The 54,286-nt window shown below is 65.8% G+C and carries 58 protein-coding genes, 1 tRNA gene and 1 pseudogene (1 of these 60 running past the window's edge); 26 read left to right on the top strand and 34 right to left on the bottom strand.

What is annotated here, in order from left to right:
- The 3 genes from Y704_RS0106040 to Y704_RS24385 all read left to right on the top strand — a co-directional run.
- Window positions 1–128, top strand: partial view of a hypothetical protein gene (locus tag Y704_RS0106040; RefSeq protein WP_155850229.1) — the final stretch only. It extends 187 nt beyond the left edge of the window; only the last 128 of its 315 coding nucleotides appear in the window; the start codon falls outside the window, past its left edge; its stop codon occupies window positions 126–128.
- A gap of 65 nt (window positions 129–193) precedes the next feature.
- Entirely contained in the window at window positions 194–1,498 is a 1,305-nt protein-coding gene (locus Y704_RS22660; RefSeq protein ID WP_051476744.1) for a hypothetical protein, read from the top strand.
- Window positions 1,446–2,015: a hypothetical protein gene (locus Y704_RS24385; protein ID WP_051476743.1), complete on the top strand. Its 570-nt coding sequence runs from the start codon at window positions 1,446–1,448 to the stop codon at window positions 2,013–2,015. Before Y704_RS22660 ends, Y704_RS24385 begins: the two co-directional genes overlap by 53 nt.
- Here the strand turns inward: Y704_RS24385 and Y704_RS0106020 are convergent.
- Window positions 2,012–2,452, bottom strand: coding sequence for a phage holin family protein (locus tag Y704_RS0106020; protein WP_026549449.1), 441 nt, complete (start codon window positions 2,450–2,452; stop codon window positions 2,012–2,014). The genes Y704_RS24385 and Y704_RS0106020 overlap by 4 nt on opposite strands.
- Before the next feature lie 52 nt (window positions 2,453–2,504).
- Between Y704_RS0106020 and Y704_RS0106015 the strand changes: the two genes are divergently transcribed.
- The 4 genes from Y704_RS0106015 (at window position 2,505) to Y704_RS0106000 (ending at window position 7,517) form a co-directional block, all read left to right on the top strand.
- Window positions 2,505–3,644 (top strand): histidinol-phosphate transaminase, encoded by a 1,140-nt coding sequence (locus tag Y704_RS0106015; protein ID WP_026549448.1) that lies wholly within the window; start codon window positions 2,505–2,507, stop codon window positions 3,642–3,644.
- A gap of 143 nt (window positions 3,645–3,787) precedes the next feature.
- Complete coding sequence (pdhA, locus tag Y704_RS0106010; RefSeq protein ID WP_026549447.1) at window positions 3,788–4,969, top strand: pyruvate dehydrogenase (acetyl-transferring) E1 component subunit alpha; 1,182 nt, start codon at window positions 3,788–3,790, stop codon at window positions 4,967–4,969.
- Window positions 4,969–5,943, top strand: coding sequence for an alpha-ketoacid dehydrogenase subunit beta (locus tag Y704_RS0106005; protein WP_026549446.1), 975 nt, complete (start codon window positions 4,969–4,971; stop codon window positions 5,941–5,943). The genes pdhA and Y704_RS0106005 overlap by 1 nt, the downstream gene beginning before the upstream one ends.
- An 8-nt stretch (window positions 5,944–5,951) precedes the next feature.
- Complete coding sequence (locus tag Y704_RS0106000; protein WP_026549445.1) at window positions 5,952–7,517, top strand: dihydrolipoamide acetyltransferase family protein; 1,566 nt, start codon at window positions 5,952–5,954, stop codon at window positions 7,515–7,517.
- 90 nt (window positions 7,518–7,607) lie between these two features.
- On the opposite strand, the gene Y704_RS0105995 is transcribed toward Y704_RS0106000, so the two are convergent.
- Window positions 7,608–8,885 carry an aminotransferase-like domain-containing protein gene (locus Y704_RS0105995; protein WP_026549444.1) on the bottom strand — a complete coding sequence of 426 codons (1,278 nt, stop codon included), beginning with the start codon at window positions 8,883–8,885 and terminating at the stop codon, window positions 7,608–7,610.
- A 91-nt stretch (window positions 8,886–8,976) separates the two neighbouring features.
- Window positions 8,977–9,942, bottom strand: coding sequence for a helix-turn-helix domain-containing protein (locus Y704_RS0105990; protein ID WP_026549443.1), 966 nt, complete (start codon window positions 9,940–9,942; stop codon window positions 8,977–8,979).
- 436 nt (window positions 9,943–10,378) lie between these two features.
- Here Y704_RS0105990 and Y704_RS23925 point away from each other — a divergent pair, with 436 nt between their 5' ends.
- From Y704_RS23925 to Y704_RS23920, 3 genes are all read left to right on the top strand, one after another.
- Entirely contained in the window at window positions 10,379–10,519 is a 141-nt protein-coding gene (locus Y704_RS23925) for a hypothetical protein (protein ID WP_155850227.1), read from the top strand.
- Window positions 10,520–10,620: 101 nt separating this feature from the next.
- On the top strand, window positions 10,621–11,586 hold the full coding sequence (locus Y704_RS0105975) for a lantibiotic dehydratase C-terminal domain-containing protein (protein WP_026549441.1): 966 nt from the start codon (window positions 10,621–10,623) through the stop codon (window positions 11,584–11,586).
- A 47-nt stretch (window positions 11,587–11,633) separates the two neighbouring features.
- Window positions 11,634–11,792 (top strand): hypothetical protein, encoded by a 159-nt coding sequence (locus Y704_RS23920; protein WP_155850226.1) that lies wholly within the window; start codon window positions 11,634–11,636, stop codon window positions 11,790–11,792.
- 22 nt (window positions 11,793–11,814) lie between these two features.
- Here the strand turns inward: Y704_RS23920 and Y704_RS0105965 are convergent, their stop codons facing one another.
- Window positions 11,815–12,384, bottom strand: coding sequence for an NADPH-dependent FMN reductase (locus Y704_RS0105965; protein WP_026549440.1), 570 nt, complete (start codon window positions 12,382–12,384; stop codon window positions 11,815–11,817).
- Between the two features lie 96 nt (window positions 12,385–12,480).
- Between Y704_RS0105965 and Y704_RS0105960 the strand changes: the two genes are divergently transcribed.
- Window positions 12,481–13,080: a TetR/AcrR family transcriptional regulator gene (locus Y704_RS0105960; RefSeq protein WP_216698951.1), complete on the top strand. Its 600-nt coding sequence runs from the start codon at window positions 12,481–12,483 to the stop codon at window positions 13,078–13,080.
- Window positions 13,081–13,105: 25 nt separating this feature from the next.
- Here the strand turns inward: Y704_RS0105960 and ald are convergent, their stop codons facing one another.
- Complete coding sequence (ald, locus tag Y704_RS0105955; protein ID WP_026549438.1) at window positions 13,106–14,218, bottom strand: alanine dehydrogenase; 1,113 nt, start codon at window positions 14,216–14,218, stop codon at window positions 13,106–13,108.
- A 234-nt stretch (window positions 14,219–14,452) separates the two neighbouring features.
- Between ald and Y704_RS0105950 the strand changes: the two genes are divergently transcribed.
- Complete coding sequence (locus Y704_RS0105950; protein ID WP_026549437.1) at window positions 14,453–15,667, top strand: PucR family transcriptional regulator; 1,215 nt, start codon at window positions 14,453–14,455, stop codon at window positions 15,665–15,667.
- On the opposite strand, the gene Y704_RS0105945 is transcribed toward Y704_RS0105950, so the two are convergent.
- A complete protein-coding gene (locus tag Y704_RS0105945; RefSeq protein WP_026549436.1) occupies window positions 15,650–16,036 on the bottom strand; it encodes a helix-turn-helix domain-containing protein in 387 nt (128 codons plus the stop codon). The two genes, Y704_RS0105950 and Y704_RS0105945, sit on opposite strands and share 18 nt — an antisense overlap.
- Before the next feature lie 127 nt (window positions 16,037–16,163).
- Here Y704_RS0105945 and Y704_RS23915 point away from each other — a divergent pair, with 127 nt between their 5' ends.
- On the top strand, window positions 16,164–16,427 hold the full coding sequence (locus Y704_RS23915) for a hypothetical protein (RefSeq protein WP_155850224.1): 264 nt from the start codon (window positions 16,164–16,166) through the stop codon (window positions 16,425–16,427).
- Window positions 16,428–16,467: 40 nt separating this feature from the next.
- On the opposite strand, the gene Y704_RS0105935 is transcribed toward Y704_RS23915, so the two are convergent.
- The gene (locus Y704_RS0105935) at window positions 16,468–17,715 is read right to left on the bottom strand and encodes an RNA polymerase sigma factor (protein WP_026549435.1); all 1,248 of its coding nucleotides are present in this window, start codon (window positions 17,713–17,715) and stop codon (window positions 16,468–16,470) included.
- A gap of 3 nt (window positions 17,716–17,718) precedes the next feature.
- On the bottom strand, window positions 17,719–18,111 hold the full coding sequence (locus tag Y704_RS0105930) for a YciI family protein (protein WP_253904241.1): 393 nt from the start codon (window positions 18,109–18,111) through the stop codon (window positions 17,719–17,721).
- Between the two features lie 341 nt (window positions 18,112–18,452).
- Here Y704_RS0105930 and Y704_RS0105925 point away from each other — a divergent pair, with 341 nt between their 5' ends.
- On the top strand, window positions 18,453–21,155 hold the full coding sequence (locus tag Y704_RS0105925) for an alpha-amylase family glycosyl hydrolase (RefSeq protein WP_026549433.1): 2,703 nt from the start codon (window positions 18,453–18,455) through the stop codon (window positions 21,153–21,155).
- Between the two features lie 2 nt (window positions 21,156–21,157).
- Here Y704_RS0105925 and Y704_RS19305 read toward each other — a convergent pair whose 3' ends face one another.
- A complete protein-coding gene (locus Y704_RS19305) occupies window positions 21,158–21,862 on the bottom strand; it encodes an MgtC/SapB family protein (protein WP_343212817.1) in 705 nt (234 codons plus the stop codon).
- A 114-nt stretch (window positions 21,863–21,976) separates the two neighbouring features.
- Between Y704_RS19305 and Y704_RS0105915 the strand changes: the two genes are divergently transcribed.
- Window positions 21,977–22,822 (top strand): HpcH/HpaI aldolase/citrate lyase family protein, encoded by an 846-nt coding sequence (locus tag Y704_RS0105915; protein WP_026549432.1) that lies wholly within the window; start codon window positions 21,977–21,979, stop codon window positions 22,820–22,822.
- Between the two features lie 35 nt (window positions 22,823–22,857).
- Here Y704_RS0105915 and Y704_RS0105910 read toward each other — a convergent pair whose 3' ends face one another.
- Window positions 22,858–23,088, bottom strand: coding sequence for a zinc-ribbon domain-containing protein (locus tag Y704_RS0105910; RefSeq protein WP_026549431.1), 231 nt, complete (start codon window positions 23,086–23,088; stop codon window positions 22,858–22,860).
- A 72-nt stretch (window positions 23,089–23,160) separates the two neighbouring features.
- Window positions 23,161–23,784, bottom strand: coding sequence for a flavin reductase family protein (locus tag Y704_RS0105905; protein ID WP_026549430.1), 624 nt, complete (start codon window positions 23,782–23,784; stop codon window positions 23,161–23,163).
- Window positions 23,785–24,045: 261 nt separating this feature from the next.
- Here Y704_RS0105905 and Y704_RS0105895 point away from each other — a divergent pair, with 261 nt between their 5' ends.
- Entirely contained in the window at window positions 24,046–24,963 is a 918-nt protein-coding gene (locus Y704_RS0105895) for a glucose 1-dehydrogenase (protein WP_026549429.1), read from the top strand.
- A 127-nt stretch (window positions 24,964–25,090) separates the two neighbouring features.
- On the opposite strand, the gene Y704_RS22655 is transcribed toward Y704_RS0105895, so the two are convergent.
- Window positions 25,091–26,014, bottom strand: coding sequence for a hypothetical protein (locus Y704_RS22655; RefSeq protein WP_051476742.1), 924 nt, complete (start codon window positions 26,012–26,014; stop codon window positions 25,091–25,093).
- A 96-nt stretch (window positions 26,015–26,110) separates the two neighbouring features.
- On the opposite strand from Y704_RS22655, the gene Y704_RS0105885 reads away from it, so the two are divergent.
- Window positions 26,111–26,611, top strand: a complete 501-nt coding sequence (locus Y704_RS0105885; protein ID WP_026549428.1) for a DUF456 domain-containing protein — start codon at window positions 26,111–26,113, stop codon at window positions 26,609–26,611.
- Between the two features lie 85 nt (window positions 26,612–26,696).
- Here Y704_RS0105885 and Y704_RS25540 read toward each other — a convergent pair whose 3' ends face one another.
- From Y704_RS25540 to Y704_RS19295, 3 genes are read right to left on the bottom strand one after another with little or no spacing between them, the layout of a single operon-like run.
- Window positions 26,697–26,819, bottom strand: a complete 123-nt coding sequence (locus Y704_RS25540; RefSeq protein ID WP_275451055.1) for a hypothetical protein — start codon at window positions 26,817–26,819, stop codon at window positions 26,697–26,699.
- 50 nt (window positions 26,820–26,869) lie between these two features.
- On the bottom strand, window positions 26,870–28,339 hold the full coding sequence (locus Y704_RS0105875; RefSeq protein WP_026549427.1) for a S10 family peptidase: 1,470 nt from the start codon (window positions 28,337–28,339) through the stop codon (window positions 26,870–26,872).
- A gap of 35 nt (window positions 28,340–28,374) precedes the next feature.
- The gene (locus tag Y704_RS19295) at window positions 28,375–29,946 is read right to left on the bottom strand and encodes a DHA2 family efflux MFS transporter permease subunit (RefSeq protein ID WP_051476741.1); all 1,572 of its coding nucleotides are present in this window, start codon (window positions 29,944–29,946) and stop codon (window positions 28,375–28,377) included.
- Between the two features lie 100 nt (window positions 29,947–30,046).
- On the opposite strand from Y704_RS19295, the gene Y704_RS0105865 reads away from it, so the two are divergent.
- Window positions 30,047–30,119: transfer RNA gene (locus Y704_RS0105865), tRNA-Ala, on the top strand.
- A 115-nt stretch (window positions 30,120–30,234) separates the two neighbouring features.
- Here Y704_RS0105865 and Y704_RS0105860 read toward each other — a convergent pair.
- The 9 genes from Y704_RS0105860 to Y704_RS0105820 all read right to left on the bottom strand — a co-directional run bounded on the left by Y704_RS0105860 (window position 30,235) and on the right by Y704_RS0105820 (window position 36,908).
- A complete protein-coding gene (locus tag Y704_RS0105860; protein ID WP_026549426.1) occupies window positions 30,235–30,540 on the bottom strand; it encodes a DUF4193 domain-containing protein in 306 nt (101 codons plus the stop codon).
- A gap of 144 nt (window positions 30,541–30,684) precedes the next feature.
- Entirely contained in the window at window positions 30,685–30,945 is a 261-nt protein-coding gene (locus Y704_RS0105855) for a GlsB/YeaQ/YmgE family stress response membrane protein (protein WP_026549425.1), read from the bottom strand.
- A gap of 65 nt (window positions 30,946–31,010) precedes the next feature.
- Entirely contained in the window at window positions 31,011–31,865 is an 855-nt protein-coding gene (locus Y704_RS0105850) for an HNH endonuclease (protein ID WP_026549424.1), read from the bottom strand.
- 99 nt (window positions 31,866–31,964) lie between these two features.
- Window positions 31,965–32,264: a hypothetical protein gene (locus Y704_RS0105845; RefSeq protein WP_026549423.1), complete on the bottom strand. Its 300-nt coding sequence runs from the start codon at window positions 32,262–32,264 to the stop codon at window positions 31,965–31,967.
- A gap of 82 nt (window positions 32,265–32,346) precedes the next feature.
- Entirely contained in the window at window positions 32,347–33,702 is a 1,356-nt protein-coding gene (locus Y704_RS0105840; protein WP_035771777.1) for an alpha-amylase family protein, read from the bottom strand.
- A 26-nt stretch (window positions 33,703–33,728) separates the two neighbouring features.
- Window positions 33,729–34,586, bottom strand: a complete 858-nt coding sequence (locus Y704_RS19290) for a cytochrome c oxidase assembly protein (protein WP_155850222.1) — start codon at window positions 34,584–34,586, stop codon at window positions 33,729–33,731.
- A gap of 7 nt (window positions 34,587–34,593) precedes the next feature.
- Window positions 34,594–35,073 (bottom strand): DUF2243 domain-containing protein, encoded by a 480-nt coding sequence (locus Y704_RS0105830; RefSeq protein ID WP_035771776.1) that lies wholly within the window; start codon window positions 35,071–35,073, stop codon window positions 34,594–34,596.
- Window positions 35,074–35,213: 140 nt separating this feature from the next.
- Complete coding sequence (locus Y704_RS0105825; protein WP_026549420.1) at window positions 35,214–35,483, bottom strand: hypothetical protein; 270 nt, start codon at window positions 35,481–35,483, stop codon at window positions 35,214–35,216.
- A 171-nt stretch (window positions 35,484–35,654) separates the two neighbouring features.
- Complete coding sequence (locus Y704_RS0105820; protein ID WP_081747431.1) at window positions 35,655–36,908, bottom strand: alpha-hydroxy acid oxidase; 1,254 nt, start codon at window positions 36,906–36,908, stop codon at window positions 35,655–35,657.
- 87 nt (window positions 36,909–36,995) lie between these two features.
- Between Y704_RS0105820 and Y704_RS0105815 the strand changes: the two genes are divergently transcribed.
- Complete coding sequence (locus Y704_RS0105815; protein WP_026549418.1) at window positions 36,996–37,682, top strand: FadR/GntR family transcriptional regulator; 687 nt, start codon at window positions 36,996–36,998, stop codon at window positions 37,680–37,682.
- 93 nt (window positions 37,683–37,775) lie between these two features.
- On the top strand, window positions 37,776–38,420 hold the full coding sequence (locus tag Y704_RS0105810; RefSeq protein WP_026549417.1) for a GNAT family N-acetyltransferase: 645 nt from the start codon (window positions 37,776–37,778) through the stop codon (window positions 38,418–38,420).
- A 38-nt stretch (window positions 38,421–38,458) separates the two neighbouring features.
- On the opposite strand, the gene Y704_RS0105805 is transcribed toward Y704_RS0105810, so the two are convergent.
- On the bottom strand, window positions 38,459–39,124 hold the full coding sequence (locus Y704_RS0105805) for an alpha-ketoglutarate-dependent dioxygenase AlkB family protein (protein ID WP_026549416.1): 666 nt from the start codon (window positions 39,122–39,124) through the stop codon (window positions 38,459–38,461).
- Here Y704_RS0105805 and Y704_RS0105800 point away from each other — a divergent pair.
- Window positions 39,113–39,622, top strand: coding sequence for an SRPBCC family protein (locus Y704_RS0105800; protein ID WP_081747430.1), 510 nt, complete (start codon window positions 39,113–39,115; stop codon window positions 39,620–39,622). The two genes, Y704_RS0105805 and Y704_RS0105800, sit on opposite strands and share 12 nt — an antisense overlap.
- On the opposite strand, the gene Y704_RS0105795 is transcribed toward Y704_RS0105800, so the two are convergent.
- The gene (locus Y704_RS0105795; protein ID WP_026549414.1) at window positions 39,619–40,422 is read right to left on the bottom strand and encodes a phosphatase PAP2 family protein; all 804 of its coding nucleotides are present in this window, start codon (window positions 40,420–40,422) and stop codon (window positions 39,619–39,621) included. The two genes, Y704_RS0105800 and Y704_RS0105795, sit on opposite strands and share 4 nt — an antisense overlap.
- An 85-nt stretch (window positions 40,423–40,507) precedes the next feature.
- Between Y704_RS0105795 and Y704_RS0105790 the strand changes: the two genes are divergently transcribed.
- On the top strand, window positions 40,508–41,170 hold the full coding sequence (locus Y704_RS0105790) for a pyridoxine/pyridoxamine 5'-phosphate oxidase (RefSeq protein WP_026549413.1): 663 nt from the start codon (window positions 40,508–40,510) through the stop codon (window positions 41,168–41,170).
- A gap of 15 nt (window positions 41,171–41,185) precedes the next feature.
- On the opposite strand, the gene Y704_RS0105785 is transcribed toward Y704_RS0105790, so the two are convergent.
- The 3 genes from Y704_RS0105785 to Y704_RS19285 all read right to left on the bottom strand — a co-directional run bounded on the left by Y704_RS0105785 (window position 41,186) and on the right by Y704_RS19285 (window position 43,698).
- Window positions 41,186–41,962 carry a sulfite exporter TauE/SafE family protein gene (locus Y704_RS0105785; protein ID WP_343212816.1) on the bottom strand — a complete coding sequence of 259 codons (777 nt, stop codon included), beginning with the start codon at window positions 41,960–41,962 and terminating at the stop codon, window positions 41,186–41,188.
- A 95-nt stretch (window positions 41,963–42,057) separates the two neighbouring features.
- Window positions 42,058–42,891, bottom strand: a complete 834-nt coding sequence (locus Y704_RS0105780) for an aldo/keto reductase (protein WP_026549411.1) — start codon at window positions 42,889–42,891, stop codon at window positions 42,058–42,060.
- A 30-nt stretch (window positions 42,892–42,921) separates the two neighbouring features.
- On the bottom strand, window positions 42,922–43,698 hold the full coding sequence (locus Y704_RS19285; protein WP_051476739.1) for a maleylpyruvate isomerase family mycothiol-dependent enzyme: 777 nt from the start codon (window positions 43,696–43,698) through the stop codon (window positions 42,922–42,924).
- A 62-nt stretch (window positions 43,699–43,760) separates the two neighbouring features.
- Here Y704_RS19285 and Y704_RS0105770 point away from each other — a divergent pair, with 62 nt between their 5' ends.
- The gene (locus tag Y704_RS0105770) at window positions 43,761–44,303 is read left to right on the top strand and encodes a thioesterase family protein (RefSeq protein WP_026549410.1); all 543 of its coding nucleotides are present in this window, start codon (window positions 43,761–43,763) and stop codon (window positions 44,301–44,303) included.
- A gap of 24 nt (window positions 44,304–44,327) precedes the next feature.
- Here Y704_RS0105770 and Y704_RS0105765 read toward each other — a convergent pair whose 3' ends face one another.
- Entirely contained in the window at window positions 44,328–45,653 is a 1,326-nt protein-coding gene (locus tag Y704_RS0105765) for an APC family permease (RefSeq protein WP_026549409.1), read from the bottom strand.
- 185 nt (window positions 45,654–45,838) lie between these two features.
- On the opposite strand from Y704_RS0105765, the gene Y704_RS0105760 reads away from it, so the two are divergent.
- From Y704_RS0105760 to Y704_RS19280, 3 genes are all read left to right on the top strand, one after another.
- Complete coding sequence (locus tag Y704_RS0105760) at window positions 45,839–47,233, top strand: OFA family MFS transporter (RefSeq protein WP_026549408.1); 1,395 nt, start codon at window positions 45,839–45,841, stop codon at window positions 47,231–47,233.
- A gap of 303 nt (window positions 47,234–47,536) precedes the next feature.
- Window positions 47,537–49,693 carry a 4-alpha-glucanotransferase gene (malQ, locus tag Y704_RS0105750; protein WP_026549407.1) on the top strand — a complete coding sequence of 719 codons (2,157 nt, stop codon included), beginning with the start codon at window positions 47,537–47,539 and terminating at the stop codon, window positions 49,691–49,693.
- A 72-nt stretch (window positions 49,694–49,765) separates the two neighbouring features.
- Window positions 49,766–50,446 (top strand): NAD(P)/FAD-dependent oxidoreductase, encoded by a 681-nt coding sequence (locus tag Y704_RS19280; RefSeq protein ID WP_051476738.1) that lies wholly within the window; start codon window positions 49,766–49,768, stop codon window positions 50,444–50,446.
- Between the two features lie 87 nt (window positions 50,447–50,533).
- On the opposite strand, the gene Y704_RS19275 is transcribed toward Y704_RS19280, so the two are convergent.
- The 4 genes and pseudogenes from Y704_RS19275 to Y704_RS24380 all read right to left on the bottom strand — a co-directional run.
- Window positions 50,534–50,815: an acylphosphatase gene (locus Y704_RS19275; protein ID WP_081747429.1), complete on the bottom strand. Its 282-nt coding sequence runs from the start codon at window positions 50,813–50,815 to the stop codon at window positions 50,534–50,536.
- A gap of 33 nt (window positions 50,816–50,848) precedes the next feature.
- Complete coding sequence (locus Y704_RS19270; RefSeq protein WP_051476737.1) at window positions 50,849–51,232, bottom strand: hypothetical protein; 384 nt, start codon at window positions 51,230–51,232, stop codon at window positions 50,849–50,851.
- Between the two features lie 150 nt (window positions 51,233–51,382).
- Window positions 51,383–53,752, bottom strand: coding sequence for a coiled-coil domain-containing protein (locus Y704_RS0105730; RefSeq protein ID WP_253904240.1), 2,370 nt, complete (start codon window positions 53,750–53,752; stop codon window positions 51,383–51,385).
- A gap of 259 nt (window positions 53,753–54,011) precedes the next feature.
- Window positions 54,012–54,286, bottom strand: a pseudogene (locus tag Y704_RS24380) (hypothetical protein); the annotation flags it as partial.

Here is a 54,286-nt window from a genome sequence, read left to right as displayed (position 1 = left end):
TGCAGAGCCGCGCTGCGGCCATGGCGGTGTCCGTGACCCTCCTGTCGACTGCTGCGCTGCTTGCCGATGCCCACGCGGATGCGCTGCGCCGGGCGGAAGAAGCCTCCGCGGTGGCGGCCGGACAGTGACTCGCCCCTCGGACTTCCTGAGGCCCGTTACCGATGGTGAAGCCTATGTAGCAGTGCGAGGCGGTGTGGGAGGCATCCGCTTCCAGTGGGACGAGCTTGAGCAGGCGTCAGTTCGGCTTGACCACCTCGCGGAGGGAGCGCGCGAGGTGGCGGCAGCCCTGGTCTACGTGGAACTGGAACTGGGACAGGACATTCCGCCCGCCGTGGCGTGGCAGAGCGGAGCGGGCGCCGGGTTGCTCGACTCCCGTGGAGCTGCCTGCAGCGCCGTTCGGGACGCCGCGCGAGCCGTGCTCGCCGACGAGGACAACCTGACGGACGCCGCCCGCCGCATCACTGCCAGTCGGTTCTCCTACCTTGCAGCGGATGCCGCGGCACAGGGCGCGATCGCCAGGGTCTCACAGCGCACGGAGGAAGCCGCGCGGGCGGCGGCCGCCGTCGGGATCGCCTCGGGAATCCTGCGGCCGGGCCCGGTGCGGATCACCCCGCCGCAGGACGTCGGCACGAGCGTACCCTTCGAGGGCACAGTCGGATCACTGATCACCCGGATCGCCGCGGTGGAGGAACGCGGGCCCGGCACTTTCGAGGTGCTGCGGACAGCGGGACTGGAGGGTCCGGTCTACATCGTGGTGCTGCCGGGAACCCAGGGCTCAGGGCTGGAAGCCGGAAACCCCTTCGTCGACGCCGGCAACGCCGAAGCAGTACTCCTGGACAGCCGCTACGTGGGCCCTGCCGTCGCGCGGGCACTGGAGGACTCGGGTGCGCAGCCGGGTGACCGGCTGATGGTCGCCGGATACAGCCAGGGCGGGCTCCACGCGATGAACCTGGCCGCCGATTCCGGGCTCGCGGCGACCTACGACGTCGGCCTCGTTGTCACTGTCGGCTCTCCGACCGGCTGGGAGGGCTCAGTGCGGACCGAGTACCTGCACCTCGAACATGCTAATGACGCCGTGCACGGCGTCGATGCCGCCCCCAATCCTGACGAGCAGCACCGGGTGACGGTGAACCTCGCACATCCGGTGCCGAAGTTGGGGGAGGGCCCCCGCCTCGGGAATCCTGCGGCCGGGCCCGGTGCGGATCACCCCGCCGCAGGACGTCGGCACGAGCGTACCCTTCGAGGGCACAGTCGGATCACTGATCACCCGGATCGCCGCGGTGGAGGAACGCGGGCCCGGCACTTTCGAGGTGCTGCGGACAGCGGGACTGGAGGGTCCGGTCTACATCGTGGTGCTGCCGGGAACCCAGGGCTCAGGGCTGGAAGCCGGAAACCCCTTCGTCGACGCCGGCAACGCCGAAGCAGTACTCCTGGACAGCCGCTACGTGGGCCCTGCCGTCGCGCGGGCACTGGAGGACTCGGGTGCGCAGCCGGGTGACCGGCTGATGGTCGCCGGATACAGCCAGGGCGGGCTCCACGCGATGAACCTGGCCGCCGATTCCGGGCTCGCGGCGACCTACGACGTCGGCCTCGTTGTCACTGTCGGCTCTCCGACCGGCTGGGAGGGCTCAGTGCGGACCGAGTACCTGCACCTCGAACATGCTAATGACGCCGTGCACGGCGTCGATGCCGCCCCCAATCCTGACGAGCAGCACCGGGTGACGGTGAACCTCGCACATCCGGTGCCGAAGTTGGGGGAGGGCCCCGACGGCGAGGTGGAGGGTAAGGGCCTCGGGCCGGCGCACAAGCTCGCCAACTACGCCGAGGGAGCACGCCTGGTGGACGCGAGCCTGCTGCCCTCCCTCGCTCCAGCTGCGTCACTCCTGACCGCCGCCGGCGTCTCCGGAGTGGCCTCCAGCCGCATGTACACCGCCGAGCGCATACCGGCGACGGCGACCGGCCCGGCCCCGCGGGACCGGCACGGCGGCGGGAAGGGTCGCCGTCGGGCGGGCTAGTTCCTCGACCGCGTCAGCGTCGAGAGGACCAGCGATACCACGCTGACGATCAGTGACCCGAGAATTGCAGTCCAGAAGAACGAATCGACGGAGAACCGGACGGGAGTGAAGGAGGTAAGCCAGGACGTCAGCAGAAGCATCCCGGCATTGATCACGATCGTGAACAGTCCAAGGGTGAGGATGGTGAGCGGGAGCGACAGGAACCCCACGATCGGCCGGATCAGGGCATTGACCAGGCTGAAGACCAGGCCGACGAAACCGAAGGCGAGGACCACGCTGATGGTTTCTGCACCCGCGGGCTCCACAGCGGTGCCTGCGACATCGGCCACGGCACGCCCCAGGGCGGGATCTGCAAGGACCTCCATTCCGGGCAGGAGAGTAACGGCGGCCCACAGGGCCACGGCGTTGGACACGATGCGGAGAATCCACTTCAACATCCGACCATGCTGTCACACCGGGCTGCGCGCACCCCGGCATTAGGCTGGGTTCATGACGTCAACCGAGAATCAGGCCGGCTTCGCCGGAACGGCCGCCGCCGGCATTCAACCGCGGAGGGCGCTGGGCAAATTGCCTCGTTATGCGGCGGGCAAGCCACCCATGGTCGTCGAGGGCCTGCAGGGCTACAAACTGTCGTCCAATGAGAACGCCCTTCCTCCCCTTCCTGCCGTCCTTGACGCGATCCGGGCCCAGACAGCTGTGAACCGTTACCCGGATCCCATGACCACCGCGCTGCGCACTGCCCTTTCCGCCTACCTCGACGTTCCCGCAGCGGATATCGTCACGGGGGCGGGCAGCCTCGGCGCGTTGAACCAGGTCCTTGCCGCCTTCGCCGGCCAGAATGACTTCGAGGCACCGGACGAGGTGATCTACGCCTGGCGTTCCTTCGAGGCCTACCCCATCTGCATCGGATTGGCTGGTGCAGCCGGCGTGCAGGTTCCGGTCCGGCCGGATGGAACCCACGATCTGGAGGCGATGGCCGCCGCCGTCACCGAGCGCACCCGGGTGATCCTGCTGTGTACTCCCAACAATCCGACGGGGCCGGGACTCTCGTCGAACGAGGTCGAGGGGTTTCTGCAGGTCATCCCTGAATCCGTGGTGGTGGTGATCGACGAGGCGTACCAGGAATTCGTTCGGCATGCCGATGCGGTGGACGGCATCGCGATGTATCGGAAGCACGAAAACGTCATTGTGCTGCGGACCTTCTCGAAGGCGCACGGCCTGGCAGGGCTTCGGGTCGGCTACTCGGTGGCGCAGCCGCTGCTCACCGAGTACCTGCGCGTCAGCGCAGTGCCGTTCGCAGTGTCCCAGGTCGGCGAACACGCGGCAATCGCATCCCTCGAGCATCACCATGAGGTGTCCCAGCGGGTTCAGGGAATCGTGGAGGAACGAACCCGCGTGGTTGACGGACTGCAGAGGCTGGGGTGGAGGATCCCCGAGTCGGAGGGCAATTTCGTCTGGCTGGCACTCGGGTCCCACGCGCAGGACTTCGCCGAACTCGCCGGGCAGCAGGGACTGTCAGTCCGCGCGTTCGGCCAGGAGGGCATCCGGGTGAGCATCGGGGAACCCGAGGCCAATACCCGGTTCCTCGAACTCTGCGCCGGTTACCCCCATTCCCCCGGGCATTGCTGAGTCGTCGTGAATAGGTCCCGCTCCGGCCACTGGCTAGTCTGGAACTTCGAGCCCGGGAGGACACGTAGGTCGATGGTTGACCCGGTCCGGAATATTCCAGCGGGTACATATATCCCTGTGTCAGAGATTCTGGAAGGAGTGCCATGAGTGGCAGCCGCCTCCCCGCCGCCGAATTCGAGTCGGAGGAGATGGTTCGCGCCCAGCAGCGGTCCGGCTCCGCCGACGATCCCGACCTGGTGCAGTTCCTCGACGCGGACGGCGTTCTCAAGAACGACGCCGATTACCGCGGACACTTCGCGGCGACGGGCGCCGACGAGCTCAGGGCCCTCTACCGCGACATGTACCTCATCCGCAGGTTCGATCAGGAGGCGACAGCCCTCCAGCGCCAGGGGCAGCTTGCCCTGTGGGTGCCCCTCACGGGGCAGGAAGCCGCCCAGATCGGTTCCGGGCGCGCACTCGAGCCGCAGGACTACGCCTTCCCCACCTACCGGGAACACGGGGTGGCGCTCACCCGGGGGGTCCGCCTCCGGGAGATCCTTCGCCTGTTCCGCGGGGTCACCAACGGCGGGTGGGACCCGCGGGAGCGCAACTTCCACCTCTATACGCTCGTGCTCGCAGCACAGGCTCTCCACGCCGTCGGCTACGCCATGGGCATCCAGCGCGACCAGCTTGCAGATCCCGGCCTGCCGCCGGCAGTGTCGGTAGCCTACTTCGGCGACGGCGCCAGCTCCGAAGGGGACATCCACGAGGCGATGGTTTTCGCGGCATCCTTCGATGCGCCCGTCGTGTTCTTCTGCCAGAACAACCAGTGGGCCATCTCGGTGCCATCGACGGTGCAGGCCCGGGTGCCCCTTGCCAGGAGGGCCGAAGGGTACGGCTTCCCTGGTATCCGCGTTGACGGAAACGACGTCGTCGCGGTGGAAGCAGTCACGCGGTGGGCCCTGGATCATGCGCGCTCGGGGAAGGGGCCCGTCCTGATCGAAGCTTTTACCTACCGGATGAGCGCACACACCACGGCTGATGATCCGACGAAGTACCGCCTTGCACGCGACGACGCCGATTGGCATCCGAAGGATCCGCTGGCCCGCCTCGAGAAGCATCTGCGCAGCAGCGGCAAGGCCGACGACGTCTTCTTCGCGCAGCTGTCCGCCGAGTCCGGGGCCATGGCCTCCGACCTCCGCCGGGATGTGCAGGCCATGGCGGCACCCGGCATGGAGGAGCGCTTCAACACCGTGTACGCCGAGCCGCACCCACTGGTGCAGGAGGAACTGCAGGCCTGGCGGGACTACGAGGCCGGTTTCGCCGTGGACGGGGACGGCCGCTGATGCCGGTATTGACCATGGCGAAAGCCATCAATGAAGGACTGAGGGCCTCCCTGGCCAGCAACCCCAAAACCTTGCTCATCGGAGAGGATATCGGCGAACTCGGCGGCGTCTACCGGGTGACGGAGGGCCTCAAGGGCGAGTTCGGCGCAAGCCGCGTCGTCGATTCGCCGCTCGCCGAGTCGGGCATCATCGGAACGGCGATCGGGATGGCGCTTCGCGGGTACCGCCCGGTGTGCGAGATCCAGTTCGACGGTTTCGTGTTTCCCGGCTTCAACCAGATCACCACGCAGCTGGCGAAGCTCCACACACGCAGCGACGGCATGCTCAGTGCCCCGGTGGTGATCCGGATCCCCTACGGCGGAGGAATCGGCAGCGTGGAGCATCACTCCGAGTCACCGGAGGCACTGTTCGCCCACACTGCGGGCCTGAGGATCATCACGCCGTCGAACCCGCAGGACGCCTACTGGATGATCCAGCAGGCCATCGACTGCGCCGACCCGGTGATCGTGTTCGAGCCGAAGCGGCGGTACTGGCTGAAGGGAAACGTGGACACGACGGCGCCGTCCGGCGACCCCTTCACCGCGCACCTTCTCACCCGGGGCACCGACGCGACGCTGGTCGCGTACGGGCCGTTGGTTCCGGTTGCACTCGCCGCAGCGAAGGTCGCCGAGCAGGACGGGCGCAGCGTCGAGGTCATCGACCTGCGATCCATCTCGCCGATAGATTTCGACACCGTGACGGAGTCCGTTCAGCGTACGGGACGCCTGGTGATCGCACATGAAGCACCGACCTTCGGCGGGATCGGCGGCGAAATAGCGGCCCGGGTGTCCGAACGGGCCTTCCTGTCGCTCGAGGCGCCGGTCATCCGCGTCGGCGGGTTCCACATGCCCTACCCGGTTGCGAAGGTCGAGGACCAGTACCTTCCGGACATCGACCGGATCCTCGAGGCCCTCGACCGGTCCTTCGCCTACTAAGGAATCCGATGACACCGAACACCTTTCATCTTCCCGACGTCGGAGAAGGCCTCACGGAAGCCGAGATTGTGCACTGGAAAGTGCAGCCGGGCGACACCGTTTCGGTGAACGACATCATCGTGGAGATCGAGACCGCGAAATCCCTCGTCGAGCTGCCGTCGCCGTTCGCGGGGGTGGTGTCGGCATTGCTGGTCGGGGAGGGCGAGACCGTGGAGGTCGGAACCCCTATTTTCGCCGTGGAGGACCCCTCCGAGAAACCAGGATCGGCAGGGGCGGGATCAGGGGCGGGATCGCCGCGGGTGTCTGCGCCTGAACCTGAAGCGGCAACCCCGATACCGGCGCCCGATATGCCCGGTGAGCTGGCCACCCCGCCGACGGCGTCCCGCGGACCCGCGGATCAGGAAGCGGAAGACATCGCCTCGGCCGCACCGGGGCCGCTGGTAGGCACCGGGCCGAAGGCCGACGCCGCCCGGCGTCGGCCGCGTAAACCCGCATCCCCGCCGGCCTCGTCCGAGGTCCGGGCATCGGTGGAAGATCCGTCTCCCCAGCAGGCGCGGACAGGATCAGGCCAGCCGGTGCCGACAGGATCAGGCGTCGGAGGAAGCGCTGCGAGCGTTCATCGTCCCCAGGAGCGCCCGGCGGAAAGCCGGGAACCCGCCGCGAATCCGCGGATCAATCCCCTCAACCAGCTCCTCAACCGGGTGCTGGCCAAACCGCCGGTCCGCAAAACCGCACGTGACCTCGGCATCAACCTTGCCGATGTTCCGGCCACCGGCACATCGGGTGAGGTCACGAAACAGGACCTCATCAGCTACCAGGCACAGCGCGACGCCGAGCAGGACGGCGCCGACACCTTCTGGGGCGGCAGGAAGAAGTTCGGCGCGGACAGGATCGAACGCATTCCAGTCAAGGGTGTCCGGAAGGCCACCGCGAAGGCCATGGTCCATAGCGCCTTCACCGCTCCGCACGTCAGCATCTTCGTCGACGTCGACGCGTCGAGAACCATGGAGTTCGTCAAGCGGCTCAAGGCCTCGCGTGATTTCGAGGGGATCAAGGTATCTCCGCTCCTCATCCTGGCGAAGGCCGTCATCTGGGCGGCGGCCCGGAATCCTTCGGTCAATGCCACGTGGACCGACGACGAGATCCTCGTGAAGCACTTCCTGAACCTCGGAATCGCCGCCGCCACTCCCCGCGGGCTCATGGTGCCGAATATCAAGGACGCCCAGGACCTCTCGCTCAAGGAACTCGCGCTTGCGCTGAACGAACTGGCGACGACCGCCCGCGCCGGCCGCACCCAGCCGGCGCAGATGCAGGGCGGCACCCTGACCATCACCAATATCGGGGCCCTCGGGATCGACACCGGTACGCCGATCATCAACCCGGGAGAGGTGGCGATTGTCGCTTTCGGCACCATCAAGCAGAAACCCTGGGTGCTCGACGGCGAGGTGTGTCCGCGCTGGATCACCACGCTGGGCGGCTCGTTCGACCACCGCGTGGTGGACGGGGACCTCAGCGCCCGCTTCATGGCCGACGTCGCGTCGATCCTCGAGGAGCCGGCACTGCTCCTCGACTGAGGAAAGCAGACCGTCCCGCGGGGAAGCTGTGCTGTGCACGAGTGGTGGGTGTCCGCGTGGCCCACCGGTGCTGCACAACCTGGAAGCGTTTTACGCCGACGCGTCGGCGATCGCCCGGCGCAGGATCGGCGCGAGGCGTGCCACGCCCGTGACGATGTCTTCCGGCGAGACGGCACTGAAGGCGAGGCGCAGCTTGTTGGAGGTTTCATCGGAGGGGCTGAAGGCCGCGCCGGGGATGAAGACCACGCCGGCGTCGATCGCCTGATAGAGCAGGGGGTACGTGTCGATGCCCTCGGGGAGGGTCACCCACACAAAGAAGCCGCCGTCGGGTTTCGTCCAGTGCACGCTGTCCGGCAGTTGCTCAGCGAGAGCACCCAGCATCGCATCGCAGCGCTCCCGATAGAGGCCGCGCATGTTCTCGAGGTGCCCCAGCCAGTCGTAGTCCCGGAGGTATGCCGACACCAGCATCTGTGTCAGGGGGGAAGGGCAGAGCACCACTGCTTCGCATGCCAGGTAGAAGCGCCGGTACAGATGACGTGGAACCAGCGCCCACCCCAGGCGCACCCCAGGCGCGAAGATCTTCGAGAATGAGCCGAGGTAGATGACATCGTCGGGGTTGTCGGCCCGCATGGGTGCGAGGGGCTCGCCGTCGAAGCGAAGCATGCCGTACGGGTTGTCTTCCAGCACGAGGATGGTGTGCTCGCGGCAGAGGTCGACGACGCGCTGGCGGCGGTCTGCGGCCAGGGTGATGCCGCTCGGGTTGTTGAAGCTGGGAATCGTGTAGAGCAGCTTGATCGATCGGCCCTGCGCCTTGAGGGCAAGAATGGTGCGCTCGAGCTCCTCGGGGATCAGCCCCTCCGAGTCCATCGGGATAGTGACGACATCTACCTCGTAGGCCTCGAAGGTGTTGAGGGCGCCCACGTAGGTGGGGTCCTCGCACAGGATGACATCACCCGGATTGCAGAACACCTTCGCCGCGACGTCCTGGGCGGACTGTGAGCCCGTGGTGACGACGATGTCGGCCGGATCCGCCCCGGGGATACCTTCCGCCGCCATGACGTCGCAGATCAGGCTGCGCAGCTCATCCATTCCCTGACCCCCGCCGTACTGGAGCGCTTCGAGGCCGTGCTCGGCGATGATCTTCTGTGCTGTGCGCCCCAGTTCCTCCATCGGGAGGGACTTGAGGTAGGGGCTGCCTCCTGCGAGGGAAACAAGGCCCGGCCGGATCGAGATGTCGAAGACGTCCCGGACGGCCGACTGCTTGATATTAGCGGCGCGCTTGGAGAAAAGCGCGTCATGGCGGGCTCCGGCGTCGAGTGCCCGCTCAAGGGCAGCCTCGGTCTCGGCGGGCAGGAGGTCCTCGGTCATGTTGTCGGAAGTCACACGCCGAGTCTAACGGAGGTTGCCTGATAGGCAACAGTTGTTGCTCAACAACGCCCGGAAGGATGTCGGGCGCCGCCTACACCCAGCCCGCGTTCCGGGCCTTGACGCCGGCCTGGAAGCGGCTCTCAGCCCCCAGGGCTTCCAGCATCCAGGCGATATGGCGGCGGCAGGTGCGGACGCTGATGTCGAGCCGGCGGGCGATCGATTCGTCGGGCAGGCCTGCGGAGAGCCCCTGCAGGATGCTGCGCTGCATGCTCGTGAGCGGGGAGTGGTGCGGTGTCAGGCTGAGGAAGGGTTCGCTCAACTCCCAGGCAACCTCGAAAAGCTGGGTGAAGATGTTGATCAGGCTCCGGTCGCGGATGACGAGCGCCGCCTTGTCCTCGCGCGTCGATTGTCGGCCCACCAGCGCAAGTTTTTCGTCGAAGATCAGAATGCGCAGGGGGATGAAGGGAAGAGCCCCGAACTCACCTCCGCCCTGCTGGATCGCCGCGACCGCCTTCCGGGTGGGAACGTGGTCGCGCGTGCTGACATCGTAGAGTGTCCTGCGCTTCACGCCGCGCTCAAGAAGGTCGAGGTCCTTGCGCACGCTTTCCTCGTGGACATCCGCGGTCGACCCCTGGCCGGGTTGCGCGATGTACACCCTGTCCGTTACGTCACGTCCGTAGTCGATGAGTACCCGGTGGATGAGGTGCGGGTCCTCGAGTGTTTCCACCGAGGTACTGGAGACCACGTGTTTCCGGGCTTCCAGGAATGCCGGAACAAGGCTCGAGAGTTCGCGCCGCTGCGCACTGATCCGCGTTTTCAGGTTCTGCACGGCGCGCTCATCCGCGTCCACCAGATCGGCGAGTGCGACGTCGGGGGACACTGCCACGAAAGCCCCGCCGCCGGAGGCCTGGGGACTGACGAGCTTTCGCTCGATCAGTGCGCCGAGGGCGCTTTCGACGTCGCGCATGGTCAGTCCGAGGGCTTCCGACGCCGCCAACCGTGTCCAGCCGGGGTTGCCGACGGCATAGCGGTAGAGCTCCAGAGACGTGGGGTCCATTCGGGGGTTCTCCTGTTGCCGTCGGGCCGCCGGCGGTCAGCCGCCACCCGCCGGTGCGGCCTGCGGGCGGACAGCCGCAGTACTGCAGGGTGCGGGTTCGTCAGTGATGGAACGCGAAAAACATGACATGTCCAGTTAATGACAAATGTGGACGATTGGCAATCCTCGCGCAGTGCTCCGTGCCCAGTTCCCCGGGACTGCGCGGAATACCGCGCGCTTCGGGTGGTTTTCGCTGGTGGTGCCGGTCATCCCGTTCGGGCGGGAGTCCGGTTCAGGCCATGTCCTGAACATGGCGGCCCTGCATCTGGACACTGCCTCAAGGCGCCAGCCATTCTTGGGAAACCGGATCAGCAGCACGCGGTCGACGGGCAGGCCGCAGGAGTTGTACGTGCAGCCCCTTCTTCTGCAGGCTGCCGGATCGTGAAAGGGAAACACCATGAAGAAGATTATCGGTGCAGCGGCCGGGCTCCTCATTCTGGTTGGAACGGCAGGAGGAGCCACCTCCGGCCCTTCCGCTGACGATCCGGGCCGGTACAGCGGATCGATATCGGCGAGTAGCTGGGACTGGCCGAAGTAGGGCCTGATCCCGACAAAGGATTTGCGGGCACGCCATGCCGGTGAATCCTTACCCACAATCCCGCCCCAGCGGGGTAACCACTAACCCTGAAGAAGAGGGCCATGAGTCAGCTGACAGCGGTTCGAACCGCCTCACGAACCGTTGCAGGCACTCAATGGTGGCACCTCACGCTTTCTCCGGGTGGCTTCGATGTAGCGGACGGCATCGTTGGAGCGCTGGTTACCCCTCTGGTGGCGCAGGCCGAGGCGCTTGGAGCGAAACGCTGGTACTTCACGAGGGATGAGGACCAGGCCCGGAGGGCGCAGGTGAACCTGCATATCCAGGCCCACCCGCGCATTCTTGAACGCCTCAGGGCCCTCAACCGGCCGCTCCAGGAACAGAGCGCCCTCGCCTTCCCGCAGCTTCTGGTCCACCAGCACTACTCAAGCGCCGTCGGCGACAGTTTCATCCCTGGGCTCGGCGTCGTCGACGCGCACCTCGAAGCCAATCTGGTCAAGTACGGCGGTGCTGTGGGTCTCGACCTCGCGGAGGAGGTGTTCGAGCTGAGTTCGGAGCTGTCCCTGTGGGCCGGCCAGCGCTTCGTCAAGATGCAGAGCCGCTCAGCCCTCGGAGCCCTGATCCTTTTCGACTCGGCCCACAGTCTGATGCATGGTCCGCATGCGGCAGGACGGCCCGAGCGGCGCAGGATCACCTGGGACCTCTACTGGGATCTGCACCTCCGGACGTGTACCACCGACGTCGGCCCGCGGGCCGACGCCGTCCGCGAAGCAATGACGCGGCAGGTGGCAGCCAAGGCCACCGGCTTTCACGCCCGGATGGCCGCGACGGCGTCCGAGTCGGAGGTCCGGAACTGGCGGCGCCGCTGGTTCCGGTGCCTTGACACCTACCTGCACCGGGCGGAGAAGGCGCGGGTCAGCAGAACCGCACAGCACCTCACCGTGCATCACGCCCATATGACGCTGAACCGCCTGGGATTCGTGCCCCGTGAGGAAGCCGCCCTGGGTCTTTTCGCGAGGACCTGCCACCCGGAACTGGCCATCAAGGGTGGATCCCGCAGCAGCATGTAGCCCGGTCCCACGGCGCTGCCCATCCGGTCGATGAAAGCAGGAGCACCATGAGCATACGAACCGATACCGGGCTGTCCGACGCCCTTGATTGTTCAGCCGGCGTCGTCGAGGAAGTGCAGGATGGCCTCCACGACGGGCCCGGGGAGCCCGGCGCGGCGGGCGCATACCTCCGGGACGCTGCATGGGCGGGACATCAGTGGTACTGAGCAGGCCGTGAGCCAGGTACTCCTAGGCAGCCGTCCTGGCGGGTGCTGCTGCACCTGCGAGTGCTGAGAGCACGCCAATGACCTGCCCCGCCACTTCGGCGTCGTCCTTGGGGTGAACCTCGGCGAACCGGGTGATCGAACTGCCGATCGACAGCTTCGTGTCATCGATCACCGTTGCTCCGGCAACCGCGAGCGAGCGCCGCGCATCGTCGTGGGCCCACGCGCCGCCGTACTGGCCGAACGCCGATCCTATGACGGCTGCCGGTTTGGCCGAGATCGCACCAGCGCCATAGGGCCGTGAAAGCCAGTCGATGGCGTTTTTCAGGACAGCGGGCATGGTGCCGTTGTACTCGGGCGAAACGAGCAGTACCGCGTCCGCCTGGTTCGCGACTTCGCGGAGCGCAGTCGCCGCAGCGGGTCGGTGCTCGTCGGTGTCGATGTCCTCGTTGTAGAAGGGCACGTCGGCGAGCCCGTCGAAAGTTACGACGTCCACCGCTTCCGGGGCATTCAGGACTGCCACTTCCGCGAGCTGACGGTTGATGGAACCTTCCCGCAGGCTGCCGACGAGGGTGAGGATGGTGATGTTCGCCATGATGATCTCCCGAATGTTTGAAGCCCACAATTTGGCGATGGGCACACAACATTAACCGGACTGTGGTCCGTTTTATTCCGCACTAGAATGTTCGACATGGAGCGCATGGAATGGTCGCTGCCGCTGTCGGGGAACGACGGCGAGCGGAGGGACGCTTCGCGGAACCGACGACTCCTGCTCCACGCCGCGTCGACCATCGTGGCCTGCAGCGGCGTGGACAGTCTCACCATGGACGGCGTCGCGCGCGAAGCAGGCGTCGGCAAGGGCACCGTCTTCCGCCGCTTCGGCAGCAGGGCAGGCCTGATGCAGGCACTCGCCGACCAGACCGGGCGGACGTTCCAGGAGGCCTTCATGTTCGGACCTCCGCCCCTTGGCCCCGGAGCGCCGGCAAGGGAGCGCCTCCGCGCATTCGGGGCCGCGAGCATCGACCGGCTGGAGGTCGACGGCCGGGTGGTGCGGGCGGCGGGATCACCGGGTGGGCCCGATCTCGCCCACCCCACCCAGCGGCTCGTTCGGCTTCATCTGATCATGCTGCTGCGGGAAGCAGGCGTGCAGGGCGATTCCGAGCTTGCTGCCTACCAGCTTGCCGCATTTCTTGACGCAGGCCTGCTGCTCCACCTTTCCGATGACCGCGGCATGCCGCGGGCACGGCTGGTTCGGGCGTGGAATGTCCTTGTTGACGGACTGACGGACTGACGGACTGACGGATGTGAGGGGTCCGCTAGACGAGTGAGCGCCAGTCCTCCGCCAGCTCGAGCCCGTGCGCGCTGGAGACGGAGTGGTGGGCTACCTTCCCGCTGGCGGTGTTCAGCCCGCGGCTGAGGGCGGCGTCGGCTTCGAAGGCCTCGCGGACCCCCTTGTCGGCAAGCGCGACCGCGTAGCGGAGCGTGACGTTGGTCAAAGCGTAGGTCGAGGTATTCGGCACCGCCCCGGGCATATTCCCTACACAGTAGAACAACGAGTTGTGGACCTTGAAGGTGGGATCTTCGTGGGTGGTGACACGGGAATCCTCGAAGCAGCCCCCCTGGTCCACCGCGATGTCCACGAGGACACTGCCGTCTTTCATGCGCGCGACGAGGGCATTGGTGACGAGTTTCGGTGCCTTCGCGCCGGGAATCAGGACTGATCCGATGACGAGGTCGGCTTCCAGGACCGCCTTCTCGATCTCCAGCCTGTTCGAGGCGATGGTTCGAACCCTTCCCGCATACAGTGCGTCGATTTCGCGCAGCCGGGCGATGTTGATGTCCAGGATCGACACGTCGGCGCCCGCGCCCACCGCCATGGCGGTGGCATTCGTCCCGGCAACTCCGGCGCCGAGCACCACGACGTTTGCCGGGCGTACGCCGGGCACCCCGCCCAGGAGCAGGCCCGGGCCTCCGGCGGGGGCCGTCATCACCTGGGCGCCGACCTGCACCGCGAGGCGTCCTGCCACTTCGGACATCGGGGCCAGCAGCGGCAGGGAGCGGCCGTCCTGCACCGTCTCATAGGCGATGGCCGTCACGCCGGAATCCAGCAGTGCACGCGTGAGCTCCGGCTCTGCTGCGAGATGGAGGTACGTGAAGAGGATGAGACCCTGCCGGAAGCGGTGATATTCCTGTTCCACGGGCTCTTTGACCTTCAGCACCATGTCGGCGCGCTGCCACACGTCGTCCGCTGATTCCACCAGCTCGGCCCCCGCGGACAGGTATTCCTCATCCGAGATGTTGGAGCCGAGACCGGCGTTCCGCTCGATGAGGACCGTATGGCCGTGGGAGCGGAATTCGTGGACACCTGATGCGGTGATGGCTACGCGGAACTCGTTGTTCTTCACTTCTTTAGGAACGCCGACGATCATGGGATTCTCCAGTGTGCGGTTCGGGCGAGAAAGGGCGAGCTTGGGGCCCTCCCAGTATGGACTCGCCGTCGGAAGGATTTTCCGCTGCAGGGGAGCCTCGTCCGGGAGCGGACGGCCGAAGCCCACGTGATGCGTATCACTAGCATCGGAGAGGCTGCGGGCGCAATCGACACCTGTCGAGTTTCGGGGCGTCAACTGTCGGTGGGACCGGCCGCATGCCGGTAGGCTGGCTCCGTGCAGCGACCAGCGATTGAAGATGCCGTCGAACGCATCGCCCGCACACTGGGACGTGGTCTTTCCCTGGAGGACCTGGACGGCGTCCTGCTCGCCTACAGCAGCGACCAGGTCGCGGCTGACCGGGTGAGGGTCAACTTCCTGCTGAGCAAGAAGGTCCCCGCGGATGTCAGCGAGTGGCAGTTCCGCCACGGCATTGCCGTTGCCGTCAAGCCGGTGGCAGTCCCGGCCAATCCGGGCCTCGGGATGCTGGGGCGTATCTGCGTCCCGCTCCTGGTCAAGGGCTTCCGCGTGGGCTACCTGTGGGTGCAGCAGGATTCCGACGACGATCCCGCTGCCGCCATCATCGCTCTCCTGCCGCAGGTGCGGGTGGACCTCGACCACCTTGCCGGACTGCTCCTCGAGGGCAATACGGGCGAATCCGAGCACCGCAGCCGACGCGAGGCGGAATTCCTTGCGGCCTGCAACGGCATCTCCTCGGCGGTGGATGGATTGCGTGGTTGGCGCGAGGTGGCGGCCGGCGGTGCATGGCAGCTCGCCGTCGTCGTGGAAGCGGGCCCGAGCACGGTTCCCGGCGCTGATCCGCTTGCCGCTGCCACCATGCACAGGACGGTGGCGCTTCAGGCGACGGTCGGTGTGCGTCCCATTCTGTTCAGCGCAGGCTCCACTTCCCATTCCGTTCTCCTGCTCACCCCCGGCGTGGGGCATGCCGCGCATACGGCGGTCCTGAAGCGCTACCGCACGGAACTGGCGAAACGGGCCGGCCGTCCTGTGGGGCTGCTCACCATGGGGGTGAGCGAACCGTTCTTCGACCTGCGGAGCCTGCAGGCAGGTTACGCGCAGGCATGTTCCGCGGCTCAGGCCTCGGCGGTCGACGAACAGCTCGGTGTCATCGCCGAGTACCGGGCGATCGGGGCCTACCAGTTCCTCAGCGTCATGGGTTGGCAGCTGTCCGATGCCCGGAGCATCTACTTCACGGAGCTCGAGGAGCACGACCGCGTGGGTGAACTGCTTCCGGTGCTTGAGCTGCTGTACGACAAGGATGGCTCGGTTCAGGACGTGGCGACGCAGCTGCACCTCCACCGCAGCAGCGTCTATAACCGGCTGGCGCGCATCCGCAGGATCATCGGCGCCGACCCGCTGAACGGGGCGGTCCGCTTGGAGCTGCATCTGGCGCTCAAGGCACGGCGTTGGGGCCTACGCCCCCGCTTCTGATGCCGACCGGGGCTGCAGTTCAAGCCAGTGCTCGACGTCGCTCCGCCGTATCCGCCGGTGGGAACCCCGGTATTCCGCGGGAATCGTGCCCGCATCGGTGAGGTTGCGCAGGTACGTGTGGGAGATTCCGGCGAGTTCGGCCGCCTGGGAAGTGGTGAGCATCTCTGCCACTGAGACGCACTGGACGGTGTTGCCGTCGCCGAGCCGTTCGAGCAGGTCGACGACGGCGTTCCGCGCTGCCGCGGGTAAGCGGAAGGCAGTGCCGTCGACGAACACTGTGACATCGGCACTGTCCGCGAGCGCGTGGCGGAGTGCATCGGCTTCCCGTGGCGTGAGTGCCGGGGTGGTGCGCGGCGTTCTCGTAGGCATGGGGCTATTGTGCCAGCAGCCCGCCACCGTTGCTCTTTGCAACGGGTCTGCGTAGGACTACCCTGTTGTCATCAGCACCGTTGCTGCCTGGTGCCAGCGTCGGTTCGAGGATGAAATGGTGGGAATAATGACGACTGTCGACCAGAATCGGGCGGTGCGCCGCGCACGGGGGATCATCCCCTTGACCGTTACCGGGGAAGTGCCCTGGTGCCAGCCGTGTAACACCGCCGACTACCTCATCTTCGAAGAGTATGTTCCGGCACGGGTGGGGATCGGCCACGGCCGCCGCATTCTCGGCAGCGCGAGTTACTCGTGCTCGGCCTGCGGTTCCTTCAGTGCCCATTCAGTACCCGAGACGTGGAGCCCGCCGCGCTGGTTCTGGTACACCTGACCCTGTATTTCACCGGCCGATCTGCTGCACGGGATCCTGGTCAGCGGCCGCCGTCGTCCCCGCGGGCCAATTGTGCGGCCCTGGTGATCAGGTAATAGTGTTCCGCAGTGTTGGCGGTCAGTCCGGCAGCACGTTCGAATTCACTGCGTGCCTCGGTCAATCGGCCGATGCGTTCAAGCAGATGCGCGCGGACAGCGTGGAGACGGTGATGGTCCGACAGGATTTCCAGGCCGTCGAGCAGGGTGAGTGCGGCCTGCGGACCGGACACCATCCCGACAGCGATCGCGCGGTTGAGGGTCACCATCGGGCCGGGTGCCATCCGTTCAAGAAGCGTGTACAGGGCGGAGATCTGCGGCCAATCCGTCGCTTCGGCCGAGGAGGCCTCGTCGTGCAGCGCCGCGATGGCAGCCTGCACCTGGTAGGGACCGACGGCCCCTGCCCCCAGAGCGCGCAGCAGCAATCCATGCCCCTCCTCGATCATGCCGGCGTCCCACAATCGTCGGTCCTGTTCGTCCAGGGGCACCAGACGCCCGGCGTGATCGGTCCGCGCGGGACGCCGCGCATGCGTGAGGAGGAGGAGGGAGAGTAGGCCCACAGCCTCGGGATCGCCCGGTGCCGAACCGACCAGGAGCCGGGCGATCCGCAGGGCTTCGAGGGCCAGGTCCGGTCGATCCAGACCGTCCCTGTGGGAGACGTACGCCTCGTTGAACATCAGGTAGACCACCGCGAGCACGGCTCTGACGCGTTCCCGGCGATCCTTCGGTGCGGGCGGTTCGAACCTGGCTCCGGCGGCGCGGATGCTCTGCTTCGCCCGGCTGATGCGCTGCCCCATGGTGGACTCGGGGACGAGGAATGCGGCCGCGATCTGAGCCGTTGTCAGACCCCCCACAGCGCGCAGCGTCAGGGCAATTGCGGAAGCCGGGCCAAGGCAGGGGTGGGCGCACAGCATCAGCAGGGTCAGTGTGTCGTCCTCCGCGGAGGATTGCTGTCGTGAGTTCCCGGCCACGTCGCCCGGCACGGTCGGATCAACAGCGACGAGCACCTCTCGAGCGCGTCGGGCCGCGTCGCTCCTGATGTCGTCGATGAGGCGTCGCTGTGCGACCCGGATCAGCCACCCGACCGGATTGGCCGGCACCCCGGACCGGGGCCATGCCTGGACAGCAGCCAGCAGCGCCTCCTGCACTGCATCCTCGGCCGCCGAGAAGTCGCCGCACCGGCGAGCCAACGCCCCGAGGACCTGCGGCGTGAGGTGACGCAGCAACTCCTCAGGGACATCGGTCGTCGACATCGCTCAGCCCTGCACGGCGGGTGCGGCCATCACCTGCCGGACCTCGATGGGTTGCTGGATCGGGACTCCACCGTTGCCGGGCGCCGTTGACGCCTTCGCCGCGATCTCGAGGGCGCGCTGCTCAGAGTCCACGTCCACGATCCAGTAGCCGGCGAGGAATTCCTTGGATTCGGCAAAGGGGCCATCAGTGACCACCGGCGCGTTGCGCCCGTCCCACGTCACCACCTTGCTGGTGTCCGGTGCGGCCAGGCCCTGGGCGTCCGCCAGTTCTCCAGTGTCGGTCAACTCGCGGCCCAGGGCGTGCTGGAATTCGATGTGCGCGGAAATATCCTCCGGCGACCACTCGCTCATCGGCACGTCGCAGCCCGCGCCGCTCTCGTAGTTCATCAGCAGCATGTACCTCATCGTGCATTCCCTTCATCCCGGACGCCCTCGTGGCGCCTCAACTCCTTGTCGGACCCGACGGTGCAGCTTCGACACATCCCGCCGGCAGGACATCCACGGATGGTCAGGCGGTCGGTCCCAGCCTAAATCACCCGCCCGTCCGATGGCTGTGAGAATGCCACCTGGGGTAAGCGGACGCTCCTTCCACGCCGGAGGAATTCCGGAGTGCGCACCCGTCTAACAGGGGCTTCCCCTCGTGTTGCCGCCCGATTGACTCCGGATGTGATGCGTTACACACTGTGCAGTGACCTTTCAAAGGAGACAGCTTGATCCCCCGCCATGCCACCGCCGTCATGCTCACTGCCCTCGTTACCGGCTCGGTTCTCGCACCACCGGCGCTCGCCGCGCCGCAGGACCCTCAACCCCCGTCGTCCACAGCTGCGTCCGCCACCGAGCAGCATTCGCTGCGGAGCGCCGTCACTGACGAGAATTTCTACTTCGTCATGGCCGACCGGTTCCAGAACGGCACAGCACTGAACGACGACGGCGGGCTCGGTTCCGATCCGCTGGTTTCCGGTTTCGATCCGACCCGCAAGGGGTTCTTCAACGGCGGCGATCTCAAAGGGCTGAAGGACCAGCTCGACTACATCGAGGGGCTGGGAACCACGTCCATCTGGCTGACACCCAGCTTCAAGAACCGAGCCGTCCAGCCCGAGGACGGCTCCGCCGGATACCACGGCTACTGGATCACGGACTTCACCCAGATCGACCCGCACCTCGGCAGCAATGACGACCTCAAGGCGCTGATCGACGCGGCGCACGCACGGGGCATGAAGGTCTACTTCGACATCATCACGAACCACACCGCCGACGTCATCGGCTACGACGCCGGCGAACGTGCGCCCTATATCTCCAAGGATGAGGAGCCCTACCGCGACGCGGAGGGCAATGAATTCGACGACCGCGACTTCGCAGGCACGGGTGCGTTCCCCGCACTGGATGCGGCGACGTCGTTCCCTTACGTTCCGATGGTGCCGGAGGCCGACCAGGCCCTGAAAGTACCCGAATGGCTGAATGACCCGACGCTGTACCACAACCGGGGAGACACCACCTTCGCGGGTGAGGACGCCTACTACGGTGACTTCTTCGGCCTCGACGACCTGTCCACCGAGCATCCGCGCGTGGTGAGCGGAATGGCCGATATCTACAAGACCTGGATCGCCGACTTCGGGGTGGACGGCTTCCGGATCGACACGATGAAGCACGTCAACGACGAGTTCTGGCAGGACTTCGGTCCCGAAGTCCTGTCGTTCGCACAGGAACAGGGCAAGGACGAATTCTTCATGTTCGGCGAGGTCTTCGACACCTCCAAGGCCTTCACCTCGCAGTTCACCACGCGCAACCGGATGCAGTCGGTCCTGGACTTCCCGTTCCAGTCGGCTGCCCGCGGCTACGCCTCGCAGGGGGCGCCCGCGACCGACCTCGAGTCCTTCTTCGCTGGAGACGACTGGTACACCGATGCCGACTCGAATGCCTACAGCCTGCCGACCTTCCTCGGCAACCACGACATGGGCCGCATCGGCAGCTTCATCGCCGCGGACAATCCCGGAGCGCCCGAGGATGAGATTCTCGCCCGGGACACCCTCGCGCATGAGCTGATGTACTTCGCCCGCGGCAATCCGGTGATCTACTACGGCGACGAGCAGGGCTTTACCGGACCGGGCGGCGACCAGGATGCGCGGCAGACGATGTTCGCCAGCCAGGTTGGCGAGTACCTGGACGACGACCTGCTGGGTACGGAATCGACCCATGCCGTGGACAACTTCGACACGACCCACCCGCTGTACACGGGGATCAAATCGCTCGCGGAGGTCACGGCGGAGCACCCTGCCCTGCGCAACGGGGCCCACCAGCACCGGTACGCCGCGGACGGCCCCGGCATCTACGCCTTCTCCCGTATCGATGCCGGGGACCAGCGTGAGTACGTCGTCGCCCTGAACAACAGCACCGAGCCCCAGACCGCATCCATCCCGACCTACGCGGGAAAGCGCAGCTACGGACTGGTCTACGGTGACGCAGCCGACCGCGTGAAATCGGCAGCGGACGGGACCCTTCCGGTTACCGTTCCCGCATTGTCCGCCGTGGTGTATGAAGCCTCGGGTCGGACTCCGCACTCGAAGGAGGCCCCGGCCGTCACGCTGCAGGAACCCCTGCCCGCTCCGGAGGACAACGGCCGCATGAAGGTTGCCGCCGACGTCGACGGTTCCTCGTTCTACGAGGTGAGCTTCGAGGCGCGGACCACGGATGGGGTCTGGACGAACATCGGCACCGACGACAACGCGCCCTACGGCGTCTACCACGACGTCAGCGGATTCGCCGCCGGTGAGGCCCTCGAGTACCGGGCGGTAGTGCTCGACAACGCCGACCACACGAGGACGTCCGGCCAGCGTTCGGCCAGCGTCCCTGCGCCGAAGCTCTCCATGAACCTGCCCGTCGAAGGATCCCGGGTCCAGGACGACGTCGACGTCACGGCGACCGTGAGCCCGGAGAGATCGGACTATGCAGTGACCCTCCAGCGGAGCGTAGCCGGCGGTGAGTGGACTGCGATCGGCGCGGACGACTCTTCCCCGACCTACACCGCCGTCGACGATCTCACTGCCCTGAACCTCGGTGAGGGTACGGAAATCCGGTACCGAGCGGTGTTGGACGGGTCCGTCAGCGATCTCCGGACGGTGACGGTGGGTTCCACCGTCGACCAGCCGGACACCGTGGCTGTCGCGGGAAGCCTCGACTCCGAACTCGGGTGCGGGGCCGACTGGGATCCGACCTGTGATCAGGCCCAGATGCGCTTCGATGAGGCGACACAGCTATGGATCCTCGAGGTCGCCGACCTCCCCGCGGGAACGTACGACTACAAGGCCGCCCTGAATCGATCCTGGACCGAGAACTACGGCGCGGGCGGAGGCAGGGACGGGAGCAACATCTCTTATAACCACGTCGGCGGACCGGTGAGATTCGTGTATGACCATCGGACACACCTGATCGGTACCGAGTAGATTCAGTCCCCGTCGCCCTGGGCGTCGTCAGTTGTGGTGACGCCCAGGACGCCAGGCACTTCGCTGAGCTGGGTCAGCAGGTCCCTCAGTGACACCTTTCCGTGGAATTTCATCCGCACGAGGACCTGCGGGGCAGTCCCGTCGGAGATTTTGCGGGTGGACAGGATGGAAGCGTCGAAGCCCATTTCGGTTGATGCGGCCAGCGCCTCGCGCAACACGCCCTGGCCGTCGAGGTACCGGACTTCGACGGTCCTTTTCCTGTCCGCCAGCGGGAGGAGTTTGGCCAGTGGAGCCAGCAGCCCGACGGCAACGAAGTGCAGAACGGTTGCCGTCACGGCAAGGGGAACCATTCCTGCTCCGCACGCCATGCCCACTGCGGCCGACATCCAGATGGTGGCAGCCGTGGTGAGGCCTCGCACCACGTCCCTGTTCATGAAAATCACTCCCGCTCCGAGGAAACCGACTCCTGAGACGATCTGCGCTGCTATCCGGGATGGGTCCAGAGCCGAGTCGGGCCCGGTGACCGAGGCGAAGCCATACGCCGAGACGAGCGTGAAGACGGCTGAGCCGGTTCCGACCAGCGCATGGGTCCTCAATCCGGCGCTTTTCTGTCGGATCTGCCGTTCCAGTCCGATGAGCGACGACAACACGAACGCCGCGCAGGCGAGCGTGAGTTCGGTGAGGAAAGTTCCTGAGATGAGGTCCACGCTCACACCCTATGTGCTCGACGCAGCACTTCGGCGGCCCTTTTGGTCGTAGTGTTTATCGGCCTTCCCGCGGCGCGGTGGATAATGCCCGCTCCACGTCAGTACTGTTTTCCTATGGCCTCCCTTAGAAACAGCCGCGCTGCGGCGCTTCCCGCCAAGCTCTCCCGCTCGTGGCTCCTTGCATCGGCGGCCTCCGAGGACCATTTTGTTCCCGCGCTGACCTCGGAAGCGGACTCCGTGGTGTTCGACATGGAGGATGCGGTGCCGGCCGACGGGAAGGTGGCCGCCCGGGAGCGTGTGGTTGAAGCGCTCTCTACGGGCATGACAGCGTGGGTGCGCGTCAACGGTATCGAGACCGACTACTGGGCTGACGACCTTGCCGCCCTGTCGAAGGCGCCGGGGTTGAGGGGAGTCATGCTCGCCATGACGGAGAAACCCGAGCAGGTGACGCATACCGCGATGCGGCTCCAGGCGGGGACGCCCGTGCTTGCCCTGGTCGAATCCGCCCTGGGCATCGAGAACGCGACGGCGATCGCCAGCGCCCCGGGTACCTTCCGCCTCGCCTTCGGGGTCGGCGATTTCCGCCGCGATACCGGTGCATCCGATGATCCGATGGCGCTTGCCTATGCCCGCTCGAAACTTGTGGTGGCCTCACGGGTTGGTCAACTGCCGGGACCCATCGACGGCCCCACGGTGGGGGCGCTCGGCGACAAGCTGTTCGAGGCCTGCAAAGTCACGGCGTCCATGGGAATGACGGGCAAGCTCTGCCTTCTGCCGGATGCCGCCGACACCATCAACCGGGGGCTATCGCCCAGCGATTCCGAAATCCAGTGGGCGCTCGAGCTCCTCAGCGCCCATGCGGCGGGCGCGGTCGTGGGCGACGGCTCCTATCTGCCGCGACTTGCCCGCGCACAGAAGATTTCCTCGCTTGCCGATTCCTACGGACTCTGGAACGCCTGACACGGGTTCGAGCGCGGCGATCCGGCCCGGACTGCTCAGCGGGCCATGGCTCTCTGCTGGCCGGCGCTGATCTTCGACGATCCTCCGCAGTTGCTGCACACCATCAGGCGCTTGCGGCTCAGGGTCAACAGCGGAATGAAGAAAACAGTCAGCTTGGTCCGCCGCTGTACAACGCGCTGCGGGACGTACTGTCCGCAGAAGTGGCAGGTGGCGGTGCGCGCGAAAAGCATGCGTTCGCGGGTTGTGAGGCCGAAAAGGAAGAACATGGGGCTCCTTCGGTGGATCGCGGAAGTCGGCGGAAACGGTACTGGCTGATCCAGGGCCGGCGGTACAGAACTCTATCGGAGGGCTGCGTGGTAATCATCGGGCCATTCCTCCAGCGGAATACGCTGAATGCGACGGATAGTTCCCGCTGTGCCCCACTCGTTGAGGCCGAGGCGCGAAAGCGGCTTGAGCGCATCAATTCGGGGGTGGTTTCCGTCGAGGCACTCCTCGGACACCACGCCATGCAGCACCTCGCCGAACACCAGGGTGCAGTTGCCCATCTGCTGCGTCGAGTGCAGACGGCACTCCAGGGAAACGGGGGATTCGCGGACGCGCGGCGGCGCGACAGTAAGGCTTGCCTCCCGGGTCACCCCGACGGCGTCGAACTCGCTGACGTCCGGCGGGAAGGCCGTCCCCGTGGCGTTCACGGCCTCGAAGAGGCTTTCGGGGGTGATGTTGACAGTGAACTCGCCTGTGGCCTCGATGTTGCGCACGGAGTCTTTTCGGCCCACGGACGTGAACTGGACGATGGGCGGGTTGACCGATGCGATGGTGAAGAAGGAATGCGGGGCCAGGTTGTCGATGCCGTCAGCGGACCGGGATGATACCCAGGCGATCGGCCGGGGAACCACCACCGCAGTCAGGAAGCGGTAGAAATCCCGGCTTCGCTCGGTGGAGGGTTTGAAGTCTCGGCGCATGGAACCAGCCTAACCGGGAGCGTGGAGGTGGGTTGCGCCGCCGTTAGACTTGTCTGATATGCGCTTCATCAACAGGTACCGTGTCCCCATTGTCTGGCTCCTCGTGGCGGCCATGATCCTTTCGATCGGAGCAGGATTTTTCTCGACCATTCTTTAGAAGGGTCATTCCTTGTCTCTCTCGAACCCACCACCTAGTGTCGTAAGCAGGCTTAGCATTTGATGCTGGCCCCAGCCACCGCACACCGGCCATGGGAGTGAGTCATGACAGCTGAAAGCCCGGCGGGAACCCCGGACCAGTACACGTTCCAGAATCCCGTCACACGTTTCGAGAGCATCGCGCCGCCCAAGCAGGACCAGCCGGAGCCGGGTCTGGACCGCGACCTCGAGCCGCTTGCCGACCGCGGCGAAACTTCCTACCGGGGGACGGGCCGACTGTCGGGCCGCAAAGCGCTGATCACGGGCGCCGATTCCGGAATTGGAGCAGCAGTTGCCATCGCCTTTGCGCGGGAGGGTGCCGACGTCGCCCTTTCATACCTGCCGGAGGAGGAAGCGGATGCTGAAACGATTGTCTCCCTCATCGAGGAAGCGGGTCGCAAGGCTGTTCGGATTCCCGGTGACCTGAAGGACCCCGAGTACTGCACAGCGCTGGTCCGGCAGGCGGCCGAGGAACTGGGCGGGCTCGATATCCTCGTCAACAACGCAGGCAAGCAGGTAGCCGTCGAGTCGCTCGAGGAGCTGAGCGACGAGCAGCTCGACCACACCTACAAGACGAACATCTACTCGTTCTTCCGTGTGACAAGGGAAGCCCTCAAGCACCTCCAGCCCGGATCCACGATCATCAACACCACGTCCATCCAGGCCTACGAGCCCTCGCCGACGCTCCTCGACTACGCGAGCACCAAGGCCGCGATCAACAACTTCACCAAAGGCCTGGCCCAGCAGCTTGCGCCCAAGGGCATCCGCGTCAACGCCGTGGCGCCGGGCCCCATCTGGACTCCACTCCAGGTGTCCGACGGCCAGCCCAAGGAAGCCCTGCCCGAGTTCGGCAAGAGCACACCCCTTGGCCGCGCCGGTCAGCCCACCGAGCTGGCCCCGGCCTATGTCTTTCTTGCCTCGCCGGAATCGAGCTATGTGCTCGGCGAGACGCTCAACGTCAACGGAGGCATGCCTGCCCCGTAACTGCCGCCAGCAAGGGTTGGAAACACTGAGGGGCAGAAGGACGCCCGGCCCCCGGGGAGGGAGCCGGGCGTTCCGTGTAGGCGCACGCGCTCGTGCATCCACAGGTTTCGCTGCGGTTTGCCTGCTGCTAGCTGCGGGCCTCATCGAAATCTGCGCGGTCGATACGCCGGTGGTACCGCATTCCGGCGAGCCCACCGAGCACTGCCCCGAGGAGGGCCGTCAGGGCTGCGGCGACGATGGCGATGATCCCGGCCGTGGTGAAGTCGCCCTCACTGACGGGAAGGCTGGGGAAACTGTTGATGTTGGCGAAGATATCGGCCTGACTTCCCGCAATCAGACCGATGACCGCCACGACGATGGCAATGATGACAGCCCACAGCCAGACGGCGATTCCCTGCTTGGCGCCGTCGAACCGGGCCATCCGGCCGGCGACATAGCCGCCGGCGAAGTAGGAGATCAGAAGTAGGACCAGCAGAACCACGGCGGAGATGATGCCGGCGGTCTGTGATGCCTGGTTCGCCGCTTCACCGAGATTGGTGTTCGTGGACAGGCCGAACGCGGCGCCCACCGCAGCCAGCAGGGCGGTGAGCAGGACAGCCATACCTGTTGCGGTGAGCCAGCCGAAGAACGCCGACCCGAACTTCATACCGCCGAATCTCTCCTTCTCACGCTGGTGCAGTGCCTGCCGGTCAGCTGCGGTGGGTACCGCGTCCCGGTCACGATACCCGTCGTTGCCGGAGCCGGCGCGGTGGTTGCGGGCGGCGTTCTGGTCAGGATCCAGGCGATGACCGGCGTGCTGGTCCTGGCTGGTGTCCTTGGTGTGGCTCACGGGAAAAACCTGCGTGTGCTCACGCGTGGCGTCCGCATCGCCGCTGCCGGTGTTCGCCGCCGGCATTCGACTGGTTCCCGGATCGGGTGCTTCGCCGATGCTGCTTGCTCCGGCCGCAGGAGTCCGGGTGGTGTCATTGGAGCCGCCGTCGGCGGAGGGGACACCCTCGGCATGGGACCCCCGGTCCCTGCCCTCCGTATTCCCTGGTCCTGATGTACTCACTAGTCCTCCTGATGTCAGGGCCGTGAAGCCGTAAGTCTACTTAGTATTGCAGGGGCGGGAACGGCCACGCCAGCGAGGGGATGGGAGACTGGCGGAATGGAATTCGAGATTCTGATGACAATCCTGACCGCGGTGCTGATAGCGGTGGGGATTGCCGGCGTAGTAGTGCCGATCCTTCCCGGCAGCATCCTCATCATCGGGGCACTCCTGCTGTGGGCGTTTTCCGTGGGCGGCGCCACCGGGTGGGTGGTGTTCGGACTCGGGTCCGCTCTCGCGGTCGCCGGCCTTGTCGCGGGGCTGGTGCTCACGGGTCGAACACTTCAGCGTCGTCGAATCCCGGCCAGGTCGATCACCATCGGACTGGTTCTGGCAGTGATCGGGATGTTCGTCATCCCCGTCGTCGGGCTGTTCGTCGGCTTTGCCGCAGGTTTGTTCGGCAGCGAGTATCACCGCCAGCGCAGCTTCAGACCCGCGCTTGCGTCGAGCGGCCACGCGCTGAAGGCCGCCGGGCTGGGCATTCTTGCCGAACTGGGACTGGCTCTCGCGGCAGGAAGCATCTGGATCGTGGGCGTGTGGATCCACTTCCTGGCGCGGTGAGCCGGCAGCGCCTCAAACCTCACCCGTCAGCGACACCGCCGCCTCCCTTGGCGCCCGGCCGCTACGAGCGGCCCCAGCCAGCGGGTTACCTGCCGCGCTTCTTGGTGTAACGCGTCTTCTCCGCGCGCGTTCCCTGGTTGCCCCGGCGCTTTGCCATGATCTTCGAGGCGATGACGGGGGCGAGAGCCCAGAGGATTCGTTTCAGCATGGGGTGGTCCTATCGGAAGAAGTTGCCGGAGATATTCCTCATCATACTTACTATCGGGTGCCGTGCGGGGTGTTCGAGACGAACAGTTGCAGTGCCTGCAGCTGTGCCCGGCGTGCTACGGGGTTGAGGTACATCATGTGTCCGGCCTCGTGATAGTGGTGGGTGAAGCGTGCGCGTGAGCTCTCATCCAGATTCATGTGTGCCCAGACGTATTCCGCCGCGAAGTGCGGTGTGGCGCCGTCGTGGTAGCCGTAGTCCACGTGCACCCGGAGGTGCGGGTTGTTCACCAGGAGCCGCTCGAGGACGCCCGAGACGTCCACGGGCGCACCCTCGAACGTACGGTAGCTCCAGGGATGGACGCGGGCGGTGAGGATCTCGTAGGGAAGATCGTTCTCGTATCCCAGTTCAGCTCGAACGTAATGGTTCATCGCGGCGGAGTAGGGGCCGGTGATGGCCCGGATGCTGGGGTCGTCCGAGGAGTCGGAGGCCTGGAGACTTTCGGGCCTCGCGGTGAACCGCCCGTCGATGCGGCCCACCGAGAGGCCTTCGCCGCGCAGCAGTTCTGCCGCGAACTCGGAATACGCCCACCTCAGATTGGTGCGGCGGATGAAGTCCTCGTCCAGGGTGGTGATGGAGTGCAGCCGCTCCACGACGGCGTCGTACTCCTCCGTTGTCAGACGGTCCCCCTGAGTGAGGGCGTACCCGAAGTCCCGTGCGGCGAACTCTTCGGCCTCGCGCACCACCTCCGCGAGCCCGCGGCCCTCATGGCGGCCGTGGTAGTGGGCGATGGCAGCGTAGGTGGGCAGGTGGAGTGCGTAGGGGAGATCGCTCCCGGGGAAGAATCGCAGCGTCGACATGTTGAGGACCGTCGATATGAGCCCCAGTCCATTGACGGCCATGCCGTAGGCGTCGAACAGCCGCCCGGCAACCGCGACGGCTCTCAAGGTTCCGTAGGACTCACCGATCAGATACTTGGGCGACAGCCAGCGGGAATTGCGGGTGGTCCAGAGCCGGATGACCTCGGCCACCAGGTCCCGGTCCTCGACGAAGGCGTGGAAGCCGTCGGACTTCTCGCCCTCCACCACGCGGGAGAAACCGGTGTTGACGGGGTCGATCATCACGAGGTCACTGGATTCCAGGAGTGACTCGGGGTTGTCCGAAAGCCCGAACGGCGCTGGGGCCATGGAGCCGACGTCCCCCGATTCCACGAGGCGAGGACCGAGCAGGCCGAGGTGCAGCCAGACGGAGGCCGAGCCCGGACCGCCGTTGAAGGCGAAGGTCACAGGGCGGCCTTCCTCGGCGTCGTCCTTGGTGTAGGCGATGAGGAAGATTTCCGCCTTCGGCTTGAATCCGTCGGACTTCCCGTCCTTGGTCTCCTCCTGGCGCAGCACGAGGCGGCCCGTGGTGGAGGTGTACTTCAGGCCCGAGGGTGAGGTGTGGCTGCGCGTGACGAAGTCGTCGCTCACGTCCTTGACCGGGGTCGGAGTGTCTTTCGAGGTGTCAGTCGTCTCATCAGCCATGACTCGAGACTACAGCTGGTTGATGCAGGCAACGACTACGACCCGGCGTGCGCCTCCTCACCGGATGTCGACCCTGCGGTCGGGGTTGCGGTACGCGGTGCGGTAAGTGCCGCGGAATCCGCCGCCCATGCGGTGTTCTGCTCCGGTTTCGCGAAGAACAGTGCTGCTGCGAAACCGATGAGGACGACGGCGGCCGGCAGGTACAGCGACTGGCCCATGGCCAGGGCGTACCCCGCCTGAGCCTCGGGTGGCAGTGGATTGCCCGGAGTCGCGCTGACGCCCCCACCGCTCACGTTGGCGAGGAGCCGTGCCTGCATGATCGCGGCGATGGCCGAACTTCCGAGCACTGCGCCGACCTGCCTGGTGGTGTTGTAGACACCGGATCCGGCACCGGCAAGTGAGGGAGCGAGATTGCGGGTGGCAGTGAGTGAGACAGGTGCCCAGATACCGGCGCTTGCGAGTCCGAGGAGGGAGATGGGGAGCAGGAGCTGCCAGAGGGGCACATCGGTGGTGAGGATCGAGCCCAGCCAGAAAAGTGCGGCGGACATCCCCGCAAACCCGGCAACCGCCATGTACTTCGGGTTGCTGCGCTGCACGAATTTTCCGACGAAGGGCGCAAGGATGCCGGAGATGACGGCCATCGGGGTGAGGAGCAGCGCAGCCTGGGTGGGGGAAAGCCCGCGGACGGTCTGGGCGTAGAGCATCAGGGGGAGCGCCATGGTGGTGATGGAGAATCCCATGGCCGTGATCGAGGTGTTTGCGAGCGAGAAGTTGCGGTCGCGGAACAGCTTCAACGGGACGAGCGGCTCGCCGCGGTTCACCCGCTGCCAGATGACGAAGGCCGTCAGGAGTACGAGCCCCGTGATGATCAGGGACCAGACGGAGAGGGGGCCGGCGATAGTGCCCCAGTTGTAGGTTTCGCCCTCCTGGATGCCGAAGACCAGGCAGAACATGCCGGCCGCGCTGAGGAAGACCCCGAGCAGATCGAAGCGCCGCGCGGTGGTTTCGAGACGGGGAACCAGGCGGAGCGCGAGGATGAAGCCGACAACACCCACGGGCACGTTCACGAAGAAGATCCATTCCCAGCCGGCGGTGTCGACGAGTACGCCGCCGAGCACAGGACCGATCAGGGTGGCGATTCCTGCGACGGATCCCCAGAGGCCCATGGCGGCTCCGCGGCGTTCGGGCGGGAAGATCCGGGTGATCACCGACATGGTCTGGGGCGTCATCAGTGCCGCGCCGAGACCCTGGAGTACCCGAGCGAGGATCAGCGCCTCGATGGAATCAGCGAAGCCGCACCATGCGCTCGAAACGGTGAAGACCACGAGCCCGATGAGGTAGATGCGCCGCGGCCCGAACCTGTCACCGAGCCGGCCGGTGACGAGGAGCGGCACGGCGAAGGCCAGCAGGTAGGCACTGGTCACCCAGATCACGCTGTCGATTCCGGCGTCCAGGCCCTCCATGATGGCGGGCGTGGCCACGGAAACGATGGTCGAGTCAACGAGAATCATGAAGAAGCCGATGACCAGCGACCACAGAGCCGGCCAGGGGCGGAGCTCTCCGGGGTGAGTGGTCGGCGAGCGTACTGCTGGTTCTTTCCGGGGCATGGGGAGAAGCCTACTCTCGAGCCCTGACGATTGGTCCTGGGCTGCTGCGGGTACCGGGTTGAGCAACGCTCCGGATAGTTGGATACAGTGGAAACTGTTTGGGGCTTTAGCTCAGTTGGTAGAGCGTTTCGTTCGCAATGAAAAGGTCAGGGGTTCGATTCCCCTAAGCTCCACTGTTTCCCGCGCCCCCGCACGAGGCCCGGCGCCTCCGCGCAGGCGGATTCCCGCCGTCGCCCGCGCCTTCACGCGGCGGTCGACGGCGCTGCTCCCGCGGCTGTCGTGGGTTGTCTATCCCTCGCACTCCGTGCAGTACTTGTTTCCGTTCTTCTCCCGGGCCAGCTGACTGCGGTGATGCACCAGGTAGCAGGACATGCAGGTGAACTCGTCCTCCTGCTCCGGCACCACCTGGATGAGCAGTTCCTCGTGGGACAGGTCGGCGCCCGGCAGGTCGAAGCCCTCCGCGGTGTCGCTGTCTTCGACGTCGATGAGCGACGTCTGGGTGGTTGCGCTTCTCTGTGCCTGGATCGCCTCGAGCGATTCGTTGGCTGGTTGATCTTCCTGGCTGACGCGAGGTGCGTCGTAATCTGTTGCCATGGGGCGAACTTCTCCTTCTGATGGACGCGCTATAGCGTACATGTCCATGCCACAACCGCCATAAGGCAATTGTTATTCCACTGTCTGTTACGGAGGTGGGCGAGCGCCCTGCGGCCGGCCATCCGATGCTGCCGGCCCTGTCTGCTAGCGCGTCACCCTGCGACGTCCGGCCACTCCTTCCGCAACTCCGATGAGAAGCACTGCGGCGATGACTGAGACGATGAAGCCGAAGATGTTCAGCTCGAAGATGTTCCCCGTGCCGAGCAGGCTTGCGATGACGCCGCCGATCACCGAGCCCACGAGGCCCAGCAGGAGGGTGGCGAGCAGGCCGAGGTTCTGCTTGCCGGGCTTGATGAGCCGTGCGAGCGCGCCAATGACGAGGCCGGCGATGATGAAGCCAATCATGGTGATTTTCCTTTTCGATTGCGGACTTCCCATGATGCCCGGCCAACACGAGGCCAGGTCAAGGGTTAATGCGGACTTGACTCGCCCAGAAGCTTCCGGGCACCAGCTTGGGAGTCTAGCTGATTCTGCGTCACGACCGATCCCTCCACGAACCCGGCTCCGGACATCATCCGGCGGAGCTCAGCGGGGGTGAGGGCAACCCCCCGGCGGTGCGCCATGGCATGGCAGTTCGGGCAGAGCGGCAGCAGATCCTGGATGGGGTCCAGCTCGTAGCCGGAGGAAAGCTGCGACGCCGGAACGAGATGATGGATGGAGATGAATCCCCGCCCAATGGGTCCATAGGCGGCCTCGAAGTCGAAGCGGCACACGGCGCAGGAGAACCCGTGCTGGGCGAGGCAGATCCTGCGGGCCTCGGGATCGCGCTCATAGCGGTTCATCGACACCCTCGTGAGAGCGGCCTGCGGGTAGGCTCCGGGAACGGGCAGGATCGGATCGATGTCATCGAGCGGTCGATGATCTTCCCATAGACCCCGAATTGCCGTTTCCTCTGCTTCCGTCAGGTGGCGGCCGGACAGGGATGCCGCCTCCCAGGGGACTGCCGGCAGCAGGGCGGCAAGCTCGTGGAGCCGGACATGGTCGCCGGGATCCAGCAGGGCGTCGAATTCGACGTCGACGCACGGGCCGTCGTCGATATCCTCGACGACCGCTGACGCCACGACCCCGTGACCGATCAGGCCGCCGGTGCCCGTGCCCTGCAGGACGAGCCAGGCGTCCGCGTCTGCCGCACCGTGCATCAGGCCGCGGACACTCCAACGTTTGCGCACTGTCCCGCAGCGGAAGAGCCGGTCGCGGACCACCGGGTAGTTCGGCTCCCAACTGTTTCCGTGATCGGGATTCCAGCCAAGGAGGATTGCCGTCATCGTCCCAGTGTGTCACCAGCCCTGACGCCGGCAATCAGTCCGGCAAGCAATCAGCGGCAGGCCATCGGTCCCGTAGCCGTCAGCCCGGCAACCGGCCACCTAGACGGCAGGTGGATCCTCCTGCTGGGAACCGCGCCGGCCTCGTGACAGCTGCATCAGCACCCGAACCCCGGGCCCGAGCCAGGACAGGATCACCAGGAGGGTGAAGGCCTGGCTCACGGCGGATCCGAAATTGCCCGCAGGCACAATCTGATAGGCACCGATGAGGACCAGCACTACGAGCAGGGCTTTCTTGACAGTTCCCAGCGCCTGGGTCGACAGGGGCCGGGGCCAGGCGGTGAATCCCGGCTCGGAGTGTCCAACCTCGGATTGGGCGACGCGGTCGGCGTTTGGGTTCATGAATTCCTCCTGACAATAATTGTGTCCCTTCCCGGGCGATAGTGCATGCCACGCCTGAGGGATTGTTGCAGAAAATCCTGCGCTAGCGGGAACTGCCGAGAACGGCCCAGCCGCGCGACGGCATCGCAAGCCGATGGCCGCCCGGGTCGAGGCCTGCGTCGCCTGCGAGAACGACGGCGGCGGCGGCGGTCGCCGGAACCTCCACTGTGGCGGGCGATTCCGAGAGATTCAGGGCCACGACGATCGACGAGTTCCCGCCCACGGCCTCGTACACGAGGTGGTCGTTCCTTAGCATGTGGATCTTCGTGCGTGCGGTGTGCAGCCAGGGATGCCTGCGCCGCAGGCCGATCAGCTGCTGGTGGAGGTGGTACACGGGCCAGCCCGACGCAGCGAGATCCGACGGCGACGCCGGGAACTCCGGGCGCACTGCGTCGTCGCCCCCTGCGCGGTCCTCCTTCAGCCCGCGGAATGCCTGCTCATCGCCGTAATAGATGGAAGGAGTGCCCCCGACGGTGAACAGGATGACCAGGGCATGGGCCAGCAGGGCCGGGTCGTCGAGCCGGGTGGCGAGCCGCGTCACATCATGGTTTCCCACGAAGGTCAGGGGAGTGAACGTTTCGAGGAGGCCGTTGTGCCGGTCGAGTGCGGCGGCGAGCTCGAAGAAATTCCGGTCGTTGAGGCCGCTCCACACCGCTTTCCACAGCTGGTACTGCGTTGCGGAGTCGAGTGTGCCCGCGCGGACGTCCGCGGCGTAATCGCCGTGAATGTACTCACCCAGGAAATAGGCGTCGGGGAATTCGGCGCGGACATCGCTCAGTACGGCAGACCAGAACGAAGACGGCACGGCGTACGCGGCGTCGAGCCTCCAGCCGTCGGCGCCGCGGCGGAGCCAGTGCTTCATCACGTCGGCGACGAAGCGTGCCACCTCCGGCTCCTCGTGGTCGAGGGCCACGAGGGAATGGTGGCCCTCGAAGTCGTCATAGGGAACTGCGGCCCCTGAATCATCGCTGCCGGAGCCGGTGGGGGGCCAGTGGAAGCGGAACCAGCCGGCGGTCGGTGCCGACCGGCCGAGGCGCACGGCATCCTGGAACTGCTGGAACGAGCGGCCGGTGTGGTTGAAGACACCATCGAGCAGGACGCGGAGCCCGCGGCTGTGGGCCTCGTCGACAACTGCGCGGAAATCATTGTCGTCGCCCAGTCGCGGGTCCACCCGGAAGTAGTCCGAGGTGTCGTACCCGTGTGTCTCTGAAGCGAAGATAGGTCCGAGGGCGAGTCCCGATGCGCCGAGCTCCACCGCGTAATCGAGCCAATCGACCAGGTGAACCAGACTGTGGACTACCGGTTCGACAACGCCGGCCTCCTTCCCGGCTCCGACGAATCCCAGCGGATAGACCTGCCACCATATGACGTGGTGCACCCAGGATGGTTCCGATGTCATAGATTCACCCCTCAGTTTCCCCGATCCTAGTACGGGTGGACGGGTCCCCACGTGTCCGGGGTGCCCCGACGGGCGTCCTGCCGGGCTTCGCGGCGTCGGGCGCCGGAGTAGGTCTGGTAGCCGAACACCACCAGGATTCCGGCGTGCACGGCGTCGCCGCCGTAGTACATCAGTAGCGCCCCCGGCTCGGCCTCGGCGGCGGTGAGGCCGGCCGGCGGTGTGGCGTAGAGGGATTTCGCGAGAATTCCGTGCGCTGCGATGGTGAGCAGAAGTACGGTTCCCCGCACTACCACACCGGATCGATGGGGATTCGGGTCGATGCCGATGATCGCGTAGGTGAACAGGAGTCCGCTCAACAGGAAGTGCAGGTGCAGAAGGGGCAGGGCAGCGGGATGATGGCCGAGGTGTATATGGACCCCCCCGACGTACAGCGCCCACAGCGGCACCGTGGTGACCAGCCCCGCAGCAACCGGATGGGACAGCACACGGACGGGACCGGAGCGGAGGATCCGCGTCAGGCGGCGGGAGGAGTGCACCGGCAGCCGCTTCAGCGCCAGCGTCAGCGGGGCGGCCAGCACCCAGAAGAGCGGGATCACCATGCCCAGCAGCAGATGGACGGCCATGGCGGATGCAAAGTCGGCGTGGGCGGCGGCGGCGAACGGTCCTGCGGTGGCCGCTGCCCCCAGAAACGCGCCGGTGCACCAGAGGGCCGTCCTCCGCCGCGGCCAGATCACACCCGGTCGCCACGTTGCTGCGCAGTACGCCGCGCTGAGGGTCAGCCACAGCATTATGACGGCGAGGTCGGCGGCGTCGACAGGAGGCGCGGCCGCGGGCCCATGGGGAGATGCGGCGGTGAACACAGCGGAGAGTCCTGGGATGAACACTGCTGCCCTACCCGGGTGGCCGTGCCGTGCGCCCCGAACGCCGCCGCTGCACCAGGAGCACCGCCGCGCCGCTGACGATCAGGACCACGGCGGTGAGGTTCCAGAGGAGGTCATACATCGCGAGGTCCACTCCATAGCGAATCTGGTGCAGGCCGAACACCTTGTGCTGCACCACGCCGTCGTACAGCTGGAACACACCTGCGCCCAGCAGGACGCCGCCCGTCCACACCGGAAGCGACAGTAGCCGGCGGTGGCGGAGGTCTGCGAACAGAAAGAGCGCACACACGGTTGCGCCCCAGCTGAACGCATGGAAAACGCCGTCGGACACCAAGCCTGCAGCGCTCGTGGAGCGGTCATAGAAATGGTGCCAGGAGAGGATCTGGTGGAAAACCGCCTCGTCGACGAAAGCAACGAGGCCGCACCCGAACAGAAGTCCACTGACGACACTCGACCTGAGGCCGGGTCCGGCTGCTGCGTTCAACCGCATGAGAGCTCCTGCCTGCAGAGTGTGCGAATGCGTGTATCCAGCGTATGGCAATCATCAGGGCATATTCAGAGCATTCGGCAGATGGTGTCGATGCCCCAATTCATTGCGGTTGGACTCCGTTGCTGCAAACACTGGCGAATTCAGGACACGTGCTTGCTGTTCCACTCGAGGGGTGGGTCGGCGGGAGGTTGCAGCGGCAGGTGCCGGACGACGTCGTGGGGCATCGCCCGGGGCCGGTTGAGCAGCATCCAGGCGATCGCCAGGAAAGCAACCGGAATTGACACGAGAATGGCGACACTCACGCCGTACAGGGCGATGATTGCGTACATCGGGGAGTCGGACAGCCCGACGATAAAGGCGGCACTCCCGAAAAGTGCCCACAGCCAGAAAAGCCCGACTGCGAACAGCACAGTACGGGCCCGCCGGTATACTAATGGGAAATGCGCGCGTTCACGCTTCATAGGTTGAGACCTCAGCACTAAAGGGCCCCGCCCCCCGGCATGCCCGCTTTTTGAATAGTAGCTCTATCGAGCGTTATTCGTGCTTCCCGATACCAGAATGAGACAGAATTTATTCAATTCTCAATGTAGAAGCTTCACGTGGTCCGCATTGAGCTCCTCGACACTGTTGACTCCGAGCAACTGCATGGTGCGGGCGGTCTGCGTGGCAAGGATCTCGATGGCCCGGTCGACTCCGGGCCGGCCGCCCGCCATCAGCCCGTACAGGTAGGCCCTGCCGATCAGCGTGAAATCCGCACCCAGCGCGAGCGCGGCGACAATGTCTCCGCCACTCAGGATGCCCGTGTCCAGGATGATGGCAGTTTTGCCCTTGAGCTCTGCGGAGACCTGGGGGAGCAGATGCAGTGGAACCGGAGCGCGGTCGAGCTGGCGTCCGCCGTGGTTCGAGAGGATGATGCCGTCGGCGCCATGGTCCACGGCGCGCCTGGCGTCGTCGAGCGTCTGGATGCCCTTGACCACCAGATTGCCCTTCCAGACGCCGCGCAGCCAGTCAAGGTCCTCGTAGGTGAGGGTGGGATCGAACATGGAGTTGATGAGGTCTGCCACAGTGCCGGAGTAGCGGGACAGCGAGGCAAAGGACAGCGGCTCGTGGGTGAGGAAGTTGAACCACCACGCCGGGCGGTAGGAAGCGTCCACCACGGTTTTCAGCGTGAGCGCGGGCGGAATCGTCATGCCGTTGCGGACATCACGCAGGCGGGCTCCGGCGACGGCGGTATCGACGGTGACCATCAGGGTGTCGTTGCCCGCGGCAGCGGCGCGGCTGATCAGCTCCATGGACCGGTCACGGTCGGTCCAGAGATAGAGCTGGAACCAGTTGCGCCCTCGGGGGGCCGCAGCTGCGACGTCCTCGATGGAGGCGGTGCCCATCGTGGAGAGCGTGTACGGGATGCCCGCGGCTTCCGCGGCCTGCGACCCGGCATATTCACCCTCCGACTGCATCATCCGGGTGAAGCCGGTGGGGGCTATGCCGAACGGCTGCGCGGAAAGCTGCCCGAGAATGGGGGTCGACGTACTGATTTTCTCCACGTTGCGGAGGATGCCGGGGCGGAACTCGAGGTCGAGAAATGCTTCCCGGGCACGGCGCAGGGAGATTTCCGCCTCGGCGGCGCCGTCCGTGTAGTCGAAGGGTGCTGTGGGGGTGCGGCGCTTGGCTATGGCGCGAAGGTCCCCGATGGTGTTGGCCCTGCGCAGCCGCGCGGCGGAGCTGAATTCAGGTTTCTTGAACTGCATCAGGGGTGCGAGGTCGGCAACCTTCGGCATCCGCCTGCGGAGTGCTGGAGGGGCGGGTGGAGTAATGGCTGGCGTGATGGGCTGCATGGCATACCTTTGCTCGGTAGTGGGCTCGTGTGGTCTGACCACAGACTTTACGGGTTGTGGTCCGACCACACAAGCTATGCTGGCGCCATGCGTAATCACCAGGTCGTTTCTGCATGGCTCGAAGCAGAATTGGCGGCAGGGCGGCTCGGGATCGGTGCTCAACTCCCCGGCGAGCGGGCGATGGCCGGGCAACTGAAGATCTCGCGGACGTCGGTGAGGGAAGGCATCCGGGTGCTGGAGGCGCTGGGTGTGCTCAAGGCCGGGGTGGGCTCGGGACCTGCAGCGGGCACGTTCGTGACGGCGAATCCCGCTGCGGCGCTTGGCTCGACCCTTCGGCTGCACATTGCCAGCTCCCACTTGCCGGTGGCCGACATCGTGCAGACCAGGCTGCTGCTGGAGACATGGGCGGGCGCACACGCGAAGGGTGATGCGGCCTCCCTCGCAGCAGCGGAACACCTGCTCGACGACATGGACCGTCCCGGCCTGGGCGCACCGGAATTTCTTGCGCTCGACGCCCTTTTCCACGTTGCCCTTGCGGAAGCTGCAGGAAATATCCTGGTGGGCGCCATGATGGCTTCCCTGCGCGAATCCATCCAGTCCTATACGCAAGGACTTACAGCTGCACTGCCGGACTGGCAGTCCACCGCCGCGCGGCTGAGGAATGAGCACCGGGACATTCTGAAGGCAATTCAGGGGGGAAACGGGCAACAGGCCGCGGACCTCATCGGTCGTCATATCGAGGGTTTCTACCGGGAAGCAGGGTTCAGGGAATAGTCAGTGCGCTGAGCTTTCGCTTTTCGAGCTTCTCCCCTAGACTTCTAGCACCGGTCGAGAAGCAGGCCATGGAACCACAACGTGGAGTTAACCATGGAACAATTTCCCCAAGTACTTGACCGCGAGCAGGCCCACCCGGCCGAATCGATGCACCCCTTCGACTGGTCCCGGACGTCGAGTCCCACGGCCGCTACCCCCCGCACCGGGGAGGAACCACAGTTTCCCGCCGACCTCTCGGAGGTTTCGACGCGGCAACTGCGTACCCTGTGCAACCGCACTTATCAGCTGCTCGATACTGATTACCCGTCGATGGAAACCCGGGACCGCTATGAGGCCCTGGTCGAGGAGCTCGAGCTCCGCGAGTCCGCCGCTGAAGCGCCTGCCGAACCTGAAAGTACGCGGGAGAAGTTCCGTGACAACGCTTTGTTCTCGCGCTTCGAGCTGTACCGCAACGGTGTCATGGCCGGCTATGTGCAGTACGAGATGCGCGGCGGCGATGTCCTGCTCCTGCAGGCAGTCATCGATTCCCGATTCCGGCGTATGGGTCTTGAGCCCGTGCTCATGCAGGCCGTGCTGTTCAACGCCCACCGGCGCCGACTGGCCATCATGCCGTACTGCCCCGAGGCCCAGGACTTCCTGATGGCACACCCGCAGTTCCTGTCCCTTATTCCCACCAAGCAGCGCCGGCGTTTCAAGCTCCTGACTGCCGCCAGAGAAGCGGCGCAGCAGGAAGCCTGACACGCACGAACGGCTGCGGGAGGTCTTCCCGGCGGTAGTCAGCCGGGAAGACCCGTGACCCTCAACGTGATGTTGAGACGCCCGCGAAGTCCCAGGGCTGGATCTGCGGTTCCCGCTATGGTTTTCCGGACACCGTGATACGCAAATCGTGAAGCACCACCGAAGACGAACAGGTCCCCCGACTGCAACTGCAGATCCTGCCACGGCCGATTGCGGGTTTCGGTGTTCCCGAAGCGAAACAGGCACGAATCGCCGAGGCTGAGGGAGACCACTGGCGCACCAACACGTTCCTCCCTGTCCTGGTGCATCCCCATCTTTGCGGCAGCGTCGTAGAAGTTGATCAGCGCCGCGTCCGGTAAGTAGCCGGCCGCGTCGTCCGCCCCGAAAGCTTCAGCAATGGCATCCTGCCCGAGTCGCGTCAGCGAGTCCGGGAAGGGAGCCACCGGGGCTCCGCCGGCGTCATCGGCCGTCCTGCTGTATCGATAGGGTTGCCAGTGCCAGCCGAGGCAGACGGTCTTCACCGACATTCTGCCACCGTTCGGCAGAACCACCGAGCGCATCGGTACCCGACCCGTGGCCCATCCGCGGCATGCAGCAACCAGGTCGACCTGCTCCTGGAGCGTCAGCCAGTCGGGAACATGGACGGCGCCTGGTGCGGGCTCGCTCCGCTCCCGCGGCAGGAGTGAGGCGGAATGTTCCGTCATTGGTTTATATCCTCACGGGACGCTGCGGGGCTACAATCCGTTAGGGAAAAGTTGCGGTTCTCGGCGACCATTCAGGCTCCCGTCAGTGTCGTGTGGAACACCATGCTTGGGGAAGAAACCTACCGGAAGTGGACCGGGGACTTCCAGGAAGGGTCCCACTTTCTCGGCACGTGGGACGAAGGAGGTACCATCCGGTTCCTCGGGCCCAGTGAGGACGGTTCCTTCGAAGGTTTGGTCGGCACCGTGGCGGAGAACAAAAGGCATGAGTACATCTCGATCCGTTATCGGGGGCAGGTGGTGAACGGGGTCGATGACCTCACCAGCGAGGTGGCCCGACAGATCAGCGGTACCGAGGAGAACTACACCTTCACCGAATCGAACGGGGTCACCACTGTCGACATTGAGATGGACAGCACAGGGGATTTCGCCGCGATGCTCAGGGAAGCCTGGCCCTTGGCGCTCGAAAAGTTGAAAGAGCTTTCCGAGGCCCCCCGTTAGCCGTTCACCCGCGGTTCGAAACGTTTCCTCCTGTTGCTCGGGCGGAAGGTCAGCAGCAGGCGGTGCGCCGTGACCACGAGTGACAGCCAGGCGACCCCGAGCGTCCACGCGACCAGCACATCGGTCAGCCAGTGGTGTCCCAGGTACACCCGGCTGAGGCCCATGGTCAGGGCAAAGGCGATGGCGAGGCCGATGGTGAGCGCACGGGTGCGCTTGCGGTTCTGGCGGAGCACCAGCAGGTAGGCCACAATGCCTGCGATGACCAGGGCGTTCAGCGCATGGCCGCTCGGAAATGACGGCGATTGCTCGAACGGTGGAACGGCGAACTCAAGGGCGGGACGCAGCCGCCCGATGGCTTCCTTGCCGGCGATGGTCATCAGGAGGGATCCGAACGCTGCTGCCGGTAGCAGGATCACCGGCGTCCAGGATCTCCGCCGAACGGCAAGCAGGACCATCACGGAAGCCGCGAGCAGGGGCATGCCGATCGGCCCGCCCACGTGGGTGTACGCCGTGACCAGGCCGTTCAGCCACGGCTCCCGCAGCGCAATTGCGAGGTCGAGGGCAGGCTGGTCGAGGGCAGCGACACCGTTCGCTTCAACGACCGCTTCATAGACTTCGGCGGAAGCCGCTGTGAGTGCAGCGGCGAGGCCGCCTCCCACCGCGATGATGAGCAGAAGGACCCAGTGCGGCCCTATCCACGCCGCGAGCGGCCGGACGGTCCTTACCAGCCAGCGACCCGCCGGCGTGCTCCAGCGCCTGAGGTCCCGTGAGCCGATCCGGTGTTCTTCATGTGCGGGCATCCTTCGACTCTAGGGTGCCGGTTCTCCGTTCCGCACCTGCTTATTGCATGGCCAACGAGTCCGGCATCGGGGATAGGGTGTCGGCATGAGCAACCCCGGACTGGCCCGCGACCTGATCAGCGGAGTGCCCGTTTTCCCAGAATCCATGCCCGTCTTCGAACCTGCCGGTGCACCCGCCTCCCCCATTGATCTTTTCCTTGACTGGCTCACTGCCGCGGTGGACTCCGGGGTCCTCGCCCCGCACGCCGTCAACCTCGCCACCGTGGACGACGACGGCGCACCTGACGCCCGCGTGGTGATCCTGAAGGATGTCAGCGCGTCCGGGTGGTCGGTCGCGTCGAGCAGCGACAGCCCCAAGGGGCGCCAACTGGCCGCACGACCGGTGGCGGCGCTGACCTTTTTCTGGCCCGACTCCGGCCGCCAGGTTCGCGTACGCGGCACGGTGTCCCCGGCCGGCACCGAGGAGAATGACGCCGATTTCCAGCGGCGCCACCCGGCCGCCCGGGCGCTGGTGCTGGCTGGGCACCAGAGCGGGAGGATGCAGGACAGGGAGGAGCTCGACGCGGCCGTCGCCGACCAGTTGGAGCTGATCGACAGGCACGGGAGCCTCGGATCGCCGGATTGGACGGTGTTCACCGTTGCCCCGAACGCCGTCGAGTTTTGGCAGGCGGATCCGGAACGGCGCCATACCCGGCTGCTGTACACGCGGTTCGGCGACGGGTGGCGGACCGACCTGCTCTGGCCGTGAGGAGGTCGCGAAGGGTCAGTCGAAGAAGAGGATTCGGACAAGCGCGATGGTGCCGATGGTGAGGATCGTGACCCGGAGGACATTCGGCGACAGACGCCTGCCCACCCTGGCCCCGAACAGACCCCCGAGCGTGGCCCCGGCTGCGATAGCAGCGGTGACCCTCCAGTCGATGAATTCCCAGGCGAACACCATGAACGTGACGGCAGCGATGCCGTTCACCGCCGTGGTCAGGACATTCTTGACGGCATTGATTCTTTGCAGGCTCTCGAGCGTCATAACGCTCATGAGGCCGACGATGAGAATTCCCTGCGCCGCGCCGAAATAGCCGCCGTACACCCCGAGGACGAGGATTCCGAGGAGCAGGATGATCCGCGCTGGGGTGGAAGTACTGGTAGGCGACGGTGCCTCGCCTGCCTTCGCGGCAGCACGGCGCTGCACTGCAGGTGCGACGGTCACCATGACGAGCCCGATGACGATCAGGACGGGAACGATCGCCCGGAAGGCTTCGGGCGGGAGCACAAGGAGCAGGAGAGCGCCCGCAATGCCGCCGGCCGCGGACAGGGGCAGCAGGGTCAGCAGCAGTCGCTTGTTCGCGGCGATCTCGCGACGGTAGCCCCACGATCCCGTGATACCGCCGGCCACGAGGCCGACATTGTTCGAGATGTTCGCGACGATGGGTGGGTACCCGAACAGCAGCAGCACGGGGAAGGTCACGAGCGTGCCGGAGCCGACGACCACGTTGATCATGCCGGCCCAGAACCCCGCAAGGAATATCACGGCAAGTTCAATCAATTCAATTCCCCCTGGGTCGAGGCCCGGCCAGCGCGATATGCACGAGCGCGGTCGAAGCGACGTTGGCAGTGCCTGAAAAGGCAGTGCCCGAAAAGTCAGTGCCCGAAAACATCCGAATCGGTGATTTCTGCAGAACCCGTGTCGAGCGCAGAGATACTGCTCAGCTCCTGCTCCGACAGGTCGAAATCGAAGATATCGATGTTCTGGGCCAGCCGGTCGGGGTGGGCTGACTTGGGTATCGCCACGACGCCCTGTTGCACGTGCCAGCGGAGCACGATCTGGGCCGGCGACTTCCCGTGCTGCTCGGCCAGCGCGGTGACGGCCGGCTCCTCGAGAAGATTGCTGCCGGGGCCGAGGGGACTCCACGCCTCGGTCACGATGGAGTGCTGTGCGTGGAAGTCGCGGATGTCCCGCCGCGTGCGGCGGGGGTCGAGCTGGATCTGATTGACCTCGGGTACCACTCCGGCATCGATAACGCGCTGAAGGTGGGAGGCCTTGAAGTTCGAGGTTCCCACCGCCCGCACGAGTCCTTCCTCAAGCAGTGCGGCGATGCCCTGCACTGCCTCCACGTAACGGTCCTGGCCGGGATTGGGCCAGTGCACCAGCAGCAGGTCGATGTAGTCGACACCCAGCAGGCGGCTGCTGGTGCGGAAGGCCTGCCGCACGCCGTCGTGCCCGTGCCATTGGCTGTTGAACTTGGTGGTGAGAAACAGCTCGCTGCGGTCGATGCCGGAACGGTGGATTCCCTCACCCACACCCGCCTCGTTGTGATAGTTCTCGGCGGTGTCGATGAGGCGGTAACCGGCGTCGATTGCCGTGGCAACGGTGTCAGCTGCCTCGGCGTCGTTCAGCGGCCAGGTTCCCAACCCGAGCAGGGGAAGGTCGGCGCCGTTGCGCAGGTGGACGGTGGGTACGGATACCAGGGTCATGAGGCTCCTGTGGTGGTTGGGGGGAGGGGGTCAAAGGGCTCGGGCCAGGCGGCTGCGGAGTTCACTCACCGCATCGCCGGAAATGGAGCTGGAGGGCAGGGTGCCCCGTCCCCAGAGCCAGAGGAGGACTTCCTGCGGAGCCCCTCGAACAGTTGAGGCCGCGGTATCCGGTGCGGCGCTGTCGGCTGCGCCGCCCTCGGCTACCGGCGTCCGGTCGAGCCGCGCGGCGGCCTGCTCGAGGGATACCGACCAGGAGCGGCCCGCGCTTTCCACCAGGACGACGGCGCCGCTGGCCGCGGGGTCGGCGCGGCCGCGCCCCAGCATCACCGAGAGCACCTCGTCGATGCCGTCCACCGCGAGGTCCGCATCGAACGCGGTTGTCGGCCCGCCGCCTGCGAGTTCGAGGTCGTACCGGTGCATGGCGGTCTCATGGGTGAGGCGCCTCACCCAGAAGCCGACCGTCTGGTCGCCCGGCACCCAACTCTCCGCCGCGTCGTCGGGATCATGTGCGTCGAACTGCGCGATCAGGCGTTCGTAGCAATGCCAGAGGAGCGCCCCGGGCGGCATGCTGCCGATGCCGACGGGCGGCCACCCCTTCCCGGGCCTCGATCCGGTGCGGATCGTCTCGGCCTTCTGGAGGTAGACGATGGCGGTGTGCCGCACGAGGTCCTCACCGCTCCACCCGGGGCAGGATGGCACGGGTACCGCGAGGGTTCCGTCGATCAAAGCGGCCAGCGCCTCGAATTCCGAGGACAACAACTCCCGATAACGGCCGAAGGACAGGGCGTACGGATAGGGCTGTCTCATTCCCCGAGTCTAAACACTGCCTCGCGCGACGCCGCCATGTTACCGACTAGTAATATGTGCAGATGCATCTCATCTTCCGCACTCTGCTCCAACTCCTCCGCTCGGGACGGCGCCCGGACCTCAGTATCTGGGGGAACTCATCGATATCGCTGCGCGTCCTTCTGACGGACATCGATATCGCGCTGCACCTGAACAACGGCATGTACCTGTCCGTGATGGATCTGGGCCGATTCGACCTGATGGTCCGCAGCGGCGTCTGGAAGATGATGCGCAGCAAGGGGTGGAGCCCAGTGGCGGCGGGGGAGACGATCAGCTTCCGGAAGTCGCTCCAGCTCGGCCAGCGGTACACCGTGGAGACGCGCATCATCGGCCTGGACGAACGGGCCGTCTATTTCGAGCAGCGGACGGTGAGCGGCGGTGAGATCTATGCGCGCGCGGTCATTGCCACCCGCCTTGTCTCCAGGAGCGGTCCGGTGAGCAATGAGGAGATCATCGCCGCATTCGGAGCGCCGCCGGCGGACCTGGTTCTTCCCGGCTGGATCCACGAGTGGCGTGTCAACAATTCACTACCCAGCACCCGCAGGCCGGCTCCACACGGCTGGTAGTGACTGGCTCCCCGAGAACCCCGGTTACGCGGACTTGCCGGCCTTCCGTGCGCGCACCAGCTTCTGGATGAGGTACAGCGCGAGTCCCAGGGCCAGCAGAATGGCGGTACGAAGCCAGATCTCCCCACCCTGCTGGGTGAGGAGGAGGACGCAGGAAGCGACGGCAAGGACGGGGACCACTGCAGGGATGCGGAAGTGCTGGTGCTGCACCTGATCGCGGCGCAGCACGAGGACTGCAATGTTGGTGCTCAGGAAGACGAAAAGGAGAAGAAGCACCACCGTCTGCGCCAGTGAGGCGAGGTCTCCCGAGAGTGTCAGGATCATGGCGACCGCCGTCGTCGCAACGATTGCGACCCAGGGTGTCCGGCGGTTCGGGAGGACTTTCCCGAAGATGGAAGGAAAAAGCCCCTGCTCGGCCATTCCGAAGGTGATGCGGCTCGCCATGATCAGCGTCAGGAGCGCGCCGTTCGCCACCGCGACCAGGGCGATCAGGCCGAAGAGCCACGGCGGGACGCCGGCCCCGGTCGCTGCCACGACGTCGAGCAGCGGGGACGTCGACCCTGCCAGCTCCTCGGCCGGCAGAGCCGCCGAAGACGCCAGGCCGATCAGCAGGTACACGACGCCGGCCGTCAGGAGGGCGCCGAAGAGTGCGCGGGGGTACACGCGGCTCACGTCCCGGACTTCCTCCGCCACGTTGGCGGACACCTCGAACCCGACGAAGGAGTAGTAGGCGATCAGTGATGCGCCGAGAATAGCGGAGGCGGGACTCACCCCGACAGGAAACTCGGTGACGCGGGAGACATCGCCGTTGCCTCCGGCGAGGAAGAAGCCCACGACCACGATCACCAGGATGAGCCCTGACACCTCGATGACGGTCATCACCACGTTGCTGTGCACCGACTCCTTGATGCCGCGGGCGTTGAGGAGGGCAATCAGGAGGAGGAACACGAGGGCTGCGGGTGCCGCAGGCACGTCGATGAACGCGCTGAGGTAGTCGCCGGTGAAGGCCAGGGCGAGGCCTGCGGCGCTGGTGACACCGGCCGCGAGCATACAGAATCCGACGAGGAAGGAGAGGAAGGGCTTCCGGAAGGCCCGTTCGGCGAAGACCGCCGCACCGCCGGCCTTCGGGTACTTCGTCACCAGCTCGGCGTAGGATCCGGCGGTCAGCAGTGCCAGGACCAGCGCCACCATCAGGGGTACCCACAGCGCGCCGCCCACCTCGGCCGAGATGACGCCCACCAGTGCATAGACCCCGGCACCCAGCACATCGCCGAGGATGAACAGGAAGAGCAGCGGACCGGTGATGCCGCGCTTCAGCTTTGTGTCCGGGGATTGCTCGGTGGTCGCCATTCGAGAAGTCTAGGCGAAATCCACTAAGCAGGCTGAGGAAAAGCTCCTAGCACATTGCCGCCCACCGCGTCAGAACTACCGTCCGGCGTTGCGAGTTCCCACTCGGTTGTGATGCACCGCATAATTGCCCTCATGAACCATGGCTCGGGGGCAGCCATCCATGCTGCAACGAACAAGGAGTTTCCATGAGTTGGCTCGACCGGGACCACACCATCGCACCGCCAGGATTCAACCGCTGGCTGATCCCGCCTGCCGCGCTCGCGGTGCATCTGTGCATCGGCCAGGCGTACGCCACAAGCGTCTACAAGACCGCACTGGTGCAGCACTTTGACGCCAGCCTGACGCAGATCGGTGTCATCTTCTCCATTGCCATCGTGATGCTGGGGCTGTCCGCCGCCGTCATGGGCACCTGGGTGGACAAGAACGGCCCACGGAAAGCGATGGCCACGTCCGCGCTGTTCTGGACCTCCGGCTTCGTGGTGGGTGCCATCGGCATCTTCACCGACCAGCTGTGGCTGGTCTACCTGGGGTATGGCTTCATTGGCGGAATCGGCCTGGGAATCGGCTACATCTCGCCGGTCTCCACCCTCATCAAGTGGTTCCCGGACCGTCCGGGACTCGCCACGGGCATGGCCATCATGGGATTCGGCGGCGGAGCGCTGATCGCGAGCCCGCTGTCCACGCAGCTGCTGCGCTTCTACGACCCGAACTCCAGCGCCGAGGGCTGGGTGGCCAGCGGCGATTCGGTCGCCAAGCTCTTCCTCACACTCGCTGCGGTGTACCTGGTCTACATGCTGTTCGGGGCCTTCACCATCAAGGTGCCCGCTGCTGACTGGAAGCCCGACGGCTTCGACCCGGCGAGCCTCAAATCCAAGCCCCTCGTCACATCGGACAACGTGTCGGCGAAAAACGCCATCAAGACCAAGCAGTTCTGGCTCGTGTGGATCGTCCTCTTCTGCAACGTCACCGCAGGCATCGGCATCCTTGAGCAGGCCTCCCCGATGATCCAGGACTTCTTCCGCGGCGCCGACGGCTCCACTGCGGTCACCGTCGCCGTCGCCGGCGGCTTCGTCGGGCTGCTGTCGATCGCCAATATGGGAGGCCGCTTCGTCTGGTCGTCCACGTCGGACATCATCGGCCGCAAGCGCATCTACATGGTCTACCTGGGCGTGGGCGCGGTGCTGTACTCGATCCTGGCGCTGTTCGGCGCGAGCACCACCCTGCTGTTCGTCTTCCTGGCGTTCTTCATCATCTCCTTCTACGGGGGCGGCTTCGCCACCGTTCCGGCCTACCTGAGGGATCTTTTCGGCACCTATCAGGTGGGCGCCATCCATGGGCGTCTCCTGACCGCGTGGTCCGCGGCAGGCATCGCCGGACCCCTGATCATCAACGGCTTCCTCGACGCGCAGGGCACGCCCGGCGAGTTGACGGCCGCCGCCTACCAGCCGGCCCTCCTCACCATGGTGGGGTTGCTGATCATCGGGTTCATCGCCAACCTGCTGGTGAAGCCTGTCAACTCCAAGTTCCATGAACCCGTCAACAGCGCACGCAAAGAACCAGCACGTGGAGGTACCAAATGACCGGAGCACGAATCGCATTCGTCTGGGCACTCGTGGGAGTGCCCCTCGCCTACGGCGTCTTCCAGACGCTGACCAGGGCCTCGGCCCTCTTCGGGGGGTAGTTTCCGAAGAGCGGCAGGACGACGGCGGCGGGACAGGTTCCACACCAGTCCCGCCGTCGGCATACCTGCCCCGCTGTCGGCGCCGCCGCCACACCTGCCGCACCTGCCCTGCCGCCACACCTGCCCGCCGCCACACCTGCCCCGCCGTCGGGGACGTCGTGAAAAAGTGGAGTACCGAGCGGGCGCCGCCTACATTGGAGGAATGGCTGATTCCACCGTAAGCACGCCCACCGCCCTCCAGCGGCTCGCCGAGGCACACCGGGTGGGCACCACCTTTCTGGGGTGGGACGGCGCACCGAAGCAGGTCGAGGAACACACCCTCGTGGCGGTACTGACCGCCCTGGACGTGCCCGCGGGCACTGATCGGGACATCGAGCGATCCCTCGCCGAGCTGGACGCCGCTCCGTGGCGCAGGTTGCTGCCGCGCGTCGTCGTCGTCCGGGAAAGCCGGCTCGGCCCTATTCCCGTGCACGCACCCGCCGGTGCCGAGGTGCGCGTCTGGGCTACTGGCGAGGACGGCATCCACTACAGCGGCACCGTCGATCCGGAGCCTATTGCGGAGCGCGAGGTCGACGGCGAGAAGCGTTCCAGCCTCTCCGCGGTGCTCCCTCACGCGCTGCCACTGGGCTGGCATACCCTTCACGCTGAGGTTGACGGGCTCCAGGAGCAGTGTTCCCTAGTGATCACCCCCGACTGCCTCTCGACCACGCAGCGACTCCTCGACACACGATCCTGGGGGCTCATGGCGCAGCTGTATTCGGTGCGGTCGTCGCGGTCCTGGGGAATCGGCGACCTTGGTGATCTCGGTGCCCTTGCGCAGGTCGCCGCCGAAAAGGGCGCAGGCTTCGTGCTGGTCAATCCGCTGCACGCCGCGGAACCGGTACCGCCCGTCGAACCTTCGCCCTACCTGCCCACCACACGGCGCTTCTTCCATCCCATGTACCTGCGGGTCGAGGATATCCCGGAGTATGCACGCCTCGACGGCGCCGCACGGGTGCGCATCGACGAGCTTGCCGGCCGCTTCGCGCAGGCGAACAGCAGCGCGGACCTGCTGGACCGGGATGCGTCCTTCGCGGCAAAACTCGAGGCGCTCGAGCTGATTTTCCAGGTCGAGCGTCCTTCGCAGCGGCATAGCGATTTCGAGGAGTTCCTCGTGCACCAGGGCCAGGGGCTGAAGGACTTCGCGCTGTGGTCGGCCCTCGCGGAGACGTACGCTCCTGGCGGGCCCGAGTGGGCGAAGGTAGGGAGGCCGGGCAGTGCGGAGGCGTTGGCGCAGACCGAGCGACTGGCATCCCGCATCGAATTCCACGAGTGGCTCCAGTGGCTGTGTGACGAGCAGTTGCAGGAGGCCCAACTCGAGGCCACCGACAGCGGGATGGGCATCGGCATCATGCACGACCTCGCGGTGGGCGTCCACCCGAGCGGAGCCGACGCCTGGACCCTGCAGGACGTGCTGGCCTCCGGGATCAGCGTTGGCGCGCCGCCGGACATGTTCAACCAGCACGGTCAGGACTGGAGCCAGCCCCCGTGGCATCCCGAACGGCTGGCCGAATCCGGCTACCAGGCATTCCGGGACATGCTGCGCAACATTCTCCGGCATGCGGGAGGTATCCGGATCGACCACATCCTCGGTCTCTTCCGGCTGTGGTGGATTCCGCAGGGGTCGGCGCCCGGGGGCGGCGCCTACGTGTACTACGACCATGAGGCGCTCATTGGAATCCTCGCACTGGAGGCGGAGCGCGCGGGCGCCGTCGTCGTCGGCGAGGACCTTGGCGTCTTCGAACCCGGTGTGCAGGAGTACCTGGCGGAGCGCGGTATTTTCGGTACCTCGATCCTGTGGTTCGAGCAGGACGACGACGGCCCCATCGTTCCCGAGAAGTACCGGCAGGGCTGCCTGACCACAGTGACCACGCATGATCTCCCGCCGTCGGCCGGCTACCTCGCGGGCGAGCATGTAGCGCTGCGGGAGAAACTCGGGCTGCTCAGCCGGCCGGTCGAGGTGGAGCGGGAGGAGGACCGCGCCGTGCAGGAAACCTTCCTGTCCCTGCTGCGTAAGCGGAATCTGCTGCCCGCGGAGGGAACGGCGTCGGTGCAGCAGACGGTCGAGGCACTGCACGCGCTGATTGCGCAGTCGCCGTCGGTGCTCCTTGGTGTGGCGCTGGCCGATGCCGTGGGGGAACGCCGGACGCAGAACCAGCCGGGCACCAGCGACGAGTACCCCAACTGGCGGATTCCGCTGGCCGACGCTGACGGCAGGGCCGTTTTGATCGACGAGTTACGGGAAAATGTACGCTTTACCTCGCTGGTGACGGTTCTGGGGGATGCGGACGGTGCCGGCGCTGCGGGCAGCAAGGGGTAACGCCGCGTCAAGTGACTCCGCACGAGACAGAGCGAGCTGACCGGCTATTCTTCGCCGTAGTCAGATAGGAGCATGATCAATGGGGCAGCGAACCGGTTCGACGTCGTCGTGGTCGGCGGTGGAGTGGCTGGTCTCAGCGCGGCCCTGGTACTGGCGACCGGGCTGAGGGACATCCTGCCGGACGTCGACGGCGCGCGTGAAGCCTGGGGCAAGGGACTGCTGCAGTGCCCCTATTGCCATGGCTGGGAGGTGCGCGACCGCGAACTCGGCGTCCTCGCAACCGGGGAGACATCGCTGCAGCAGGCAGTGCTGTTGCGGCAGTGGTCCGCGAAGGTCACGCTGTTCACCCACACTCTGGGGGCCGTCCCGCCGGAGGATTCGCTCACGCTCTCAGCGCGGGGTGTGCGGCTGGTCGACGGGGAAGTCCGACGCCTTGTTCCCGGTGCTGCCGGCCTCGACTTCGTTGAGCTTGCCGATGGGACTGCTGTGGATTGCGCGGCGCTGTTCTGCGAGCCGCTGGCAGACGTCGATTCGCCGCTGATCTCGGCTCTCGGCTGCGAGTTCCGTGAGGACGGCTGCGTTGCGACCGACGATCCTGGCCGGACCAGCGCCGACCGCGTATGGGCCGTAGGCAATGTGGCGGATCCGAGTGCGCAACTGGTGTCCGCGGCGGGGGATGCCTACCGAACCGCCGTGTCGGTGAATGCGATCCTTGCTTTCGAGGATGCCGAGGCCGAAAAGGCATCTATCTAGGGGGACTGCGGTTCGATGAGCCTGTGACCCGTGACCTGCGTCGGGTGGCCGCGTCCGGCGGCCTGCCTCAGCTGACCGCTTGCTGCATCATAGGCACTCGAACCCGGCGCAGCCTCCACTTGCTTCTTCGACAGTTGCATCGACATGGTCGACACGGCCGGGTGAATCTCCCGACCGGATGCGTCGCAGGAGTTCGTTGAGGCCCGACGTCAGGCCCTCCGCCACCAGAGCGACCGACCCGTCGGCATTGTTGGTGGCGGAACCGGTCAGGCCGAGTTCCTCGGCCTGACCGCGGGCCCAATAACGGAACCCCACCGCCTGCACCTCGCCCATGATGGTGGCGGTGAGGCGCTGCGTTTCGGCAGCCAACGCGGTGTCCTGCAGTTCCGGTACTCCAGAGTCCTACAGAGGCGGGCGGGTCTCGTCGTCCTGGTTCAGGAAGGGCGTGATGTCGACCTGCTCCGGGCTGCCTCCAGCAGGCCCCGTCGTTCCTTCGCCTGTGCCGGTGGACGTCACCACCGGCACCGTGGGCTTCCCGGAGCCCGATCCGTTACCGGACGAATCCGACGACTTGTCGCGCTTCAGAACGCCGCCGAGCTTCTCCTGCACGGCCGGCGCCTTGGTCTTGACTGTCTCGGTGGTACTCGAGAGTGTCTCCTGGACCTTGGGGTTGTTCCACAGCTCAGTGGCCTTCGCCTTGATCTTCTCGTAGCTACCCCGGCCCGCACGGGTGCCGAGGACATAACCGGCGGCCATGCCGGCGGTGAATACAAGCTTGTTCTTCATGGGGATGCTCCATTATTCTCGAGGATGTGTTCCTTCGAATCTAGTCCACCGGCTGGGCGTGCGCGAGGGGGACATCGAACGGACTCACCCCTCCAGTGCGCAGAAATGACGGCCCGCCGGCGGATTTCACGTCATTCCTGCGCACTCGATTCAGGATGCGACGCAGCCCCCAAGAGCTATCTGTCCATCAATTGCCCGGATGGCCTTCTGGACGCTACCCAGCTTGTTCTCGAGATCCTTCACGATGACCCGCTGTGCCGTGATCGCGTCCTTGTTCTGCTTCTTCTGCGCCTCGAGGTTGCGGAGCGCGGTTTGCGCATCGGTGACCTGCTTGTCGAACGTCGTCAGCTGGCTCTGCAGGTTCTTCATCTGCGTTTCCGCTGCAGTGATCTCATCGACGAGGCCATCGAGCTGGGCCAGAAGTGGCGCAACGCGTGCCTGCACCGCAAGCACCTCGCGCTCCTTGACGGTGATCTGGGAGTTGAGCCCGGCAAGCTGGATGACCAGTCCATCGAGCTGCGTGTTCAGGGTTGATACTTCGCCCTGCTTGGCGGCCACTGCCACATCGGCTTCCTGCACCGCGGACCGAAGGTCGGGAAGCGCGCCGTTCAGTTCCGTGACCTCGGCCTTCTTGGTATCGACGGCCGCGGTGGCGACCACGAGGTCCTCGTTGGCGTCAACGAGGTCGGATTGCAGTCCGTCGAGGACGATCCGCTGCGCAGTGATGGCTTCCCCTGCCTCAGCCACGCCCTCGGTCAGCGTCGGCAGCTCAGCCTCCAGATCGGCGACCAACTTTTCCTGGTCCACCACTGCACTGTTGGCGGTGGCAGCCGCTGTGCGCAGCACGGACAGCTGATCCTGCAGGGTGGTGAGTTCGCCCTGCTTCGAGGAAACGGCGCTATTGGCGGCGGTCACCGCGGCAGACAGGGAGGGAAGCGCGTTCTTCAGGATGGCGATCTCGCCCTCCTTGGTGGCGACCGTGGCGTTGGCGGTAGTCAGCGTCGCCTGCAACGGCGCGGCCTGCTGCTGCAGGGCACTGCTTTCCTGCTGCTTCTTCGACAGGTCAGCGCTCAGGGTGGTGACGGCGGCCTGGAGTGTAACGAGGTCACCCTGAAGTCCCTTGATCTTGGTGGTTTTGTCGGTGATTTGGGGGTCGATTGCCTTCAGTTCAGTCTGCAGCACTACGATCAGAGCTGCCCTCGCCTCCCTGGTCTCCCTATTCCCGCCGTTCATCCCCTGCAGTCTGGTTATCTCACCCGGGAGGAACGTCTTGCGGGCCTGAAGCGTGGCCAACTCACTCTCGGCTGTCGTGAGCGCAGACTGCTTTGCCGTGATGTCCGCGTTCGCAGTAGCAATCCGCGCCTGCAAAGCGGTAACCTCGGCGTTCACCGCGGTCAGGGCCGCGGTATTGGCCGCGGACGCGTCGGCTGCCTTGACCGCGTCGGCCTGCAGGCCCGTCAGGGCGCGCTGCGCCGTCGTGATTTCCGCATTCTTCCCCGCCAGGGCTTCCTCGGCTTCGACGACGTCGCCTTGCAGGGCTTCCAGCTCACCCTGCGCTGTCACTATCTGGGCTTCTTTGGCGGTAACCGCGGCACCAGCGGCCGCTGCGCTCTCCTGCAGCGGCGTGAGTGCCGTTTTCGCCGCAGTTACAACCGCGTTCTGGGCGTCGAGCTCCGCCTGCGCCGCGGTGCCACTGGTCACAAGTCGCTGCAGTTCGGTGTCGGCGTCAGCGACCGCCTGGGTGGCTCCGGCCACCGCGTCCTCGGCGCCCTGTGCGTCGGCGACGAGTGCCGCGAGTTCACCCTCGGCAACGGTAATCTGGCTGTTCTTCGCGGTCAGGTTGTCGGCGGCCTTCGTCGCGGCGGACTGAAGCGTGGTCAAGGCGTCGGTAGCGGCGCTGATCTGGGCGTTCTTGTCCGCGATTCCGGTCGTCGCGGTGGCGACCTGCTCACTCAGCTGGGCGGAAGCGGCCTGAAGGTCGGCGAGCTCCTTCTGAAGCGGTGCGAGCTCAGCAGTAACCGACTCCTGATCGGCCTTCAGGGCGGCAAGCGCGTCCTTCGCGCCGTCGACCGCTATGACAGTGGCGGCCTGCTGGCTGATGACTGAGGCGAGGTCCTCGGTGGCGGTCTTGATCGCGGCGTCGAGCTGCACAGCTTCCGCCTCGAGAGTCACAATCGTCTTGGTTGCCTCGGCAATCTTCGCCGAGATGCTGTCCGCTTCACCCTGAAGCGCCGCACGCTCACCCTGGAGCTGGGTGATGACCACGGCATTCTTTCGCGCAGCCGCCTTCAGGAGATTTTCCTGCACCATTCCGCGGTGAGCCATTTGATTGACAACACCGTTGCAGATGCCGGTGGCCGGGCCGGATTCCGCCGAAGCCGGTGCGGCAACAACGAGCATGCCAGTCAGGATGCCGGGAAGGATGACGGCGGTCGCAAGGCGGCGGGTGAACACGGTTTTCGAGGCAATGGGGCGCAATGAGACTCCTGAGAAGGTTGCGACGAAGGATTCGATCGACACCACAAGCTAGGGGAGTACAAGACGCGATGGCACAGTAGCGCCTACGTGTATTTTTCGGCCAACTACTTGCTTTTGCAGGTTATGAAGTCAGGACGGCGGGTAGAGGCCCATCGAGTGTACAGAAATGACGACTTTTCGGTGTTCCCGGCGTCATTGCTGCACACTCGATTCAGGACAGGCACGACGACGCTGTCAGCACGGCCGGTAGGTCTTCCCGCCCGGCGCGTAGCAGCGGGGCCCGGTGTACCCGGGGTAGGGGTCAGCCGCGGGCGGCGGTGCAGGGGCGACGTAGGGCGCGGGAGCCGGCGGGGTGTAGGGCGGCGGCGCAGGGGCAATAGGGCGCGGGCGGCGGCGGGATGTAGAGCGCGGGCGGCGGCGGGAGGTTCGCGATCCGGTCCCGTTCAGCGGTCGCAGCTGCTTCGACAGCTGCGGCAGCGTTTGCCGCAACGCGGTCGGCCTCGACGCGCAGGTCGGCTTCCCGTTGCACCCTTTCGGCTTCGATGGCTGCCGCCGCAGCCTCAGCCTCAGCGGCGG

This window comes from Arthrobacter sp. Br18, from assembly GCF_000520555.1.
In the GTDB taxonomy this organism is placed as follows: domain Bacteria; phylum Actinomycetota; class Actinomycetes; order Actinomycetales; family Micrococcaceae; genus Arthrobacter_D.
This window is presented reverse-complemented; position numbering and strand designations above follow the sequence as displayed.

Bases quoted from the DNA above. Each gene is read 5' to 3' on its own strand.
- Y704_RS0105840 (WP_035771777.1), bottom strand. From the start codon at position 33,702: ATGACATCGGAACCATCCTGGGTGCACCACGTCATATGGTGGCAGGTC.
- malQ (WP_026549407.1), top strand. From the start codon at position 47,537: ATGGCTGATTCCACCGTAAGCACGCCCACCGCCCTCCAGCGGCTCGCC.
- Y704_RS0105905 (WP_026549430.1), bottom strand. From the start codon at position 23,784: ATGCGCCGAGACTTCAAACCCTCCACCGAGCGAAGCCGGGATTTCTAC.
- Y704_RS0105965 (WP_026549440.1), bottom strand. From the start codon at position 12,384: ATGGCGAACATCACCATCCTCACCCTCGTCGGCAGCCTGCGGGAAGGT.
- Y704_RS0105770 (WP_026549410.1), top strand. From the start codon at position 43,761: ATGCATCTCATCTTCCGCACTCTGCTCCAACTCCTCCGCTCGGGACGG.
- Y704_RS0105855 (WP_026549425.1), bottom strand. From the start codon at position 30,945: ATGATTGGCTTCATCATCGCCGGCCTCGTCATTGGCGCGCTCGCACGG.
- Y704_RS0105765 (WP_026549409.1), bottom strand. From the start codon at position 45,653: ATGGCGACCACCGAGCAATCCCCGGACACAAAGCTGAAGCGCGGCATC.
- Y704_RS0105975 (WP_026549441.1), top strand. From the start codon at position 10,621: ATGAGTCAGCTGACAGCGGTTCGAACCGCCTCACGAACCGTTGCAGGC.
- Y704_RS23920 (WP_155850226.1), top strand. From the start codon at position 11,634: ATGAGCATACGAACCGATACCGGGCTGTCCGACGCCCTTGATTGTTCA.
- Y704_RS19280 (WP_051476738.1), top strand. From the start codon at position 49,766: ATGATCAATGGGGCAGCGAACCGGTTCGACGTCGTCGTGGTCGGCGGT.
- Y704_RS0105815 (WP_026549418.1), top strand. From the start codon at position 36,996: ATGCGTAATCACCAGGTCGTTTCTGCATGGCTCGAAGCAGAATTGGCG.
- Y704_RS0106005 (WP_026549446.1), top strand. From the start codon at position 4,969: ATGCCGGTATTGACCATGGCGAAAGCCATCAATGAAGGACTGAGGGCC.
- Y704_RS0106020 (WP_026549449.1), bottom strand. From the start codon at position 2,452: ATGTTGAAGTGGATTCTCCGCATCGTGTCCAACGCCGTGGCCCTGTGG.
- Y704_RS23925 (WP_155850227.1), top strand. From the start codon at position 10,379: ATGAAGAAGATTATCGGTGCAGCGGCCGGGCTCCTCATTCTGGTTGGA.
- Y704_RS0105935 (WP_026549435.1), bottom strand. From the start codon at position 17,715: ATGTCGACGACCGATGTCCCTGAGGAGTTGCTGCGTCACCTCACGCCG.
- Y704_RS0105780 (WP_026549411.1), bottom strand. From the start codon at position 42,891: ATGACCCTGGTATCCGTACCCACCGTCCACCTGCGCAACGGCGCCGAC.
- Y704_RS19285 (WP_051476739.1), bottom strand. From the start codon at position 43,698: ATGAGACAGCCCTATCCGTACGCCCTGTCCTTCGGCCGTTATCGGGAG.
- Y704_RS0105800 (WP_081747430.1), top strand. From the start codon at position 39,113: ATGTTCCGTCATTGGTTTATATCCTCACGGGACGCTGCGGGGCTACAA.
- Y704_RS23915 (WP_155850224.1), top strand. From the start codon at position 16,164: ATGACGACTGTCGACCAGAATCGGGCGGTGCGCCGCGCACGGGGGATC.
- Y704_RS0105760 (WP_026549408.1), top strand. From the start codon at position 45,839: ATGAGTTGGCTCGACCGGGACCACACCATCGCACCGCCAGGATTCAAC.
- Y704_RS0105810 (WP_026549417.1), top strand. From the start codon at position 37,776: ATGGAACAATTTCCCCAAGTACTTGACCGCGAGCAGGCCCACCCGGCC.
- Y704_RS0105805 (WP_026549416.1), bottom strand. From the start codon at position 39,124: ATGACGGAACATTCCGCCTCACTCCTGCCGCGGGAGCGGAGCGAGCCC.
- Y704_RS0105960 (WP_216698951.1), top strand. From the start codon at position 12,481: ATGGAGCGCATGGAATGGTCGCTGCCGCTGTCGGGGAACGACGGCGAG.
- Y704_RS0105895 (WP_026549429.1), top strand. From the start codon at position 24,046: ATGACAGCTGAAAGCCCGGCGGGAACCCCGGACCAGTACACGTTCCAG.
- ald (WP_026549438.1), bottom strand. From the start codon at position 14,218: ATGATCGTCGGCGTTCCTAAAGAAGTGAAGAACAACGAGTTCCGCGTA.
- Y704_RS19270 (WP_051476737.1), bottom strand. From the start codon at position 51,232: ATGAAGAACAAGCTTGTATTCACCGCCGGCATGGCCGCCGGTTATGTC.
- Y704_RS0105885 (WP_026549428.1), top strand. From the start codon at position 26,111: ATGGAATTCGAGATTCTGATGACAATCCTGACCGCGGTGCTGATAGCG.
- Y704_RS0105795 (WP_026549414.1), bottom strand. From the start codon at position 40,422: ATGCCCGCACATGAAGAACACCGGATCGGCTCACGGGACCTCAGGCGC.
- Y704_RS0105990 (WP_026549443.1), bottom strand. From the start codon at position 9,942: ATGGACCCCACGTCTCTGGAGCTCTACCGCTATGCCGTCGGCAACCCC.
- Y704_RS0105830 (WP_035771776.1), bottom strand. From the start codon at position 35,073: ATGCGGTTGAACGCAGCAGCCGGACCCGGCCTCAGGTCGAGTGTCGTC.
- Y704_RS0105925 (WP_026549433.1), top strand. From the start codon at position 18,453: ATGCTCACTGCCCTCGTTACCGGCTCGGTTCTCGCACCACCGGCGCTC.
- Y704_RS25540 (WP_275451055.1), bottom strand. From the start codon at position 26,819: ATGCTGAAACGAATCCTCTGGGCTCTCGCCCCCGTCATCGCCTCGAAG.
- Y704_RS0105820 (WP_081747431.1), bottom strand. From the start codon at position 36,908: ATGCAGCCCATCACGCCAGCCATTACTCCACCCGCCCCTCCAGCACTC.
- Y704_RS0105945 (WP_026549436.1), bottom strand. From the start codon at position 16,036: ATGCCTACGAGAACGCCGCGCACCACCCCGGCACTCACGCCACGGGAA.
- Y704_RS0106015 (WP_026549448.1), top strand. From the start codon at position 2,505: ATGACGTCAACCGAGAATCAGGCCGGCTTCGCCGGAACGGCCGCCGCC.
- Y704_RS0105995 (WP_026549444.1), bottom strand. From the start codon at position 8,885: ATGACCGAGGACCTCCTGCCCGCCGAGACCGAGGCTGCCCTTGAGCGG.
- Y704_RS0105910 (WP_026549431.1), bottom strand. From the start codon at position 23,088: ATGTTCTTCCTTTTCGGCCTCACAACCCGCGAACGCATGCTTTTCGCG.
- Y704_RS0105930 (WP_253904241.1), bottom strand. From the start codon at position 18,111: ATGCTGCTGATGAACTACGAGAGCGGCGCGGGCTGCGACGTGCCGATG.
- Y704_RS0106000 (WP_026549445.1), top strand. From the start codon at position 5,952: ATGACACCGAACACCTTTCATCTTCCCGACGTCGGAGAAGGCCTCACG.
- Y704_RS0105850 (WP_026549424.1), bottom strand. From the start codon at position 31,865: ATGACGGCAATCCTCCTTGGCTGGAATCCCGATCACGGAAACAGTTGG.
- Y704_RS0105860 (WP_026549426.1), bottom strand. From the start codon at position 30,540: ATGGCAACAGATTACGACGCACCTCGCGTCAGCCAGGAAGATCAACCA.
- Y704_RS19295 (WP_051476741.1), bottom strand. From the start codon at position 29,946: ATGCCCCGGAAAGAACCAGCAGTACGCTCGCCGACCACTCACCCCGGA.
- Y704_RS0105790 (WP_026549413.1), top strand. From the start codon at position 40,508: ATGAGCAACCCCGGACTGGCCCGCGACCTGATCAGCGGAGTGCCCGTT.
- Y704_RS0105915 (WP_026549432.1), top strand. From the start codon at position 21,977: ATGGCCTCCCTTAGAAACAGCCGCGCTGCGGCGCTTCCCGCCAAGCTC.
- Y704_RS0105845 (WP_026549423.1), bottom strand. From the start codon at position 32,264: ATGAACCCAAACGCCGACCGCGTCGCCCAATCCGAGGTTGGACACTCC.
- Y704_RS0105875 (WP_026549427.1), bottom strand. From the start codon at position 28,339: ATGGCTGATGAGACGACTGACACCTCGAAAGACACTCCGACCCCGGTC.
- pdhA (WP_026549447.1), top strand. From the start codon at position 3,788: ATGAGTGGCAGCCGCCTCCCCGCCGCCGAATTCGAGTCGGAGGAGATG.